Origin of the sequence: Rathayibacter sp. AY2B7, from assembly GCF_002931635.1 — a bacterium.
GTDB lineage: Bacteria > Actinomycetota > Actinomycetes > Actinomycetales > Microbacteriaceae > Rathayibacter.
This window is the reverse complement of record NZ_PSUC01000016.1, coordinates 1-40,932: the sequence shown is the minus strand read 5'-3', so window position 1 is coordinate 40,932 and position 40,932 is coordinate 1. Positions and strand designations below refer to the sequence as shown.

The window sequence follows — 40,932 nt, the reverse complement described above, 5'->3', positions numbered from 1 at the left end:
CGGCCCTCCTCGCCGAGAAGATCGACGAGATCCTCGACCAGCTGATGACCGCCCAGGGCAATCCGGTCAGCGTCCCCGCCGGCACTCCCCCGGAGCTCGTCGACAACGACCCGCTCGACCAGCCCGTGGAGCCCGAGTTCCGCGTCGGCGGGCTCAGCCTCGGCTGGGACCCGTCCACCGCGCAGATCGTGATCGAGGCCTACCCGCTGACCGAGGCGGAGGACGACTCCGAGGAGGAGCCCGAGCCCACCGAGATGCTGCAGGTGAAGATCCCGGTCGGAACGGCGCGCGCCTTCGCGAAGCGCACCCTCGAGGTCGTCGGCGCCGGACGTCAGCTCTGCCCCCGCTGCGGCGAGCCGATGGATCCCGACGGGCACGACTGCCCGCTCGCATGAGCGACCCGGGCGGGCTCGACGGCGAGCTGGAGCTGGCCGGAAGGATCACGATCGCCTCGAACGCGACGTTCCTCGCGCAGCTCGGCGAGACGTCCGTCGTCTACAAGCCGATCTCGGGCGAGAAGCCGCTGTGGGACTTCCCGGACGGCGTGCTCGCGGGCCGCGAGGTCGCCGCGTACCTCGTCTCGGAGGCGCTCGGCTGGAACGTGGTGCCGCGCACGTGGCTCCGCGACGGTCCGCTCGGGCCGGGCATGGTCCAGCTCTGGCAGGACATCGATCCGGACCAGGACGCGGTCGACCTGGTGCCCGCCGACGCCGTGCCCGACGGATGGCGGCACGTCCTCGACGGCAGCGACGAGGAGGACCGGGACATCTCCCTCGTGCACGAGGACTCGACGGCGCTGCGCCGGATGGCCGTGTTCGACGTGGTCGCCAACAACGCGGACCGGAAGGGCGGGCACGTGCTCGCGCTGCCCGACGGCCACCGCTACGGGGTCGACCACGGCCTCACCTTCCACTCCGAGCACAAGCTGCGCACGGTCCTCTGGGGCTGGATCGGCGAACCGCTGCTCGAGGAGGAGCTGACGGCGCTGACGCTCCTGCGCGCGCAGATCGACGGACCGCTCGGCGAGGCGCTCTCGGAGCTGCTCACCGAGGACGAGGTCGCCGCGTTCGCGAAGCGCTGCGAGCGGCTCGGCTCCTTCGGCCGCTTCCCGGGCCCGCGGGGCGGGATGCCCGCGGTGCCCTGGCCGCTGTTCTGAGCCGGGCGCGGTCAGAACTCAGGACGAACGCCTCCGGAGCGGCGGAGACGCGCTGATCCTCAGGCGCGGGAGCGGATCCCTCCTGCATCCTGAACGGCTCAGAAGCTCCAGCCGCGGCCGAACAGCTCCTCGCCCGGCGCTCCGCCGCCTCCCGGACCCGCGCCGCGAGCGCCGAGGTAGGAGGAGACGACGGCCGCTCCCAGGTCCTCCGCCTCCGGGTTCACCACCGAGCCGCCGACCCGGCGGGCGAGCGAGTCGATGAAGCGCGCGAGGCCCGGGTCGTCACCCAGGCGGAAGAACGTGGTGTGCGCGCCGAGGCGGAGCGACGCGTCGAGCTCGCGGACCGAGACGGCGACGGTCAGCGGGTCCGGCGGGTAGTCGAAGAAGACGCCGCCGTCGGGCTCGAGGTGCGCGGTCGGCTCGCCGTCGGTGACGATGAGCAGCACCGGCTGCGCGTTCGGGTGCTTGCGGAAGTGCCGGTTGGCCAGCAGCAGCGCGTGGTGCAGGTTCGTGCCCTTGTCCCACTCCGCGTCCAGGCCCACCAGCTGCTCGACGTCCATCACCTCGGCGCGTCGGCCGAAGGCGACGAGCTGCAGCGCGTCTCCGCGGAACCGGCTGCTGATCAGGGTGTGCAGGGCGAGCGCGGTGCGCTTCATCGGCACCCAGCGGCCGTCCATCGCCATCGAGAACGATGTGTCGACGAGGAGCGCGACACAGGCCTGCGTGCGCGCCTCCGTCTCCTGCACCTCGACGTCGTCGATCCGGATGCGCACACCGGAGCCGACCGGTCGGCCCTCGCCGGCGGTGCGGGTGAGGGCGTTGGTCACCGTGCGGGGGATGTCCCAGGCCTCGGTGTCGCCGAACTCCCACGAGCGCGTCGCTCCGGAACGCTCGCCCGCCGCACCCGCGCGCCGGACGTCGCGGGCGCCCTGACGGCCGGAGACGGTCTCGGCGATGTCGCGCAGGAGCGCCTTCCCGAGCTGGCGCATGGCCTTCGGGCTGAGGGCGAGGCGGCCGTCGGAGCCGCGGCGCAGGGTCCCGGAGTCGCGCAGGGCCCGCTCCAGGCGCTTGAGCGTCTGCGCGTCGACGGAGGCGTCCTCGCCGAGGCGCTTCGCCAGCAGGTCGAGGTCGAGGTCGTCGAGGGAGGAGCGGTCCGTCTGCGCGAGCTGGTCGGCGAGGGCGTCGAGGTCGGCCAGCTCCTGGAACACGCCCGTCCCGTCGCCGAGGCCGAGCCCCTGCTCGCCGTCCATCCGCTCGGAGCCGCCCCAGTCCTCGCCGGGACGGAGCCCCCGCAGGGTCTCGTCGAGGCGGCCGAGGGACTGCATGAGCTCCGGCGTGCCGAAGGCCTCCTGGGCGAGGGCGTCGAGCTCGGCGCGCTGCTCGGCGGTCATCGAGTTGCGCATCCGCTGGGCCGCGGCCGCGCGGGCGGCGAGCGCGTCGATCAGCTCGTCCACCGACTCCGGTCCCTCGGGGAAGTACTCGCCGTGCTGCTCCATGAAGGCGTCGAACTGCTCGGGGGTGTCCTCCCCGCGCGCGTGCGCCTCGAGCAGCTCGTTCAGGTCGCGGAGCATCGCGTCGATCGCGGCGCGGTCCTCGTCGCTCGCGTTCTCGAGGGCCTGCTTCATCCCCTCGAAGCGCTGATCGAGCATCTCGCGGCCGAGGAGCTCGCGGATCCGCTCGAAGTCGGCGCGCGCCTCGGGGCTCTGCCAGCGGTAGTCGCGGAGCTCCGAGACGGCCGCGGCCGGCGAGGGCGGGAGGCTGTCGAGCTGGATCTCGGCGAGCGCGCGGTCGCCGTCGTCCATCTGCGTGTCGCGGGCGAGCTGCTTGCGCTCGGCGAGGACGGCCTTGTCGAGGAGCTCGCGGATCTCGCGGAGCGTGCCGTCGAGGTTGTTCCTCTGCGTGAGCTCGCGACGCCGCTCGGCGACGCGGGCGGCCAGGTCGTCCAGGCCCTCGCGGTCGCGGGTGCCCCGGCGGAGGAACTCGCGCAGGGCGCGCTCGGGCGAGGTGCCGCCCATCACGTCCTCGCCGATCGCGTCGAGGGCCTCCTTCAGGTCGACCGGAGGAGCGAGCGGATCGGGTCCCCCGTCGTACTTCGCGTAGCGCGCGTCGCGCTTCAGCCGCCGGTTGCCGCGCGGAGCATCAGCCATAGACGGCCTCGCCCCCGCCCGTCTCCTTGCTCAGCTTGCGCGAGAGGTAGAGGCCCTCGAGGGCGAGCTCGACCGCTCCGGCGCGGCGCCCCTCCCCCACGGCGTCGAGGCGCTCGGCGACCTCGTCGTACACGCGGGCCTCGCCCAGCAGCGGCAGGCCGGCCAGGAACTCGCGGGCGGTCACCTGCTCGCCGGTCGTGATCATCGCGCCGTTCTCGACCGCCTCGACGAGCGGCCCGAGGTCGACGCCGCGCAGGTGGGCGCGGACGGTCTCGGCGGTGGCCTGACGGAGCAGGTGGTCGAGGATCTCGTCCTCGCGGCCCTCCTCCCCCGACTCGAACTCGATCTTGCCGCCGAGCACGTCGACGGCGGTCTCGAGGTCGATGGGGCGGGCGACCGCCTCCTCCTCGCCGCGGCGGGTGGCGCGGTGCAGGGCGGCGGCGGCGATCGTCTCGGCGCCGGCGATGGCGAAGCGGGCGCTGACGCCGCTGCGCTGGTCGACGGAGCTCGACTCGCGCAGGGCCCGCGTGAAGCGGGCGAGGATCTCGATGAGCGCATCGGGCACGGTCGCGACGAGGTCCGCCTCCTGCCGGATGACGGCGACCTCGTCGACGAGAGCGGTCGGGTAGTGGGTGCGGATCTCGGCGCCGAAGCGGTCCTTCAGCGGCGTGATGATCCGGCCGCGGTTCGTGTAGTCCTCCGGGTTCGCGCTCGCGACGACGAGGACGTCGAGGGGGAGGCGGAGGACGTAGCCGCGGATCTGGATGTCGCGCTCCTCCATCACGTTGAGCATGGCGACCTGGATCCGCTCGGCCAGGTCCGGCAGCTCGTTGATCGCGACGATGCCGCGGTGGCTGCGCGGGATGAGGCCGAAGTGGATGGTCTCCGGGTCGCCCAGGCTGCGGCCCTCGGCCACCTTCATCGGGTCGACGTCGCCGATGAGGTCGGCGACGCTGGTGTCGGGGGTGGCCAGCTTCTCGACGTAGCGCTCCTCGCGGGGCTTCCACGCGACGGGCAGGTCCTCGCCCAGCTCCTCCGCGCGGCGGCGGCTCTCCGTGGTGATCGGCTCGTAGGGGTGCTCGCCCAGCTCGGACCCCTCGATGACGGGCGTCCACTCGTCGAGCAGGCCGACGAGGGTGCGCAGGAGGCGGGTCTTGCCCTGGCCGCGCTCGCCCAGCAGGACGATGTCGTGGCCGGCGATGACGGCGCGCTCGACCTGCGGGATGACCGTCTCGGCGAAGCCGTGCAGGCCCGGCCAGGGGTCGCGGCCCTCGCGCAGGGCGTCGAGCAGGTTGTCGCGGATCTCGGTGCGGAGGCTCTTCTGCACGTGCCCGGAGGCACGGAGCTGGCCGAGGGTCTGGGGCGTCGGGCGCATCACCTCGGCAACGCTACGCCGCAGGTCCGACACGTGGTGGAGGTGCGGCGGATTCGCGGCGCGGGCTTGCGCGGGGGTCGCGCCGCGGACGGCTCAGCGCTCGAGGCGCGGGGCGGCGGCGAGCAGGCGGCGCGTGTACTCCTCCTGCGGTGCGGCCAGGAGCGACGCGGCCGGCCCCGCCTCGACGATCCGGCCCTCGCGCATCACCGCGATGCGATCGCTCATGTGGGCGATCACGCCGAGATCGTGCGAGATGAGGAGGAGGGCGAGGCCGTGACGGCGCTGCAGGTCGTCGAGCAGGTCGAGGATCTGCGCCTGCACCGACACGTCGAGGGCCGAGACGGGCTCGTCGCAGATCAGCACGTCGGGGCGCGTCGCCAGCGCCCGGGCGATCGAGACGCGCTGGCGCTGACCGCCGGAGAGGGTCCGCGGCGAGCGCCGCTCCAGGGCGGGGTCGAGCCCCACGCTCTCGAGCAGCGCGGGCACGGAGGCGGCGCCGGCGTCGCGGAGGAGGCGGCCGACGCTCCAGCGCGGGTCGAACGAGGAGAGGCTGTCCTGGTAGACGGCGCCGATCCGCGGGCGGCGGGGACGGCGGGAGCGCTCGGTCGCTGCCGACCACGGCTCGCCGAACAGCTCGACGGCGCCCGCGTCCGGACGCCGCAGCGCCAGCACGAGCCGGGCCACCGTGCTCTTGCCCGACCCGGACTCGCCGACGAGCCCCACGGTCTCGCCGCGCCGCAGCCGGAGGTCGACGTCGTCGACCGCGACCCGCACTCCTCCGCCGGGCAGCGGGAAGCGGGCGGCGAGTCCGCGGGCCGCGACCACGACCTCGCCGAAGGTCTCGGGCGGGGTCGCCGGTGCGGTCGGGTCGGTGAGCCGCGAGCCGCGCGGGCGCCCTGCGGGGACGGCGGCCACGAGCGCGCGGGCCTCGGGGCTGCGGGGCGCGCGCAGCACCTCGGCCGCGGTCCCCTCCTCCACCACGCGGCCGTCGGCCAGCACGAGGATGCGGTCGGCGAGGCCCGCCACCACCGCGAGGTCGTGCGAGACCAGGACGAGCGCCCGGCCGCGCGCCTTCTGCTCGGCGAAGAGCTCGAGCACGCGGGCCTGCACGGTCACGTCGAGCGCGGTGGTCGGCTCGTCGGCGACGAGCAGCGGCGGATCGAGCGCCACCGCCGCCGCGAGGAGGGCGCGCTGGCGGAGCCCGCCGGAGAGGTCGCCGGAGCGCTCCCGCATCCGCTCGGCCGGCTCCGGCATGCCGACGCTCGCCAGGGCCTCGACCGTCCGCTGCGCGCGCTCGGCCGCGGGGATGCGGCCGTGGAGGCGGAGCACGTCGCCGATCTCGCGGCCGATCGGGCGCAGCGGGTCGAGCGAGAGCAGCGCGTCCTGCGGGACGAAGCCGACGGATCCGCCGCGCAGCCGCCGCAGCTCCCGCTCGTCCGCTCCGACCACCTCGGTCCCGCCGACGCGGACGCTCCCGGTCACGGCGCCTCCGCTGAGCCCCAGCAGCGCTCGCGCGGTGACGCTCTTGCCTGACCCGGACTCGCCGACGATCGCGACGCACTCCCCCGGCTCCACGCGGAACGAGACCCCGTGCACCACCTCGACTCCGTCGAAGGCGACCCGGAGCCCCTCGACGACGACCGCGCTCACCGCGCACCCCGCAGACGCCCGCCGAGGACCGTCGTCGCGATCGTGGTCAGCACGATCGCCAGCCCCGGGAACACGGTCAGCCACCACGCGCTCGCGAGGTAGGTGCGGCCCGCCGAGAGCATCGCGCCCCACTCCGGCGCGGGCGGCTCGGCGCCCAGGCCCAGGTAGCTGAGGGCCGAGGCCCAGACGATCGCCTGGCCGACGCCGAGGGTCGCCAGCACGGCGAGCGGCCCGAAGGTGTTGGGGAGGACGTGCCGGACGAGGATGCGGACGGGTCCGTGCCCCAGCACGCGCGCCGCCTCGACGTAGCCGGAGTCGCGGATGCCGAGCAGCTGCGTGCGCAGGATGCGGGCGTACCCCGGCGCGGTCGAGAGACCGACCGCGATGGTGGCCGGGACGACTCCGGGACCCGTGACCACGATCACGAGCAGCGCGAGCAGGAGCGCGGGGAAGGCGAAGAGCACCTCGAGCACGCGGCCGATCACGCCGTCGACGACGCGGCCGCCGAACGCCGCGACCACCCCGAGCACCGCGCCGAGGACGAGGCCGATCGCGGTGGCGCTGGCGCCGATCAGGAGGGATGCGCCGGCCCCCGCGATGAGGCGGCTGAGGACGTCGCGACCGGACTCGTCGGTGCCGAGCAGGTGCGCGGCACCCGGTGGGGTGAAGGCGTCGCGCGGGGCGACGGCGAGCGGATCGGAGGGGGCGAGCAGCCCGGGCGCGACGGCGGCGAGCAGGAGCAGCACCACGAAGACCGCGGCCAGCACCTCGCCGGCGCGGAGGCGGGAGGGACCCCGGCGGAGCGGGCGGGCGGCGCGCAGCTCGAGCTCGCTCACGCGACCACCTCCCGCCGGGCCAGCCGCGGGTCGATCACGCGCGTCAGCAGATCGGTGGCGAGGGTCACGACGATGTACGCCAGCGCCGTGACCAGCACGACACCCGTCACCACCGGCACGTCACGGACGGTCACCGCCGCGAGGAGCGTCCGGCCGAGCCCCGGCCGCGCGAAGATCGTCTCGACCACCACGGCCCCGCCGATCAGGTAGCCGAACGCCCAGCCCGAGAGCGAGACCCCCGGCAGCACCGCGTGGCGCAGCGCGTGGCGGGCGCGGACGCCGAGCTCGCCCTCGCCGCGCGCCCGAGCGGCGAGCACGAACGGCGACTCCAGCGCGTCGAGGAGGGAGCGGCGCATCACCTGGCCGAGGAAGCCCGCCAGCGGGATCGCGAGGGTGAGCGTCGGCAGCACCAGCCCGGCGGGCGACCCGGTGCTGACCGGGGGCAGCCAGCGCAGCGCGGTCGCGAAGACGGCGATCAGCACGGTCGCCAGCCAGAAGTGCGGGAGCGCGGCTGCCGTGAGCTCGAGGCCGGACCCGACCGCGGCGGCGAGGCGGCCGCCCCGGGTCGACCAGAGGGCGGTCGCGAGCGCCAGGATCCATGCGGCGGTGAGCGCGAGCACGGCGAGCAGGAGGGTGCCGGGCAGCTGCTCGCCGAGGATCTGCGCGACGGGAGTGCGCAGGGAGTAGGAGGTGCCGAGGTCGCCGCGCGCGAGCCTGCCGAGCTGCACCAGGTACTGCACGAGGAGCGGCTGGTCGAGGCCGTACTGCTCCCGCACCGCGGCGAGCGCCTCGGGCGACGCCTGCGAGCCCGGACCGCCGAGGATCGCCTCCGCCGGATCGCCGGGGACGAGGCGGATGAGGACGAAGACGGCGGTCGCGACGGCCCACAGCACCACGAGGGCGCCACCGAGGCGGAGGAGCACGCGACGGATCATGCGGGCGGGCGTCCTCTCTGGTCGGGGCGGTGGAGGGGGGCGTCGTCGAGGTCCGTTCCCTCCGGAGCACGCGATGCGCGACCGACGGCGGCTACTCGACCAGCATGGAGGACGGACCCCTGCTGATCGAGCAGCCCGCGGAGCGGACGCATCGAGATCCGCCCGTCCCGATCGCGGGGTCTCGATGCGCCGCCGCGGCGACTACTCGACCGGCACGCGTCCGCTCATCGATCGGTGCAGGCGGCTCTCCGGAGCCGGGTCAGACCCAGGCGTCGGCGAACCAGGGGGTCGACACGGTGTCGAGGGCGACGAGGCCCTGGACGGCCGACCGGTGCAGGTAGTGGTTCTGCTGGTCGTAGAGCGGCAGGATCCAGTAGCCCTCGAGGACGATCCGCTGCGCCTGCTCGTACAGGTCGGCGCGGGCGTCCTCGTCGGTCGTGGCGCTCGCCTGCTCGAGCAGCGAGTCGAGGGCGGGGTCGGCGATCTGCGCGTGGTTGGCGAAGTAGCCGCTCGGCGCGGGGGTGATGCCGGAGGAGGAGTAGAGGATCCGCAGCACGTCGGGTCCGACCTTCGTGTACGGGGCGCTCACCAGCTCGTACTCGTTCGACGCGAGCGCGGTGTACCAGCTCGACAGGTCGAGCAGGCTGATCCGCACGTCGAAGCCGAGGGTCTTCGCCGAGGCCTGGATCTGCTCGAACAGCGACTGCTCGGCCGGGATCGACTGGTTGGTGCTGACGGGGAAGCGCAGCGTCAGCGGCGTGCCGTCCTTCTCGCGGATGCCGTCGCCGTCCGAGTCCACCCAGCCGGCCTTCTCGAGCAGGTCCTCGGCGGCGGCCGTCTCGGAGTCGGACCCGGCGTCCTCGAAGAGCGACGGGTCGGAGTACGCGGTCGCCTCGCGGCTGGACAGCGGGGAGTAGGAGCGCTCGGCGGTGCCGAAGAAGAGGGAGTCGATCGCGTCGTTCACGCCGACGCCGCGGACGAACGCCTCGCGGACGGACTCGTCGTCGAACGGCGCCTGCCCGGAGTTGAGCTCGAGGCGGTTGACCGAGCCGGGCCGGGGCGCGTCGAGCTCGACGAGGTCGGTCGCTCCGGTCGCGGCCTTCAGGGTGTCGGGCTGGGCGTTGTCGAGCACGTCGACCTCGCCCGACTGCAGCGCCGCGTAGCGGGTGGCGGAGTCGGGGATGAAGCGCCAGGTGATGCTCGCCAGGTGCGCGGGGCCCTCGTGGCCGTCCCCGGTCGGGCCGGTCGACGCGTCGTAGGCCTCGTTGCGGGTGAGGGTCACGTGGTCCTGCTTGACCCACTCCGAGACGGCGAAGGGGCCGGTTCCGACGGGCGCCTCGCAGTTGGCCTCCTCGCCGCGGGCGATGCCGGCGGGCGACTCGATCGCGGTCCACGGCTGCGCGAGCGACTCGAGCAGCGCACTGTCCGGCGCGGTCAGGGTGAAGCGCGCGACGGTCGGCGAGACCGCGGTGACGGAGGCGACCTTCGCCACGGCGAGGTAGCCGGTGGAGGACTTGGTCGCCGGGTCCTGCAGGTGCGCGATGTTCGCGGCGACCGCCTCCGCGTCGAGGGCGGTGCCGTCGGTGAAGGTCACGCCCTCGCGCAGGGTGAAGTCGTAGCTGAGCGCGTCGTCCGAGACGGTCCACGACTCGGCCAGCCAGGGCGTGATGGTGCCGTCTGCGTCGCGCGAGACGAGCGACTCGAGCACCTGCGTCGCGAGGAGCGCCTGCGGGTAGTTGCCGCCGACGTGAGGGTCGAGGCAGGTGGGCTCGGCGTCGCCGGACGCGTAGGTCAGCGTCCCGCCGTCGACGGGGGTGCTGGAGGCGTCCGGCGTCTCGGCGGTGCAGCCGCTGAGCAGGAGCGCGGCGGCCGCGACGGCGGCGGGGAGGGCGAGGAAGCGGGGGCGCAGCGGCATGACGTCTTTCGTGGAGGGGTCGGGGGTGTGCGCGTTTCTTGGACGCGACCCAGGAAACGCTAGCAGGGCGTGAGGGCGGCGGGCGGGGATCGCTCGGATCCGTGGAGGGGTGCGCGGATCCCGCGCTGGGGAGGGACGAATCGCGCTGGCGGAGGCGACTGATGCGCCAAGCGGTCGGGATCGGGTCGCACTCTCCTACTGTCGATGGATGACCTCCGCCGTGCTCGCCCTCCTGTTCGGCTCCGCCGTCGCCCTCGTGGGCCTCGTGCCCTGGGCCGCCCTGCAGTACCGGCGTCGCGGCGTCCTCGGGATCGGCAACGCGGTGCTGGCCTTCGCCGCCGTGGTCTACGCGCTCGCCCTCGTCACCTACACGCTCCTCCCCCTGCCCGACGAGGCGACGGTCGCCGCCGCCTGCCGCACCGGATCGGGTCCTCAGCTGCGCCTGTTCGCCTTCGTCGGGGACATCGCGAAGGAGGGCGGGATCGACGGGCCCCGCGCGCTGCTGACGAACCCCGCGTCCGCGCAGGTGCTCCTGAACGTGGTCTTCTTCGTCCCCCTCGGGATGCTCGTCCGACACCTCGCTCTGCGCGGGCGCCTCGTCGCCGGGCTGATCGGCGGCACCGTCGCCGGCTTCGCCGTCTCGCTCCTCATCGAGGTCACGCAGCTCACGGGCGACTGGTTCCTCTACCCGTGCGCCTACCGGCTCTTCGACGTCGACGACCTGCTTGCCAACACGGCCGGCGCCCTGCTCGGCACCCTCCTCTCCCCCGTCCTCCTCCTCTTCACCCGCCGGACCGAGGGCGCGGTGCCGGAACTGGCCCGCCCGGTCACGATCCGCCGCCGCGCGTTCGGCATGTTCTGCGACGTGCTCGCGCTGAGCCTCTTCACGGGCGCGCTCGTCTCGATCACCGGGGTCGGCCTCGTGCTCGCGGGGGTGGACACGCGCTCGAGCCCCGGGGACGTGGTTCTCGGAGCCCTGCCGTTCGTCGCTCCGCTGCTCCAGCTGGTGATCGTGCTGCGGTCCGGGCGGACCCTCGGCGAGACGGTGGTGCGCCTGCGTCCCGAGCCGCGACCGCTCCTCTGGCAGCGGCTCGTGCGCTGGGCGGCGGGATCGGGTGGCTGGTCCACCCTGCTCGCCGTCGAGGGCGGGTTCTGGTCGCTGCTCGCCTTCGTCCTCGCGGCGGCCGCGATGATCGGCCTGGTCGCGACGCGGGGGCGCCGGGGGACGGCGAACGCGCTGGCTCGCCTCGACGTCGTGGACGAGCGGGCGGAGGCGCCGTCCGCCGTCCGGAAGACGGACTGAGAGGAGCCTGTCGGACGCCTGGGCGAGCCTCCGGTCAGACCGCCGCGCGGAGCCCCTCGACAAGGTCGTGCTGCGCCTCGCGGCCGGCCCGAGTGGGCACGAGCGGGTACACATGCACCTGCCCGACGGCCTCGTGGAGCTCGAACGGGACCGCGGCGGCCGCCGCCCGCTCGGCCAGCACGTAGGCGTCCGGATTGAGGACGTCACGCGTGCCCGTGAAGACGGTGAGGGGGCCGAGGCCCACCAGGTCGCCGAACAGCGGGCTGACCGCGGGATCGAGCAGGTCGAGGGCGCCGCGCCAGCTCTCGGCGAGGACGCGACCACCCGGGGTGCCGAGCCAGGGATCGGTCGGCTGCACCTCGGGGATCCGCGGGTTGCTCCAGGAGAGGTCGAGCGCGGGCGAGACGAGGGTGGTGCGCGGCAGGACCACCCCGTCGTCGCGCAGGGCGAGAGCGGTAGAGAGGGCGATCTGGCCGCCCGCCGAGTCGCCGGCGAGGCAGGTCGCCCCGTGCCGCTCCAGACTCCGCAGCACCAGGGCGCGGACGCCGTCGCGCGCCTCGAGCGCCGTGCCGAAGGGCACGAGCGGGTAGATCGGGAGGGTCACCGCGACGGAGGCCTCGTCGGCGATGCGGGCGGCGAGCCACCAGTGCTGGGGCGCGATCTCGTTCACCCAGCCGCCGCCGTGGACGTAGACGACGCCGCCGCGGATCACCCGCGGGCGGATCGTGTAGACCGGCCAGGAGCCGACCTGCTCCACGTCGACGCGCACGCCGGGCCGGAGGCGGGGCGGCGGGCCGTAGGAGGCGGGACGGAGCGCGCGCTCCCGGATGCGGCGACGGGCTCCCTCCGCGCTGACGAAGGTGCGGTTCGCGCGGGCGAGCCGGAGCGCGAGCGGGACGAGGGCATCGGGGACGACGAGCGGCATCGCCCGAGCATCGCGCACCCCGGTGCGCAGCGGCTGGGCGGCGACGGACTGCGCGGCTGCGGACCCTGCGACAACGGACTCGGCAGCCACCGACGCGGCAGCCACGGACTCCGCCGCTGATCCGCGGAGGTCGGAGGACGCGGCGCGGGCTCCGCGGACGGAGCGTCGGCACCCGCGGACGCAGCGTCGGAGACCGCGGACGACGCCCGGGCACCCCGCGCACAGCACGACGGCCCGGCCCGTGGAGGGAGCCGGGCCGGGGCCGCCGGTCAGCGTGGTGCCTGCACGCCCGCGGAGCGCGGGTCGGCAGCGACCTCGCTGTCGCCGTGCGCTGCGGGTCAGCGGCGCGCGGCGGAGCGGCCGGCGAAGCGGGTGTAGACGAGCAGGACGATGATCGCTCCGATGATCGAGCCGATGATGCCGGCGGGCTGGAAGAAGCCGTCCATCGGGTCGTGCTGGAAGATCAGGAACCCGAGGAAGCCGCCGACGAACGAGCCGACGATACCGAGCACGATGGTCATGCCGATGCTGATGCTCTGCTTCCCGGGGACGATGAGCCGGGCCAGCGCTCCTGCGATGAGTCCGACGACGATGAGGCTGATGATGAGACCGAGCATGGCGGTCGTCCTTCCGTTGTGCGGGCGGGGGCCCGCTGGTCGGTTCCGCGGTTGCGGGACCGGTGACTACGCAACCACCCCGGAGGAGGCGGCGGTACACCCCTGGGGGTGTGCTCGCCCCGACGAGCAGTGCGGTAGCGTCCGACCATGACCCGCCGTGCGCCCCTCACCGTCGCGCTCGTCGACGACTACGACGTCGTCCTCACAGGCCTCGCGCACATGTTCGACCACTACCGCGACCGGGTGGTCGTCGCCGAGATCGACGCGAACGCCTCCCTCTCCGACCGGATCGACGTCGTCCTCTACGACTCGTTCGCCCAGCCGGAGTCGGACCACCACGAGATCGCGGAGCTGGTGCGCAACGAGCGGGCCGAGCACGTGGTCGTCTACACCTGGAACTTCGCGCCGACGCTCATCGCGGACGCCCTCGAGCAGGGCGTCCACGGCTACCTCTCCAAGACCCTGCCCGCGCGGGAGCTGGTGGCCGCGCTCGAGCGGGTGGCCGCGGGCGAGGTCGTCGTCAGCGATCCTCCGCGGCGGGCGGGCAGCGCACCGGGCCTCGACTGGCCGGGCCGCCACGAGGGCATCACCGACCGGGAGTCGGAGATCCTCGCGCTCATCACGCAGGGCAAGAGCAACGCCGACGTCGCCGCGCTCACCTACCTCAGCCCCAACACGGTGAAGTCCTACATCCGCAGCGTCTACGGCAAGATCGGCGCGACCAGCCGCACGCAGGCCGTCCTCTGGGGCGTCGACCACGGCTTCACCCCCGACCACCACCGCATCGACCACTGGCTCGGCGGCCCCTGACCCGCGCCCGCGGGACGCCGCTCCGGTACGCGACCCGCCGACGGACGCGCACCCGGGAGGCGTCTCGCGGGAGGGGGCGGGGGCGCACGCACCGCTACGGTGTGGCCATGCCCCTCGACCGCGCGCCGACCATCCGCGACGTCGCGGTGCGGGCAGGAGTGTCGTACCAGACGGTCTCGCGCGTGCTCAACGACAGCCCCCAGCTGCGGCCGCGCACCCGGGAGCGCGTGCTCGCCGCGATCGAGGATCTCGGCTTCCGCCCCAGCGCCGCCGCCCGCGCCCTGGCGACGAGCCGCTCCGGCCTGATCGGGATCCTCGCCGCCGAGAGCCACAGCTTCTACGGCACCGCCACCGCGATGGCCGCGATCGAGCAGGCGGCGCGCGACGCGGGCTACCGGGTCCCGGTCGTGAACGCGGCGCCGGACGCGGAGTCGCTGGCCGACGGCCTCGCCCACCTGCAGCGGGAGTCGGTGGAGGCGATCGTGGTCCTCGCCCCGCAGGAGCGCGCGCTGGAGGCGATCGAGAGCCTCGCGATCGGCGTCCCGTCGGTGACGCTCGGCGCGACGGACCGCGGAGCCGACTCCCTGCTCCTCGTCGACCAGGCGGCCGGAGCACGACTGGCGACCGAGCACCTCGTCGGCCTCGGCCACACCCGCATCGCGCACCTCGCCGGTCCGCAGCACTGGGTGGAGGCGCAGGCGCGGCTCGAGGGCTTCGCCGCCGGGATGAGCGCGGCCGGCCTCGACCCCGTCGCCGTCGTGGAGGGCGACTGGAGCGCCGAGTCCGGCTACCGAGCCGGCCTCCGCCTCCTCGGAGCCGCGCTTCTGCCGACCGCGGTGTTCGCCGGCAACGACCAGATGGCCCTCGGACTCCTGCACGCCTGCACCGAGCGGGGACTGCGCGTGCCCGAGGACCTCAGCGTCGTCGGCTTCGACGACGTCCCCGAGGCGGCGCACTACCAGCCGCCGCTGACGACCATCCGCCAGGACTTCGCGGAGGTCGGCCGCCGCACGATCGGCGTCGTGCTCGCGGAGCTGCGCGGCGAGGAGCCCGCCGTCGGCCGCCCGGTGCCGCCGGTGCTGGTGGAGCGGGCGTCGACGGCTCAGGCCTGAGCAGCACCGGCCCCCGCAGCACCTCGCCGGTCTCGAGCGAGAAGGCGCTGCCGTGCCACGGGCAGGCGACGCACGCCTCCCCCGAGCCGTCCGCCGAGACCTCGCCCTCGTCGAGCGGGCCCGAGAGGTGGCTGCAGACGTTCGAGAGCACGTCGATCCGCTCGCCCCGGCGGAAGGCGAGCAGGGGGAGGCCCGCGACCTCCCTCCTCACCGGCGTGCGCTCCGGCAGGTCCGCCAGGGCGCCGAGCTCCTGCCAGCCCGAGGGGAAGCGGTGCGGCACGTCCTCCGCGTGGTTCACCCCCGCCGCCTGCCGGTAGCTGAGGTGGCCGCCCAAGTAGCCGCCGCCCGAGACGACGGCGAGCCCGAGCATCCCGAGCACCTTCCCGCTCGTGGTGCGCCCGCGGCGGCGCTGCAGCCACGACGCGGCGTAGAGGCCCGTCGCGACCACGTTGGCCGCCGAGTGCACCAGCCCGACGCGGGTCTGCTGCTCGTGCAGCTCCGACCAGTCGGTCAAGCCGGAGGCGGCGGTCGGCAGGACGCTGATCACGCCGACGCCGACGAGGGTCCGCGCCGCCCGCTGGTTCCCCGGCAGCAGGTCGAGCACCGCCGCCGACACCCAGGCGCCGGTGGGCACGAGGACGAGCAGCGGATGGACGGGGTGGCCGACCGGGACGCCGTGCAGCACGTCCCGCACCGGCTGCGGCCGGACCACCGCGTTCACGGCCCGCTTCACCCGGCCGACGAGCGGATCGAGGGCGGCGGCGTTCTCGAGGCGGGTGACGAGTCTGACGAGTCTGATCTCACGCATGCCTCATGCGACCAAGCAGGCGGCCCCGGCGGAAGGGGCTTGAGGCGGAGGAGAAGCAGTCGGACCCCGCCGGCGGGCCCCTCGCTTGCCGACCCCGAGCCGTTTCGCCTACGCTGACCCGGGGCTTTGTGAACGGTCACATCGCCCGAGCGAGGAGCATGATGGACCAGCGCAGGCCCACCCCCGCCGACGTGATCACGAGCGGCGCCACCGCCCTCGGCATCGAGCTCGGCTCCACCCGGATCAAGGCGTGCCTGGTCGACGCGGCCGACCCGTCCGTGGTCCTCGCCGTCGGCAGCCACGAGTGGGAGAACCAGTTCGTCGACCGCCGCTGGACCTACTCCCTCGACGCCGTCCACGCGGGCCTCCAGGCCGCCTACGCGGACCTCGTCGCCGACGCCTCCTCGCGCCACGGCGCGCAGCTCTCCTCCGTCGGGGCGCTCGGCGTCTCGGCGATGATGCACGGCTACCTCCCCTTCGATGCGGACGGCGGGCTGCTCGTCCCCTTCCGCACCTGGCGCAACACGAGCACCGGGCCCGCGTCGGCCGAGCTCACCGAGCTGTTCGGCGCCAACATCCCGCTGCGCTGGTCGCTCGCGCACCTGCACCAGGCGGCCCTCGACTCCGAGCCGCACGTCGAGCGGATCGACTTCCTCACCACCCTCGCCGGCTACGTGCACTGGCGCCTCACCGGCGAGAAGGTCCTCGGAGTCGGCGACGCCTCCGGCATGGTCCCGACCGACCCGGCGACCCGCGACTACGACCAGCGTGTCGTCGAGCTCTACGACGAGCGCGCGGCCGGCGCCGTGAAGCCCCTGCGCGAGCTGCTGCCCGCCGTGCTCCCCGCGGGCGCCGACGCCGGCTCGCTCACCGCCGAGGGCGCGCTCCTGCTCGACCCCACCGGCTCCCTCCGGCCCGGCGCCCCCGCCTGCCCGCCCGAGGGCGACGCCGGCACCGGCATGGTGGCGACCAACTCCGTCGCTCCGCGCACCGGCAACGTCAGTGCCGGCACCAGCATCTTCGCCATGGTCGTCCTCGAGGGCCCCTTGGAGAGCGTGCACCACGAGCTCGACCTCGTCGCGACCCCCGCGGGCGACCTCGTCGCGATGGTCCACTGCAACAACGGAGCCAGCGAGCTCGCCGGCTGGGTCGGCCTGTTCTCGCGATTCGCCGCCGCATCCGGCGGACCCTCCGACAGCGACGCCGTCTACGGCACCCTCTTCGCCGAGGCGCTCGAGGGCGAGGCGGACGCGGGCGGACTGCTCGCCTACAACCACCTCGCGGGCGAGCCGATCGCCGGGCTGGTCGAGGGCCGCCCGCTCGTCGTGCGCACCCCCGACTCGCGCCTCACGCTCGCCAACTTCATGCGCGCGCAGCTCTACGGCGTGTTCGGCACCCTGGCGCTGGGCATGCGCGTCCTCGCGGGCGAGGGCGTGCGGATCGACGAGATGTTCGCGCACGGAGGCATGTTCCGCACCGCCGGGGTCGCCCAGCGCTTCCTCGCCGGCGCGCTCGACGCCCCCGTCTCGGTCGCCGCGACCGCCTCCGAGGGCGGCCCGTGGGGCATGGCGGTGCTCGCCGCCTACCGCCTGCAGAGCGGAGTCGCGCTCGACGCGTACCTCACCGATCAGGTCTTCGGCGACTCCGGCTTCGAGACCGTCGCCCCCGACGCGGACGACGTCGCCGGCTTCTCCGCCTACCTCGAGCGCTACCACGCCGGCCTCGCCGTCGAGCAGACCGCCGTCGAGACCCTCACCGACCCGCAGAACCAGGGAGCCACCGCATGACCACCCAGACCCCCGCCGTCGAGGAGGCGATCGCCCGCGTCCGCGAGGACGTCGCGCGGCTGCACTCCGAGCTCGTCCGCTACGGCCTCGTCATCTGGACCGGCGGCAACATCTCGGGCCGCGTGCCCGGTGCCGACCTCTTCGTGATCAAGCCCAGCGGCGTCTCCTACGACGACCTCGCGCCCGAGAACATGATCCTCTGCGACCTCGACGGGAACGTCGTCCCCGGCACCCCCGGCAGCGACCGCAGCCCCTCCAGCGACACCGCGGCGCACGCCTACGTGTACCGCGAGATGCCCGAGGTCGGCGGAGTCGTGCACACGCACTCCACCTACGCGACCGCGTGGGCGGCCCGCGCCGAGTCGATCCCCTGCGTCATCACCGCGATGGCCGACGAGTTCGGCGGGGAGATCCCCATCGGCCCGTTCGCGATCATCGGCGACGACTCCATCGGCCGCGGCATCGTCGCGACCCTCAGCGGCCACCGCTCGCGCGCGGTCCTGATGCAGAACCACGGCGTCTTCACCATCGGCAAGGACGCGAAGGACGCCGTCAAGGCGGCCGTCATGGCCGAGGACGTCGCCCGCACCGTGCACCTCGCGCGCCAGGGCGGCGAGCTCGTCCCCATCCCGCAGGAGTCGATCGACGCCCTGTTCGACCGCTACCAGAACGTCTACGGACAGAACCCCACCGGAGCCATCGCATGAGCGTGTACCAGAGCATCATCCCCGACCTCGCCACCCGCACCGTCTGGTTCCTGACCGGCAGCCAGGACCTCTACGGCGAGGACACCCTCCGCCAGGTCGCCGAGCAGTCGCAGGCCGTCGTCGCGCAGCTGAACGAGGCGGGCGCGATCCCCGTGACCGTCGAGTGGAAGCCGGTGCTGAAGAGCTCCGACGCCATCCGCCGCACCATGATCGAGGCGAACTCCGACGACTCCGTCGTGGGCGTCATCACCTGGATGCACACCTTCAGCCCCTCGAAGATGTGGATCCACGGCTTCGACGCGCTCGCCAAGCCGCTGCTGCACTTCCACACCCAGGCGAACGTCGCCCTGCCGTGGCAGGACATCGACTTCGACTTCATGAACCTCAACCAGGCCGCGCACGGCGACCGCGAGCACGGCTACATCCTCAGCCGGATGAGCGTGCCCCGGAAGACGGTCGTCGGCCACGCGAGCGACGCCCGCGTCACCGAGGCCATCGGCACCTGGTCGCGCGCGGCCGCCGGTTGGTCCGCCTCGCAGAGCATGAAGGTCGCCCGCTTCGGCGACAACATGCGCAACGTCGCCGTCACCGAGGGCGACAAGACCGAGGCCGAGATCCGCCTCGGCGTCAGCGTCAACACCTGGGGCGTGAACGAGCTCGTCGAGCGCGTCGACGCCGCCACCTCCGAGCAGATCGACGCCCTCGTCGCGGAGTACCTCGAGAGCTACGACGTGGTCCCCGAGCTGCTCCCCGGCGGCGAGCGCCACGAGTCGCTCCGCTACGGCGCCGCGGTCGAGATCGGCCTGCGCTCGTTCCTGGAGGAGGGCGGCTTCGAGGCGTTCACCGACAGCTTCGAGGACCTCGGCGGGCTCCGCCAGCTCCCCGGACTCGCCGTGCAGCGCCTCATGGCCGACGGCTACGGCTTCGGCGGCGAGGGCGACTGGAAGACGGCCGTCCTCATCCGCATCGCCGCCGTCATGGGCGCCGGCCTCCCCGGCGGCACCAGCCTGATGGAGGACTACACCTACGACATGACGCCCGGCGAGGAGCTCATCCTCGGCGCGCACATGCTCGAGGTGTCGCCGTCCCTGTCGTCGAAGCGCGCCTCGCTCGAGATCCACCCGCTGGGCATCGGCGGCCGCGAGGACCCGGTGCGCCTGGTCTTCACCGCCGACGCCGGCCCCGCCGTGGTGGTCGCCCTGAGCGACGTCCGCGAGCGCTTCCGCCTGGTCGCGAACAAGGTCCGGAACGTCGAGCCGCCCCAGACGCTCCCGCACCTGCCCGTCGGCCGCGCCGTCTGGCAGCCCGCCCCGGACTTCGGCACCAGTGCCGCCGCCTGGATCACCGCCGGTGCCGCGCACCACACGGTGATGACGACGCAGATCGGGCTGGAGGCGTGGGAGGACTTCGCCCGCATCGCCGGCGTCGAGCTCCTGGTGATCGACGAGTCGACCACCCTCCGCGGCTTCGAGTCCGACATCCGCTCGAACGCCGCGTACTACCGCCTCTCCCAGGGCCTGTAGATCCTGCGAGGCCGGACGGCCGGCTCCCTGCGGGGGGCCGGCCGTTCCGTCGTTCCCGGCGAGCCGCCGGGTCGAGGCGGGGGACCGCCGCCGAGACCGACCTGGATCGCGTCGGCGATCGAGGGCGGATCGCCCTCTCCGGCCCGTTCGGCGCCCGCTGCAGCGTCCCGGCCCCGGTTGCGGACGCGCTCGCAGCACGACGGAGGCCGGGAGGCCCGGACGGCCCTCGCGGGCAGTCGGTCCTTCCGGCCTCCGGGATGCAGGCGTGCGGCGGGCGGTCAGTCGCGCGAGGTCGAGAACGCCGCGTCGAAGGCGTCGGCCGGCGGCGTGATCGCGTTGAGCTTCCGCACGAAGGCCAGGGCCTCGGGGGCGCCGTCGAGGCGGTCCATGCCGGCGTCCTCCCACTCGACGCTGGTCGGGCCGGTGTAGCCGATCGCGTTGAGCGCGCGGAACACCGGCTCCCACGGGACGGCGCCGTGCCCGGTCGAGACGAAGGTCCACCCGCGGCGCGGGTTCGCCCACGGCAGGTGCGAGCCGAGGACGCCGTTGCGGCCGTCGAGGTTGGTGACCGACTCCTTCACGTGCACGTGGAAGATGTGGTCGGCGAAGTCGAGCACGAACGCGACGCTGTCGAGCTGCTGCCAGACGAAGTGCGACGGGTCGAAGTTGAAGCCGAACGAGGCGCGGTGGCCGATCGCCTCGAGGGTGCGCTTGGCGGTCCAGTAGTCGTAGGCGATCTCGCTCGGGTGCACCTCGAGCGCGTAGCGGACGCCGACCTCCTCGAACACGTCGAGGATCGGGTTCCAGCGGTCGGCGAAGTCCTGGTAGCCGGCGGCGATCCACTCGTCGGAGGCGGGCGGGAACATGGCCACGCCCTTCCAGATCGACGAGCCGGAGAAGCCGTTGACCTGCGTCACGCCGAGCGCGGCGGCGAAGCGGGCGGTGTCCTTGAGGTCCTGGGCGGCGCGCTGCCGGACGCCCTCGGGGTCGCCGTCGCCCCAGACCCGGTCGCTGAGGATGTCGCGGTGGCGCTCGTCGATCGGGTCGTCGCAGACCGCCTGGCCGGTGAGGTGGTTCGAGATCGCGAAGACCTGGAGGCCGTTGCGCTCGAGGATGTCCTTCCGGCTCTGCACGTACTCCGCGTCGTCCCAGCGGGCGACGTCGATGTGGTCGCCCCAGCAGGCGATCTCGAGGCCGTCGTAGCCCCACTCCCCCGCGAGGCGCGCCACCTCCTCGAAGGGGAGGTCCGCCCACTGGCCGGTGAAGAGGGTGATCGGTCGCGTCATCGCGGATTCCTAACTCTCGACTCCCGCGCGCCGTCGCACCGGGAGAGGTAATTTGAGGGTTCACGCAACATATCAGGCACTCCCGCGAGCCCGAAAGGAACCGATCATCGCCCCGATCGCCGGCGCACTGTCGCGCACGCCCACCCTCGTCACCGCCACTGCGGCCCCGACCTGGGAGGAGGGCCTGATCGTCGGCAGCGGCCGCGTCGGCGCCGTGGTGCACGGCCCGGCCGACTCGCTCACCGTCTCGCTGGCGCACGAGCGCTACTTCCTCCCCGTCAACGCGCGGCCCGCCGCCCCGGACCTCGCCCCGGTGCGGGACGAGCTGCGGAGTGCCCTGCTGGCCGGGGACGCCGACGCGGCGAGCGACCTGCTCGAGCGCGGGGCGCGGGCGAGCGGCTACGACGGCGGCTTGATCTGGACCGATCCGCTCGGGCTGTGCGCGACGCTGTCGATCCGCACGGCCGGCGGGGTCGCGTCGAGCCGGCGCCTACTCGACCCGCTGCTGGGCGAGGTCGCGGTCGAGTGGACCGACCTCGACGGCGGGCGGCACGCGGTGCGACTGATCGCTCCGCACGGGGGCGAGAGCGTCCGGCTGCGGGTGGAGTCGGAGCGCGACGGCGAGAGCACGGTCGAGCTCGGGCTGGGCGCCGGGGACGCGACCTCGTTCGACACGGGCGTGCCGGACGCGTCGGCCGTGGTCGAGGCGACGGTCGAGGGCGGTGCGGTCGGGCGACTGCTGGCCGTCGCCGGGACCGGGAGCGCCGAGACCGGAGGCGAGCGGATCCGCGCGACGGTCACCGCGGCGACCGGGGCGCCGTGGGACGTGGAGGGCGTCGTGACCCGCTCGACGGTGCCGGTCGCGGCCGGGGCGGGCGCGCTCCTCCGCGTCGATCTGTCGCTGGCGGGCGACGAGCCGACGGGCCGGGAGCGTGCGGGCGGCGAGCCGACGGGCGGCGACGCCTCCTGGGCGGAGCTGCGCGAGGCCCAGCGCCACGGGCACGGCCGGCTGGTCGGCGCCTCCTCACTCGATCTCGCCGGAGCCTCCTCCGCGGTGCTCACCGAGGACCTCTGGGCGGAGGCCCGCGCCGGCGACGAGGGCGCGCGCCGCCGCGTCGTCGAGCTCGCGTACCTCAGCGGCCGCGCGAACATCGTCGCGTCGACCGGCGAGCTGCCGCCGACGCTGCAGGGCGTCTGGCAGGGCACCTGGCGGCCGGCGTGGTCCGCCGACTACACGCTGAACGGCAACGTGCAGAACGGCGCGATGGCGGGGATGATCCCGACCGGCACGCCCGAGCTGGCGCTGTCGATCCTGGAGCTGGTGCTGCCGCACCTCGACGACTACCGCGACAACGCGCGCCTCGTCTACGGGGCCGAGGGGATGCTCCTTCCGTCGCGGATGTCGACCCACGGCCGCGCCGACCACTTCGCGGCGAGCTACCCGCACCTCTTCTGGACGGGCTGCGGCGGCTGGGTGCTGCGCCTGGCCGCCGACGCCGTCGCGGCCACGGGGGACCGCGGCATCGTCGACGACCGGCTGTGGGAGCTGGCCGAGGGCGTGCTGCGCTTCGCCGAGACCGGGACGACCGTGGTCGACGGGGTGCGCCGGATCGTCCCCTCCTACTCCCCCGAGAACACACCGGGTGGTGCGCGCTCGCCGATAGCGGTCGATGCGTCGATCGACGTCGCTGTGCTGTGGGACGCCGCGCGGGCGACGGCGCTGCTCGGCCGGGCCCGCGGCGACGACTCGCTCGACGAGCGCTGGGCGCGGGTGGTCGCGGAGCTGCCGGAGTACCGGGTCGCCGAGGACGGCACGCTGGCGGAGTGGATCGACCCGCGGTTCGCGGAGGAGATCGCGCACCGGCACGCGTCGCAGCTGTACCCGCTCTGGTACGCGGGCGACGCGGCCTTCGAGGGCCCCGGCGCCTCCGCGGTGCGGCTGCGGGCCGCCGCGGCGGCGACGGTGGCGGCGAAGATCGCGTGGCGGGCCGAGGCGCCGACCGCTCCTCCCGGGCGGATGGAGATGGCGTTCGGGCTGGTGCAGGTGGGCGTCGCGGCGGCGGCGCTGGGTGACGGGGAGGCAGCGCTGACCTGCGCGGAGTGGCTCGCGGTCGAGCACTGGTCACCGACGCTGACGACCCGGCACGACGCGGGGCGGATCTTCAACCTCGACGCCAGCGGCGGACTGCCGGGGCTCGTGGCGGCGATGCTGCTGGGATCGGATGACGAGACGCTGACGGTCCTGCCGGCACTGCCGTCCGCGTGGGCGCGGGGTGCCGTGACGGGGCTGCGCGCGCGCGGCGGGGTGGTCGTGGACCGGCTGGAGTGGTCGCCGGGGCGGGCGTCGCTGTGGGTGCGGCGGGTGCCGAGCGCGGAGTGGCTGGCACCGGCGGGCGGGACGCGGGTGCGCACGCTGCGCGACGCGGTGCTGCGCGTCGACGGGCGCGAGGCGTCGGGCCGGCTGGAGCTCGGTGCGGAGGCGGTGCGCGTGGACGTGGAGTGGCGCGGCTGAGGGCCCTGCGGAGGGTCCGGCTGCGGCACGCGGGACGAGCTCCGCTACGGGCGCATCGGCTGCCGGTCGCCGTCGATAATCCCCGTGGCTGAGCGCCGCACAGCCGCTTCCCGGCAGGTGCCCGCTCGTCGCACCGCCTCGAGCTCCTCCATCGAAGCAGTACCCGCCGGCCGGTCGGGCTGTCAGCCCGGGACAAGACCCTCGAGATCCCGAGGAGTCCTGCCCGCGAGGGTCGACCACAGCGTCCACCGGGGTGAGGCCGGCAGTTCGAGGTCGTGCGGAACCCCGACGACCACCGCTCCGGACGCGGCTCCGGCGGTGAGGCCGATGAGGGAGTCCTCGACGACTGCGCAGCGGGTGATGTCGGATCCCAGCAGGGCTGCCGCCAGGAGGTACGGCTCGGGGTCCGGTTTGCCCCTGGTGACGTCGTCTCCGGTCACGGTGAGCCGGATCGTCGCAGCAGGGAGGGCGTCGACGACGACTTCTGTCAGGGCTCGGGACGATGTCGTGACGATCGCCTGCGGCACGCCGAGAGCAGCCAGGGCGGTCACGAGTTCGACAGCTCCCGGCCGCCAGTCGAGGGAGGCGGCCAGCGCTTCGCGGACCGCGTGGGTCAGTCTCGTCGCGATCTCTTCGCCTGGCAGATCGGTGCCGGCGGCCTGCATCGCGGCCACGGTCTGCGGCATGTCCGATCCCACCAGCGCGAGGGCGTCCGTCCGGCTCCAGGTTCCACCGTGCTGACCGACGATGCGGGACTGCGCGGCGAACCAGGCGGGCTCCGAGTCGATGAGAGTGCCGTCCATGTCCCAGAGGACGCTCTGGAGTCGCCCGCTCATGTGACCGCTCCCACGAGGTGGGCTGCGCCGATGGCCCCGCCCAGGTCGCCGAGGCCGCTGCTCCGGACGTCGGGGATCCCCGCGTCGGTGAGGGTTCGGAGGCGGGCATCGAGGCCCTTCCGGAACCAGCGCAGGTGAGTGCTCGCCGAACCTCCGAGCACGACGAGGCTCGGGCGGTGCTGGGTGCACAGTTCGAGCAGCCCGTCGCCTACCCGCGTCCCGTAGTCGTCGAAGACCGTGCGCGCCACGTCTTCCCCACGTTCCGCGGACCGGCTCAGGGCGCCGAGATCCTCGGTGCCCGTCGCGTTCTTCGCGGCCGTCTGCAGTGCGGTCCGGGAAGCAGCCTGCTCCAGGCAGGTCTCTCGGCCGCAGTAGCAGGCAGCCGGCGCTCCGGGGACGGTCAGGTGACCGCCCTCGGGATGGACACCGTCCGCGCCGCGGAAGGGACGCCCCTCACGGATGACGGCGACCCCCACTCCGGTGCCGAGTGTCACCATGAGCAACCCCGACGGAGCAGTGATCGGGGACGCCTGCCACTCGGCCAGTGCCGCGGTCACGGCGTCGTTGTCGATGAGGGCTGTCGTGTCGAACGCGTCGCCGAGGAGGCCAGCGAGGGGGATGCCCGAGAGCGCCGGAAGGGTCGCGGGATTGCGGATGGTGCCGTCAGCATCGACAGGACCGCTCGCGCCGACGCCGATCCCCCGCAGATCAGCCGCGTCCACTGCGGCGGTCTCGAGGGCTGCGCGGATGCCCTCGATGAGAGCGGCCACCGCGTCGGCGTGGTGGGGTGTGCTGATGGTCTCGGCAGCGATGACGTGCTCGTCCCGCATCACGACGATGCGGGACGCCGTGCCACCGACGTCCATGCCGATGACGGGCTGCATGCTCACAGCGCCGTCGTGACCTTGCTCCCGAACGCGAAGGCACCCGGGACGACGCCGTTCTCGCGCGCGAGACCCACAGCGAGGAGCTCGGCGACGACGGCTCCGGTGACGAGGCTCTCGAGCGCCGAGTCGGTTGCAGTGCGGAGGGTGATCGCGCCCTCGATCTCGAGGTCGCCGATGAGCACGACCTGTGAGCCGACGGCGACCAGGTCCTTCGCGAGCCGGGCGATCGACGGGTCGGAGTCCGTCGCCGTGGCGCCGTAGAGGAAGGCGGTCAGGCCCGGGCCGGCGAGCTCGAAGGGACCGTGGCGGAACTGACCGCCGATGTGACCCTCGATGGCGATCTTCGCCGACTCCTTGGTGATCAGTCCGGCGAACAGGGCGGTAGCGGCATCGTCGCGCCGACCGACGGCGACGACCCGCGGGCGCTCCGTGGACAGGGTCGCGGACGCGATCGAGCCGACGTCTGCGGAGTCGATCAGCGTGCGGACCACATCGGCGAGGCGTTCCGCTTCGGAGCGGACCGGATCGGTCTCCTCGCCGGTGAGGACGGCGACGAGGAGGGCGTGGGCGACGAGGGTGTTGAGGTAGCTCTTCGTGCTGACGGTGGCCTCGTCGCCGCTGCGGAGGAGGAGCGTGGCGTCGGCCGCGCGGGCCAGCGGGCTCCCGGGGTCGGCCGTGATGCCGATGACGGCCCCGGGAGCGAAGTCGGCGCCCCTGCGCTCGAGGAGCGCCGTGACTTCTCCACTGGCACCGGACTGGGAGGTGACGACGACGAGGGTGTCGGGTGTGACGAGGTCCAGGGTGTCGAGGAGCTGTCCGGTGTCGACAGCCCAGGATGCGCGGCCCGCGGCGGTGAGAGAGCGCCAGCTGGGGATCCCGGCGAAGTGAGAGCTGCCCATGCCGGTGAAGACGATGCGGGCCCAGTCGCGTCCGCCGAGCTCGAGGACCGCGGGGTCGATGCCGGCCGAGGAGATCGCTCGGAGCGCGGCGGGCTGATCCGCGATGTCGAGTTCGAACGGAGTGATGTCGGTGGTCGTGTTCATGGTCGTGCTCCTTCAGCCCTGGCGGGCGGTTCCGGTGGCTGCCGCTTCGGGAGAGATCCCGAGCATCTGAGCGGCGATGTTGGCGCCGATCATGGCGGTGGGGAGGTTGATGTTGCCTCGACTGATCGCCGGCATGATCGACGCGTCGGCGACGTAGAGGCCCTGGACGCCGTGCACGGCGCCCGTCGAGTCGACGACCGAGGCGTCGTCGTCGGAGGGGCCCATCTTGCAGCTGCCGGCGGGGTGGCAGTAGTTGACGATGTCCTCCAGGGGAGCGTGGTGCCGGGGTACGGCCTCGCCGAGGACCTCTGCGAGGCCGGGTTGCGCGCTCATGGCGTTCAAGAGGTCGAGGGCCTCGGAGAGGACCTGACGGTCGTGTCCTGCTTCGTCGGTGCCGTAGCGGTGATCGACGACGGGTCGGGTGACGTCGAGGTCTGCGTCGAGCGTGACGGTCCCTTCCGACAGGGCGCGCATGGCTCCGCCGTAGAGGGAGATCGGGGGCAGCCCGGGGTGGCCGCTGTTGCTGCCGGCGACCATGAAGACGTGGATGTCGTAGGGTCCGTCGTCGCAGAGAGAGGATCTCGCCCGGCCGAGGCTCTGCTCGTCCGGGAACCAGGGCCGCTTCTCGAGGTCCGCGACGAGACCCTCCCGGCCGGCGAAGTCCAGCGCGATGCACGGGTGATCCAGCAGGTGCTTGCCGACGCCGGGCAGGTCGGCGGCGACGGAGATGCCGAGTGCATCGAGTTCGGAGGCGGCGCCGACGCCGGAGCGGAGGAGGATCGCCGGCGAGTGGTACGCGCCCGCAGCGACGACCACTCGGCCCGAGGCCACGTACTGCACGCCGTCGGTGGTGGTGAGCCACGCCCCTACCGCTCGTCCGTCGCGGATGTCGATGCGCGCGACCGGGGTGAGTCCGGCGATCGTCAGATTCGGACGGTCACGGACGGCGTCGAGGAAGGCGAACGCCGCGTTCCATCGGGTCCCCTCGACGATGTTGACGGGCATGGGGCCGATTCCGACACCTGCGGCGATGTCGTCGAGGTCGTCGGCGAAGGGGAGCCCTGTCGCGAGACCTGCGTCGACGAAGGCCTGCTGAGGCTCGGTCAGTTCGGCGGTGGTGTAGCGCCGGACGCGGAACCGGTCGCGAGCCCACTCGAGCAGCGGCAGGACAGTGGCGCCCTCCCAGCCGGGATTGCCGGCGGAGGCCCAGCCGTCGTAGTCCTCGATCGATCCGATCGAGGCGGTGCATCCGTTGTGGGAGGAGCATCCGCCGAGGACGCGGGCACGGGGCAGATCGAGAACGGTGTCGCCGGCGGTGGAGGTGGTGGTGATGTCGTAGTCGTGGGAGAGCGGTATCGCACGCGCGTCGAGCACGTCCGCAGGCCAGCGGCCATCAGCGGCCGGCCCGTAGTCAGGACCGGCTTCGACGAGGAGGATCTGCTCGTCGCTGTGCGCGGCGAGCACGGCAGCGAAGGCGGCGCCGCCGGTGCCGCCGCCGATGACGAGGACGTCGACGTGGGACGGCAGCTCCGGAACGGGGAGCGGAGTGGCCTCGGCACTGGGGGTGGGGGTGGTCATGCGTCGTGTCCTTTCGAGGTGGTCGGCACGTCGGAGAAGGCGAGCGCGAGCGGAGCGTCGATGTCGGGAAGTTCGCCGGCGTGCGTCATCCACTCCCGCCGTCCGGGCCGGAGATTGCGGCCGATCAGGATCGCCACGCCGCTGAGGATGTAGGCCGCTGCGACGAAGGGGGCGAGGAGGACGGGGAAGGCGGGGAGGGGGACGATGCTGTTGTAGCCGATGACGATCAGGGCGACGGTGGAGATCGCGGGCGCGACGGCGTGGGCCCAGATGCTGAACTCCGAGGGGACACGTGTGCGGAAGAAGCGGAACGCCGCGATGTTCATCAGGATGAAGATCGGGATGTAGGCGAAGGTGCCGGTGGTCCCGAGCAGGTTGAAGAGTTCGATGGGGCCGAGTGCGAGGCCGGCTCCGAGGCAGACGGTGATCGCCACGGCCGACTGGAGGAGGACGGCGCCGATCGGCGTCCGGTACTTCGCAGTGGTCGTGGTGAGGAATGCCGGGAGGGCATCGGTGCGGGCGATGCCGTAGAGCGTTCTGGTGGCGCTCGTCGTGCAGGCGATGCAGACGCCCAGGCCCGAGTTGACGAGAGCGATCAGGACGATGATCGAGCCGCCGTTCCAGAGGCGGTCGGCGAGGACGAAGGCCGGTGCTGTCGGCGAGGTCGCCATGGAGGCGACGTCCTCGGTACCCCAGCCGATCTGGAGTCCCCATGCGGTCACGACGTAGAAGACGCCGATCAGCACGAGGGAGCCGATGATCGCCTTCGGGACGATCCGCTTGGGGTCCCGGGACTCCTCCCCCACCGCAGCTGCGCTCTCGAAGCCGGTGAAGGCGAAGATCGAGAGGACGACGGCGAGGAAGAACCCGCTGGAGTCGGGGATGTTGGCCGGATCGAAGCCGGAGACGTTGACTCCGCCGGCACCCGGATTGAAGATCCCGGTGAGGGCCAGGCCGATGCCGACGGCGATCTCGAAGCAGGTCATCACGACGAGGAAGCGGATCGAGAGCGCGATGCCCCGGTAGGCGCAGGCGAGGCAGATGAGCAGGATGACGACGGCGTACACCCACCAGGGAAGCGGGATGCCGTACTTCACGGTCAGCTCGTCCTCGAGGATCGAGCCGGTGAAGGCGGCGAGAGCCGCGGGGACCACGGACACCGTCACCGCGTAGAGCCACCCGGTGAGGAACCCCGATCGCGGGCCGAGACCGGCCGACACGTAGGTGTAGAGGCCCCCGCTGACGGGAGGTGCCGGGCGAGTCCGAGCATCGGCGCGGCGAGGGTCAAGCAGATCGCGAAGGCCGCCAGATAGGTCAGGGGCGCCGTGACGCCCGCCTGCGACGAGGTGAACGCGATCGTGTAGAAGATGCCGAGCGTCGGGGAGATCTGTGCGATCGCCTGCATGAGGACACCGCCCAGCCCGAGGGTCCCGGTGCTCAGTTGCGTGCCCATCGTGACGGGCGGCTGTGATTCGGAAGCGGTGCTCGACGTCATGGTGTTCGTCTCCAAGGGGTAGGCGGCAGTGCCAACATGGAGAGAAATTAGCACACACTCTGTGTGCGAACGAACATTAAATGTGTCCGATGTGTCGATTCAGGCTTCGGGCGCCTCCTGGAGGGACGGAATGGCCCGGCGGAGGGCGTCCGCGTCGGCGCTCGTGGAGAGGCCCGCCACCAGCACGGTGGACGGGGTCTGGAGATCGCAGATCGTCGCGAACGCATCGCGACCCCATTTGCTCGCGTCCACGGCGGCCGTCGTCCGTCTCGCGCCGGCGAGAGCCGCACGCTTGACCGCCGCGTCGTCGGAGTTCCACTCCGTCAGCCCGCCGTCCACCGAGAAGCCGCTCGCGGTCATGACGAAATGATCGAAGTGGTGCCGCCCCAGGTAGTCGATGGTGTCGGGACCGCTCAGGCTCAGTTCGCCGGCGCGGGCCACGCCCGGCGGCATCCGCAGGGTCACCGCGTTCGACTGCTCGAACTCCCATGCCACCCTGAGCGAGAGCGGGCACACGGTGAGACGTCGTCCGGCGAGCGATCGCGCGATGGCGATGCCCGTCGTCCCCCCGTCGAGGATGAGAGTGTCACCGTCGACGATGACGTCGGAGACGGCCCGAGCAAGAGCTCGCTTCTCCTCAGCGTGCATCCGCTCGCGGAGCATCAGAGGGGGCTCGTAGCTGCTGCTGACGAGCAGACGCGCCCCGCCGTGGAAGCGCTCGAGCACGCCGTCCCGCTCGAGCACTTCGAGGTCTCGTCGGATCGTCATCTCCGTCACCGACAACACCGAAGCGAGATCGGAGACGCTCGCCCGCTCGTCGCGCTGCAGGATCTCGACGAGCCCCTGCATCCGTTCTTCTCTGCTCTGCACCATGCGTGTCAGCGTAGGCGGGAGCTCCGCCGACGGAGGCGGAGCAGCGCACCGGGTGTCGTCCCCGCAGGCCGGCGGACCCGCCGTGTGGCCGCGTCGACGTGAGAACGAGACGCGAGCAGGATGCGGTGGGGGGTCGGGTCAGCTCCGCGAGTGCCCGTAGCGGTCGTAGACGCGGTTGCGGGCCGCCCGCTCGGCGGCGGGCAGGCGCTGCGCGTCGGCGATCTCGTAGACGCCGAAGGTGTCGCGCAGGCGCGAGGCCGGGTCGACCTCGACGAAGGTGCACCAGGGCAGCCAGTGGTGGTGGCTGCGCAGGGTCTGGGTCGCGAAGTCGCCGCTCTCGTGGCCGAGGCCGGGCATCGCGTAGCCGATGCTGCCGTCGACGTCGGTCGACTGGCGGGTGTTGCGGTGCAGGAACTCGGCGAAATCGAGGTAGTGCTCGTCGCCCGTGATCAGGTGCAGTCGGTAGTAGCTGTACGAGCAGGCCGCCATGTAGACGTCGGCGCCGCCGCCGAGGGTGATGATGCTCTGTCCGCTGATCGAGTACCGGTTGAAGGGATGCGCCCAGGGCGCGCGGACCGGGAAGGACCACGCGTAGGTCCAGGTCTCCGTGTAGTCGGCGGCGCGGACGGCGCCCTCCAGCCAGCGCGGCTCCTCCGTCAGGTCGTACAGCGCGAGGAAGCCGAACAGCCCGTAGATGCCCGCCTCCTTGTCCTGGATGTCGGCGTTGTCGCAGGTGCCGCCGCGGTACTCCAGCGTGCGGTGGATGTTCGCAAACGACCACTCGCCGGCGCGCACGGCGGACGCGCGGTAGCGCCCCTCCCCCGTCACGAGGTGCAGCTGCACGAGGAAGCGGATCACGCTCGGGGTGTTCGAGCGCGAGTCCATCCGCACCGAGCCGTCGGCGTTGTAGGCGCGGTGGAAGCTGCCGTCGGCGTCCTGCACCTCGAGCAGCCAGTCGGCGGTCCGCCGGCAGAACTCGAGCCAGAGCGGGCGCTCGTCGCCGAGGTCGCGCAGGTGCAGGTAGGCGTCGAGTATCGCCTCGACGCCGTCGGCGAGCATCCGCAGGTAGTGCGGGTACGGCTCGAAGCCGCCGAGCGAGGGGTTGAAGCACATCCGCGGCGGGCCCGACTCGGGCAGCGCGGTCCGCGCCCAGAAGTCGACGATGCCGACGCCCTGCTCGAACGCCTCCGGCACGCCCTCGCGGTCGCCGTAGCGCAGCAGCTGGTAGCCGATGCCCGGCTGCTGCCCGACGAAGCCGAACTGGAAGGAGACGCTCGAGACGTCGAGGTCCGGCAGCTGGCAGGCGAACGGCAGGCCCCAGGAGTCGCCGTAGCGGCGGGTGAGGCGCTGGAGGATCGCCATGCCGTGGTGGAAGTGCCGCTCGTTGTCGACCTCGAACAGGTCGTCGCGGAGCCGGGCGTAGGTGCTGCGCCAGGTGGCGCGCATCATCGTCGCGAAGTCGTCGTGCCGGCCGAGGTCGACCGCGACCGCGTAGCGCTGGCGGAAGCCGACCTCGACCGGGTGGTTCACCCGCTGCAGGGCCTTCGGGGCGGCGTCGTAGTCGAGGCCGGAGTAGGGGTTGTCGATCGGGCGCTCGCCGTCGGCGCCCGGGTGGACGTAGTCGATGGACAGGCCCGCGGGCGGTACGTCGAGCGGGGTCCGCACGCCGAAGCCGTAGTAGAGGTAGTTCAGCGTCGTGCCCTGCGGGCGGCTCAGGCCGATCGAGCCGACGGTGCACTCCGGGTCGGTGAAGTTCTCCGAGCGGACCACGTCCAGGCGCGGCAGCATCGCGTCGGCCGCCCAGCGCGAGAGCGCCACGGTCTCGCCGGTCGCGAGGCTCTGCGCGGCGAACAGCGGCAGCGCGTAGTGCGTCTCGGTGCGCCAGAAGTACTCGCTGCCGGGGTCGCGGCCCATCGCGTCGGCGGGCCCGAAGGCGTTGTCGCGGTACCACGCACCGGGGGCGAAGCACTCGTAGTCGCGGATGTCGTCGGACCCGGTCAGCCCGAGCGAGACGGCGGTGGAGAAGCCGAGGTCGCCGCCGGCCGCCAGCACCTCGACGTCGCGGTGCACGGAGAAGCCGTCGCCCGCGACGCGCCAGACGTCGGTGACGGCGAAGGCCGACCCGGAGCGGACGGTGATCGTCCCACTCGCGGTGATCGCCCCCTCCGACAGCGAGACGTCGTCGTAGGGCGCGCCGGAGTACTCGCTGGTCGCGGCGACGGTCTTGACCGTGACGCGCAGCGGCCGGTCGTTCGCGTAGAGGACGCGCTCGCCCGCGAGCACCTCGAGGCCGCCCGCCTCGACGCGGAGGGTGTAGTCGCCGGAGCGCAGTTCCACGGTGATTCCTTCCTGGAGGGTCATCTCAGCTCTTCTCGTCGTGCGCGCGGGGGCCGGCCGGTCGGGCGGCCCCGGCCGGCTCGTCCTCGAGCCGCTGCGCCCCCGGATCGAAGCGCCGCGAGCCCGGCCGGAACAGCAGCGCGACGCCGCCCTCGACCAGCCCCGCGAGCAGCAGCAGGATCGCGAACGGGATCAGCGAGATCTCGGCCCACGCGCCCATCACCGGCATCACCAGTCCGGCCGCCGTGAAGCTGACCGTGCCGAGGATCGCTGTGACGCTGCCCGCCTCGCTCGACGGGCCCTGCAGCGAGAGGTACTGCACCGGGGCGAAGCCGAGCGAGCGGCCGGCCAGCGCGAACGTCAGCGCGCCGACGACGACGAGCAGCGGCTGCGTGCCGGTGAGCGCGAGCACCGCGACCACGACGGCGCCGAGCGCCGTGACGATCGCCGAGGCGAACATCGCGAACCGGGGTCCGAACCGGGGCACGATCACCCGTCCCGTCGTCTGCCCGACCGCGATCGTCACGAGCGAGGTGACCAGGAACAGCAGCCCGTACAGGTCGGGCCCGACCGCGTAGACGTTCGTGTAGAGGAAGGGAGCGGTCGCGAGATACGCGAAGCCGACCGACCAGCCCGCGGCCGAGGCGGCGGCGAGCGCCAGCACGCGCGGCCGGCGGAGCATCCCGAAGGAGTTGCGCAGCGACGGGCCGAGCCCGCCCTGGTGCCGCCGCTCGCGGGGCAGCGTCTCGGGCAGCACCAGGAGCGCGATCACGGTCGCGAGCGCTCCCCAGGCGGCGACCGCGAGGAAGGAGCCGCGCCAGTCGATCACCTTGGTCAGCTGCGCGCCGACGGAGGGCACCAGGATCGGGAAGACCGAGACGATCACGGCGAGGTTCGCGAGCATCGTGACGAGCCGCTTGCCGCTGTAGAGGTCGCGGACGATGGCGGTGACGACGACGCCCGCGGCGGTGCAGGCGGCGCCCTGGACGAAGCGGGCCGAGAGCAGCACGGCGGTGTCGGAGGTCATCGCCGCGACGAGGCTCGCCGCGATGTGCAGCGCCGCCGAGACGCCGAGCGGCCACTTGCGGCCGACCGCGTCGCTGAGCGGTCCTGAGATGAGCTGGCCGGCCGCGAAGCCGAAGGTGGCGCCGGTGACGACCAGCTGGGCGGTCGCCACCGAGACGCCGAGATCGTCCTGCAGCGTCGGCAGGAACGGCAGCACCAGGTCGATGGTGAGCGGCCCGAAGCCGACGAGCATCGCGAAGATCGGCAGCAGGAGGCGGCCGCGGGGCATCGCCCGGACGGCGGTGGAGGCGGTCATGAGCGCGGAGCGCAGGTCACGGAGGGGATCCTGTCCATCAGCTCCCGGCCGAGACCGGGAAGTAGAGCGAGAAGGGTTCGTCGACGACCTCGTGCAGAGGCCGGAAGCGGACGGCGGCGGGCTGGCCGACGGCGCGGTAGCCGCGCAGCCACTGGGTCCACTGCCGCTCGTTGTCGGGGGCGAGCAGGGCGGGGGCGTCCTCGAGTCGCCCCCGCAGCGCGATCTCGCGGTCGACGAGGCCGGCCAGCACGATCGGGCCCTCGACGAAGGCGACCGTGCCCGGCTCGTCCGGGATCGGCACGGCGCGGATCTCGGTGCCGAAGGCGAGGTCGACGCTCGTGCGGCCGCCGGGGTGCTCGATCAGGAGCGCGCCGTCGCCCGCCCGGACGCGCTCGGCGTCGCCCGCGACCCCCGGCTCGCCGACGGTCCACTCCGGCACCCGCAGCCGCACGTGCAGCGCGACCCCCTCCTCCGAGACGATCTCGACCCGGATCCGCGAGGCGGTGGGGCGGTGCACGTCGCCCGCGGCACCCGCGTTGGCGTCCGGGCCGACGTAGCCGGCGGTGTCGAGCACCTCGACCCGCACCGCCGCGTCGCCGACGGCGGTCGGCAGGCGCAGGCTCGCGTCGACGTGCTGCGCGATCGTCAGCTCGGCGTCGCCGCCGCGGTAGAAGACGAGCCCGGAGTGGCGCGTGTGCGCCTGCACCAGCGTGCCGTGGCAGCACCAGAAGTCCTCGGTCGAGCTGCCCCAGTCCTTGCGGGCGCCGCCCTCGAGCGGCAGGAAGTAGGCGACCATCCCGGTCCGCGGGTTCTGCTGGGCGAGGAGGCCGTTCCAGAGGTTCCGCTCGATGTAGTCGGCGTAGGCGAGGTCGCCGGTCCAGCGCAGCAGCACGTCGGCCAGCCGGATCATGTTGTAGACGACGCAGTGCTCCTGCGTCTTCTCGCCGCGGCGAGCGGCGAACGCGAAGGGCGGCGTCCAGATCTCGCCGGAGGTCTGACCGCCCGTGCAGAAGGTGCCGCGGAGGGTGACCGCCTGCTCCCAGTAGGCCTCGACGATCCTCCGCCAGCGCTCGTCGCCGGTGACCTCGTAGGCGCGGGCGGCGCCGAGGACCTCGGGGATCGTGGTGTTGGCGTGCATGTTGGTCAGCACGTCGCGGCCCTCGAGCAGGCCCTCGAAGAGGGAGCGGCGGTCGTAGCGGCCCAGCAGCTCGGTGTAGACGGGATCGCCGGTGATCGCGAGGAGGTCGGCCCAGACCTCGAGCATGCCGCCGGTCTCGACCTCGAGGATCTCCTGGAAAGCGGCGTCGTCGAATCCGCGGACCCACTCCAGCAGCGGGACCGTGGCGGCCCGCGCCATCCGCAGCGCCCGCTCGTCGCCGAGGTCGAGGTGCAGGTCGACGAGGCCCATCAGCAGCTTGTGCATCGCGTACTGCGGCGCCCAGACGGGGCGGCCGGTCGCGAGGCGGTCGAGGTAGCCGCGCGGGATCGCCCAGATCCAGCCGCCGCCGTTCTCCTCCTGGCAGCGCTCGAGTCCGTCGAGCACGGAGTCGATCCGGACGCGCAGCAGCGGGTCGCCGGTGACCGCGACCTCGCGGGCCGCGGCGGAGAGCCAGTGGCCGAGGAAGTGCCCGCGCAGCTGCGAGCCCGGCGTCTCCCAGCCCCAGTGCCGGTCGAGGCCGCGGGCCTCGCGCGAGTCCTGCGAGGGGTGCAGGTGCCAGCCCTGGTCGCCGATCCCGGCCTCGATCAGGAAGTTCTGCAGCAGCCCCTCGTCGGTGAGCGAGAGGAGGTAGTCGCGGTTGAGCCTCCGCCGCGCGTCGAGCACCCCGCGCTCCAGGCGGGTCTCGTGCGGGGCCGGGTGGGTCAGCGGCATGGGTGCTCCTCGTCGAGGCGGTGGGTGGTGGGGATGAGCGGTGCGAGCGGTGGTCGATCGGCGCGGGTCGATCCGCGCGGTGGTCCATCCGACCGAGGGTCGAGATCGATCTCTCGCTGTACTCAGACCAGGATCGACGATAGGAATGGGGACATGCAATCCCCGAGAGTGATCCATCTCGTCGCCGATGACGTGTCCGCCCTCCTCACTCAGTCGGGAGGCGACCTGCCCGTGCTGCTGCACTGGGGTCCGCGACTCGACGCGAGCGACGACGATCTCGCAGCTTTCGCAAGAACTCCCGTGCGGACGGGGATCGAGGGCTCCTCCGACGTCCCCTACGAGCCCGGGATCCTGCCCGAGCACACCTTCGGCTGGGCCGGCCTGCCGGGTCTCCGGGTGCACCGGGAAGGCGCCGGCTGGTCGCCGAGGCTGACCGTGGACACCGTCTCGGTGGACGGGGAGGCCCTCGCGGAGGGCGCGGTCGCGCAGGCCTGCAGCGCCGCCGTGACCGTCGAGGCGCACGACGCGCAGGCCCGGATCGGGGTCGTCCTAGAGATCGTTCTCTCCCCTGCCGGACTGCTCAGGACCCGCGTCTCGGTCCGCAACGACGGCGCCGGGCACCTCGAGGTGATCGGCGCCGACCCCGCCCTCCGGATCCCGACCGAGGCCCGCGAGATCCTGGACTTCTCCGGCCGCTGGGGCACCGAGAAGATCCCCCAGCGCCACCCCGTCGTCACCGGCACCCACTCCCGCTCCTCGCGGCGCGGCCGCACCGGCCTGGACGCGACGACGGTCGTCGCGGTCGGCACCCCCGGCTTCGACTCCGCCGACGGGCGGGTCTGGCTCTGCCACGTCGGCATCGGCGGCAACCACGAGCACGCGGTGGAGCGCGGCGACGGCTGGCTCGCCTTCCGCGGCGGCGAGCTGCTCCTGCCCGGCGAGGTGCGCCTCGCGAGCGGCGAGAGCTACTCCTCCCCCTGGATCTCCGGCAGCTTCGGCCACGGCCTCGACGCTGCGGCCGCCCGCTTCCACGCCCACCTCCGCGGGGTCTCCCGCTCCTCGCGCCGGCCGCGCCCGGTGACGCTCAACGTCTGGGAGGCGGTCTACTTCGACCAGGACCTCGCCGTCCTCGCCGAGCTGGCCGACCGCGCCGCCGCCCTCGGGGTCGAGCGCTACGTGCTCGACGACGGCTGGTTCCTCGGCCGCAGCGACGACCGCGCCGGCCTCGGCGACTGGACGCCCGACCCCGTCGCCTGGCCCGACGGCCTCCTCCCCCTCGCCGAGCACGTCCGCGGCCTGGGCATGGAGTTCGGCCTCTGGATCGAGCCCGAGATGATCAACGAGGACTCCGACCTCGCCCGCGCGCACCCCGACTGGATCCTGCGGGCCCGCGAGGAGCTGCCGCCGCGGTTCCGCTTCCAGCAGGTGCTCGACCTGACGAACCCCGACGCGTTCGCGCACATCCTCGGCGTGCTCGACGGTCTGGTCGCCGACCTCGGCGTCGCGTACCTCAAGTGGGACCACAACCGCGACCTGATCGACGCGGGCCACCCCGCCACCGGGACGGCCGCGGTGCACGAGCAGACGCTCGCGCTGTACCGGCTGATCGACGAGCTGCGCGCCCGGCACCCGGAGCTCGAGATCGAGAGCTGCGCCTCCGGCGGCGGCCGGGTCGACCTGGGGATCCTCGAGCGCACCGACCGCGTGCACACCTCCGACAACCAGGACCCGCTGGACCGCTCGCGGATGCTGCGCTGGACCGGGCTGCTCGTGCCGCCGGAGATGCTCGGCTCGCACGTCGCCTCGCCGGTCAACTCCGTCACCGGTCGCACCAGCGACCTGCACACCCGCTGCGCGATCGCCTTCCTCGGCCACTTCGGGATCGAGTGGGACCTCCGCGAGCTGGACGCGGAGGAGGAGCCCGTGCTGGCGGGCTGGATCGCGGCGTACCGCGAGCACCGCGGCCTGATCGCGACCGGCCGGGTCGTCGGGGGCGACGACTCCGACCCCGACGCGCCGTCGCTGCGCGGCGTCGTCGCGCCGGACGGCTCGGAGGCGCTGTACACGCTGGTCACGCCCGCGCTGACCGCGGACTCGCGCCGCCGCGTCCGCCTCCCGGGCCTGGATCCGCGGGCGCGCTACCGGATCGAGACCGCGCGCCCCGGCTCGCTCGGCCCGCCCTGGCAGAGCCCGCACTGGCTGGAGTCGACGGTGCCGCTGGACTCCGACGCCCCGGCCCCCGCCTACTCGGGGAGTCTGCTGGGCGAGGCGGGCCTGGACCTGCCGACCTTCCACGCCGACCGCGCGATCGTCCTGCGGCTCGTCCGCGAGACCGCGTGAGCACCGCCGCCGACCCCGGCGTCCTCGACACCGCCGCCACCGCCGCCGATCCGTCCGCCACCACTCTGGAGCACCCCGTGAACAGCACCGTCACCGTCGACCTCGACCGCCCCGGCGCCACCATCAGCCGCCACCTCTACGGCCACTTCGCCGAGCACCTCGGCCGGTGCATCTACGACGGCTTCTGGGTCGGCGAGGACTCGCCCGTCCCGAACGAGGGCGGGATCCGCCTGGACGTCGTCGAAGCCCTCCGCGCCCTCGACATCCCCAACCTCCGCTGGCCCGGCGGCTGCTTCGCCGACCGCTACCACTGGACCAACGGCATCGGCCCGCGCGAGGAGCGCCCCGGCCTGATCAACACGCAGTGGGGCGGAGTCGCGGAGGACAACTCCTTCGGCACCCACGAGTTCATGGCGCTCTGCGAGCTGCTCGACGCCGACGCCTACATCTCGGGCAACATCGGCTCCGGCACCGTGCAGGAGATGGCGGACTGGGCCGAGTACCTCACCGGCGCGGGCAAGTCGCCGATGGCCGACCTGCGCCGCTCCCACGGCCGGGAGGAGCCGTGGACCGTCCGCTTCTGGGGGCTCGGCAACGAGACCTGGGGCTGCGGCGGCAACATGCGCGCCGGCGCCTACGCCGACCTGGCGCGGCAGTTCGGGACCTTCGTGCAGAGCGGCAACGACACTCCGCTCTACCGCGTGGCGGCCGGAGCCGACGGCGCCGACACCCACTGGACGCAGACGCTGATGGAGGTGATCCCCGAGATCGAGGGACACCCCTTCTCCTCCGTGCCGTGGGAGTCGGTCTCGGTGCACTACTACACGATCGGCGGCAGCTGGCACGCGAAGGGCAGCGCGACCGACTTCGACGCGGACACCTACTGGAGCACGATCGTGGCCGCGCAGGGGATCGAGGAGCTGCTCCGCTCGCACGCCGCGGTGATGGACGTCCACGACCCCGAGAAGAAGTACGGGATGGTGCTCGACGAGTGGGGCACCTGGTGGGACGTGGAGCCGGGGACCCACCCGGGCTTCCTCTTCCAGCAGAACACGATCCGCGACGCGATGGTCGCGGCCTGGCACTTCGACGTCTTCCACGGCTTCGCCGACCGCCTGACGATGGCGAACATCGCGCAGACGGTGAACGTGCTGCAGGCGATGCTGCTGACCGACCCGGACGGCGGCGAGATGGTCCGCACGCCGACGTACCACGTGTTCGAGATGAACAAGGGGCATCACGACGCGACGGTTCTGCCGACCACGGTCGCCGGCCCGACGCACGCGGTCGACGGCCGCGAGATACCCGTCGCCTCCGCCTCCGCCTCCACGAAGGACGGCCGCGTCCTGGTCTCGCTGACCAACGTCGACCTGGAGGAGCCGCTCGAGGTCTCCCTCGACTTCCGCGGTGGGACCGTGACCGGCGCGACCGGCCGCCTCCTCACCGCCGACCGCCCCGACGCGCACAACCGGCCCGGCGCCGCCGACGAGGTGAGCCCCGTCGCCCTCGAGGGCATCGAGACCACGGCCACAGGCCTGCGGGTCACGCTGCCCCCGCACTCCTTCGCGACCGTGACGCTGGAGCTCTCGTGATCGCCGCGCGCACGGAGGCCGCCCGCCGCCCGCCGATGGGCTGGAACAGCTGGGACTGCTTCGGTGCCTCGGTGACGGAGGAGGAGGTGCTCGCGAACGCCGAGTTCCTCGCCGAGCACCTCCTGCCGCACGGCTGGGACACGGTCGTCGTCGACATCCAGTGGTACGAGCCCGATCCCGGCACGAGCGACTACCAGGAGGTGTCGGAGCCGGTGCTCGACGACTGGGGCCGCCCGCAGCCCGCCGTCGGACGCTTCCCCTCCGCGGCGACGGGCGGGTTCACGGCGCTGGCCGCGCGCGTGCACGCCCTCGGCCTCCGCTTCGGGGTGCACCTGATGCGCGGCGTCCCCCGCCGAGCGGCCGAGCTCGGCCTGCCGGTGCTCGGGGCGGAGGCGACCTGCGCCGACATCGCCGACCGCGGGAACGTCTGCCCGTGGAACCCGGACAACTACGGCGTCGACATGAGCGCGCCCGGCGCGCAGCAGTACTACGACTCCGTGATGGCGCAGCTGGCCTCGTGGGGCGTCGACTTCGTGAAGCTCGACGACGTGCTCTACCCGCCGATCCAGGCGGAGGAGATCGCCGCACTCTCTCGCGCGATCGACGCGACCGGCCGCCCGATGGTGCTGAGCCTCTCCCCCGGCAAGCAGCTCTCGCTCGAGAACCTCGAGCTGCTGCGGTCGACCGCGCAGATGTGGCGGATCTCGGACGACTTCTGGGACGACTGGGCGCACCTGCACGAGCAGTTCCAGCGGGCCGCGCGCTGGGCTCCGCATCAGCGTCCCGGCGCCTGGGCCGACGCCGACATGCTGCCGCTGGGGCGGATCGGCGTGCGCGCGCACGTGGGCGAGGACCGGCTCTCGCGGTTCACGCCCGCGGAGCAGCGGACGCTCGTGACGCTGTGGTGCCTGCTCCGCTCGCCGCTGATGATGGGCGGGCACCTCCCGGACACGCCCGCCGACACGCTCGCGCTGCTGACGAACGGCGACGTCCTCGCGCTCCTCGGCAGCGACGGCAGCCGCGAGATCGTCCGCGACGGCGACCTGGTGGTGTGGTCGGCGTGGCGCGGCGACGAGCAGTGGCGCGGAGTGTTCTGGCTGGGCTCGTCGGCGCGGTCCTACTCCGCGCACCTGGCCGACCTGGGCTGCTCCGGCGCAGCCTCGGCCGTCGACGTGTGGAGCGGCGCCGAGCTGCCGATCGTCGGCGGCGCCGTCGAGCTCGAGCTCGAGCCGCACGGCTGCCGCCTGCTGCGCCTGGCCTGACCCGCGGGCGCCCGCTCCTGACGGTCCGGAGGCCGTCGCACTCGAGCTCGAGCGCGGCGGCCTCCGTCGTCTCGGCGCGTCCGGCGCCGCCTCC

At 73.2% G+C, this 40,932-nt stretch carries 31 protein-coding genes and 1 pseudogene; 12 read left to right on the top strand and 20 right to left on the bottom strand.

From position 1 onward, the window contains the following. Positions 1 to 395, top strand: a 395-nt coding sequence (locus C5C27_RS05045) for a DUF3090 domain-containing protein (protein WP_104313792.1), incomplete at its 5' end; no start/stop codon positions are given. Continuing rightward, positions 392 to 1,156, top strand: a complete 765-nt coding sequence (locus tag C5C27_RS05040; RefSeq protein ID WP_104313791.1) for an SCO1664 family protein — start codon at positions 392 to 394, stop codon at positions 1,154 to 1,156. The genes C5C27_RS05045 and C5C27_RS05040, both read left to right, overlap by 4 nt. A gap of 98 nt (positions 1,157 to 1,254) precedes the next feature. On the opposite strand, the gene C5C27_RS05035 is transcribed toward C5C27_RS05040, so the two are convergent. From C5C27_RS05035 to C5C27_RS05010, 6 genes are all read right to left on the bottom strand, one after another. Next, positions 1,255 to 3,303 carry a VWA domain-containing protein gene (locus tag C5C27_RS05035; RefSeq protein WP_104313790.1) on the bottom strand — a complete coding sequence of 683 codons (2,049 nt, stop codon included), beginning with the start codon at positions 3,301 to 3,303 and terminating at the stop codon, positions 1,255 to 1,257. After that, complete coding sequence (locus C5C27_RS05030) at positions 3,296 to 4,678, bottom strand: magnesium chelatase (protein WP_104313789.1); 1,383 nt, start codon at positions 4,676 to 4,678, stop codon at positions 3,296 to 3,298. The genes C5C27_RS05035 and C5C27_RS05030 overlap by 8 nt, the downstream gene beginning before the upstream one ends. Before the next feature lie 93 nt (positions 4,679 to 4,771). Then, a complete protein-coding gene (locus C5C27_RS05025; RefSeq protein WP_104313788.1) occupies positions 4,772 to 6,328 on the bottom strand; it encodes an ABC transporter ATP-binding protein in 1,557 nt (518 codons plus the stop codon). After that, entirely contained in the window at positions 6,325 to 7,164 is an 840-nt protein-coding gene (locus C5C27_RS05020; RefSeq protein WP_104225046.1) for an ABC transporter permease, read from the bottom strand. Before C5C27_RS05020 ends, C5C27_RS05025 begins: the two co-directional genes overlap by 4 nt. After that, positions 7,161 to 8,099, bottom strand: coding sequence for an ABC transporter permease (locus tag C5C27_RS05015; RefSeq protein WP_104313787.1), 939 nt, complete (start codon positions 8,097 to 8,099; stop codon positions 7,161 to 7,163). The genes C5C27_RS05020 and C5C27_RS05015 overlap by 4 nt, the downstream gene beginning before the upstream one ends. Before the next feature lie 259 nt (positions 8,100 to 8,358). Next, the gene (locus C5C27_RS05010; protein ID WP_104313786.1) at positions 8,359 to 10,014 is read right to left on the bottom strand and encodes an ABC transporter substrate-binding protein; all 1,656 of its coding nucleotides are present in this window, start codon (positions 10,012 to 10,014) and stop codon (positions 8,359 to 8,361) included. 208 nt (positions 10,015 to 10,222) lie between these two features. Between C5C27_RS05010 and C5C27_RS05005 the strand changes: the two genes are divergently transcribed. Continuing rightward, positions 10,223 to 11,317 carry a VanZ family protein gene (locus C5C27_RS05005; RefSeq protein WP_104313785.1) on the top strand — a complete coding sequence of 365 codons (1,095 nt, stop codon included), beginning with the start codon at positions 10,223 to 10,225 and terminating at the stop codon, positions 11,315 to 11,317. Positions 11,318 to 11,351: 34 nt separating this feature from the next. Here C5C27_RS05005 and C5C27_RS05000 read toward each other — a convergent pair whose 3' ends face one another. Together C5C27_RS05000 and C5C27_RS04995 are read right to left on the bottom strand one after the other, a co-directional pair. Beyond that, entirely contained in the window at positions 11,352 to 12,242 is an 891-nt protein-coding gene (locus tag C5C27_RS05000; RefSeq protein WP_104313784.1) for an alpha/beta hydrolase fold domain-containing protein, read from the bottom strand. Positions 12,243 to 12,580: 338 nt separating this feature from the next. Further along, positions 12,581 to 12,859: a GlsB/YeaQ/YmgE family stress response membrane protein gene (locus C5C27_RS04995; RefSeq protein ID WP_104225042.1), complete on the bottom strand. Its 279-nt coding sequence runs from the start codon at positions 12,857 to 12,859 to the stop codon at positions 12,581 to 12,583. Positions 12,860 to 13,006: 147 nt separating this feature from the next. Here C5C27_RS04995 and C5C27_RS04990 point away from each other — a divergent pair, with 147 nt between their 5' ends. Together C5C27_RS04990 and C5C27_RS04985 are read left to right on the top strand one after the other, a co-directional pair. Then, positions 13,007 to 13,669: a response regulator transcription factor gene (locus C5C27_RS04990; protein ID WP_104225041.1), complete on the top strand. Its 663-nt coding sequence runs from the start codon at positions 13,007 to 13,009 to the stop codon at positions 13,667 to 13,669. A gap of 107 nt (positions 13,670 to 13,776) precedes the next feature. Then, positions 13,777 to 14,781 (top strand): LacI family DNA-binding transcriptional regulator, encoded by a 1,005-nt coding sequence (locus C5C27_RS04985; RefSeq protein WP_104313783.1) that lies wholly within the window; start codon positions 13,777 to 13,779, stop codon positions 14,779 to 14,781. Here C5C27_RS04985 and C5C27_RS04980 read toward each other — a convergent pair. Then, positions 14,777 to 15,589 (bottom strand): annotated as a pseudogene (locus tag C5C27_RS04980) (DUF2231 domain-containing protein); the annotation flags it as partial. The gene C5C27_RS04985 and the pseudogene C5C27_RS04980 overlap by 5 nt on opposite strands. 161 nt (positions 15,590 to 15,750) lie before the next feature. Here C5C27_RS04980 and C5C27_RS04975 point away from each other — a divergent pair. Genes C5C27_RS04975 through araA form a run of 3 tightly spaced genes read left to right on the top strand, consistent with a single transcriptional unit; the run spans position 15,751 to position 19,606 of the window. Continuing rightward, positions 15,751 to 17,376: a xylulokinase gene (locus C5C27_RS04975; protein ID WP_104313782.1), complete on the top strand. Its 1,626-nt coding sequence runs from the start codon at positions 15,751 to 15,753 to the stop codon at positions 17,374 to 17,376. After that, the gene (locus tag C5C27_RS04970; RefSeq protein WP_104224687.1) at positions 17,373 to 18,083 is read left to right on the top strand and encodes an L-ribulose-5-phosphate 4-epimerase; all 711 of its coding nucleotides are present in this window, start codon (positions 17,373 to 17,375) and stop codon (positions 18,081 to 18,083) included. Before C5C27_RS04975 ends, C5C27_RS04970 begins: the two co-directional genes overlap by 4 nt. Then, the gene (gene araA / locus C5C27_RS04965) at positions 18,080 to 19,606 is read left to right on the top strand and encodes an L-arabinose isomerase (RefSeq protein WP_104224686.1); all 1,527 of its coding nucleotides are present in this window, start codon (positions 18,080 to 18,082) and stop codon (positions 19,604 to 19,606) included. Before C5C27_RS04970 ends, araA begins: the two co-directional genes overlap by 4 nt. Positions 19,607 to 19,884: 278 nt before the next feature. On the opposite strand, the gene C5C27_RS04960 is transcribed toward araA, so the two are convergent. Further along, on the bottom strand, positions 19,885 to 20,892 hold the full coding sequence (locus C5C27_RS04960; RefSeq protein ID WP_104226056.1) for a sugar phosphate isomerase/epimerase: 1,008 nt from the start codon (positions 20,890 to 20,892) through the stop codon (positions 19,885 to 19,887). A 52-nt stretch (positions 20,893 to 20,944) separates the two neighbouring features. Between C5C27_RS04960 and C5C27_RS04955 the strand changes: the two genes are divergently transcribed. Continuing rightward, positions 20,945 to 23,404, top strand: coding sequence for a glycoside hydrolase family 95-like protein (locus tag C5C27_RS04955; protein WP_104313781.1), 2,460 nt, complete (start codon positions 20,945 to 20,947; stop codon positions 23,402 to 23,404). 182 nt (positions 23,405 to 23,586) lie between these two features. Here C5C27_RS04955 and C5C27_RS04950 read toward each other — a convergent pair whose 3' ends face one another. The 10 genes from C5C27_RS04950 to C5C27_RS04910 all read right to left on the bottom strand — a co-directional run bounded on the left by C5C27_RS04950 (position 23,587) and on the right by C5C27_RS04910 (position 35,644). Then, positions 23,587 to 24,240: an HAD family phosphatase gene (locus tag C5C27_RS04950; protein WP_104313780.1), complete on the bottom strand. Its 654-nt coding sequence runs from the start codon at positions 24,238 to 24,240 to the stop codon at positions 23,587 to 23,589. After that, positions 24,237 to 25,124 carry an ROK family protein gene (locus tag C5C27_RS04945; RefSeq protein ID WP_104313779.1) on the bottom strand — a complete coding sequence of 296 codons (888 nt, stop codon included), beginning with the start codon at positions 25,122 to 25,124 and terminating at the stop codon, positions 24,237 to 24,239. Before C5C27_RS04945 ends, C5C27_RS04950 begins: the two co-directional genes overlap by 4 nt. A 2-nt stretch (positions 25,125 to 25,126) precedes the next feature. Then, positions 25,127 to 26,170 (bottom strand): SIS domain-containing protein, encoded by a 1,044-nt coding sequence (locus tag C5C27_RS04940; protein ID WP_104313778.1) that lies wholly within the window; start codon positions 26,168 to 26,170, stop codon positions 25,127 to 25,129. Positions 26,171 to 26,182: 12 nt separating this feature from the next. Next, on the bottom strand, positions 26,183 to 27,748 hold the full coding sequence (locus C5C27_RS04935; RefSeq protein WP_104313777.1) for a GMC family oxidoreductase: 1,566 nt from the start codon (positions 27,746 to 27,748) through the stop codon (positions 26,183 to 26,185). Continuing rightward, positions 27,745 to 28,968, bottom strand: a complete 1,224-nt coding sequence (locus tag C5C27_RS04930; protein WP_181133451.1) for an APC family permease — start codon at positions 28,966 to 28,968, stop codon at positions 27,745 to 27,747. Before C5C27_RS04930 ends, C5C27_RS04935 begins: the two co-directional genes overlap by 4 nt. Beyond that, positions 28,911 to 29,243 (bottom strand): hypothetical protein, encoded by a 333-nt coding sequence (locus C5C27_RS17940; RefSeq protein WP_181133452.1) that lies wholly within the window; start codon positions 29,241 to 29,243, stop codon positions 28,911 to 28,913. Before C5C27_RS17940 ends, C5C27_RS04930 begins: the two co-directional genes overlap by 58 nt. Before the next feature lie 99 nt (positions 29,244 to 29,342). After that, entirely contained in the window at positions 29,343 to 30,116 is a 774-nt protein-coding gene (locus tag C5C27_RS04925; protein WP_104313775.1) for a DeoR/GlpR family DNA-binding transcription regulator, read from the bottom strand. Positions 30,117 to 30,254: 138 nt separating this feature from the next. Next, positions 30,255 to 32,453 (bottom strand): hypothetical protein, encoded by a 2,199-nt coding sequence (locus C5C27_RS04920; RefSeq protein WP_104313796.1) that lies wholly within the window; start codon positions 32,451 to 32,453, stop codon positions 30,255 to 30,257. 25 nt (positions 32,454 to 32,478) lie between these two features. Further along, a complete protein-coding gene (locus C5C27_RS04915; protein WP_104313774.1) occupies positions 32,479 to 33,774 on the bottom strand; it encodes a multidrug effflux MFS transporter in 1,296 nt (431 codons plus the stop codon). 37 nt (positions 33,775 to 33,811) lie between these two features. Beyond that, positions 33,812 to 35,644 carry a beta-L-arabinofuranosidase domain-containing protein gene (locus C5C27_RS04910; RefSeq protein ID WP_181133450.1) on the bottom strand — a complete coding sequence of 611 codons (1,833 nt, stop codon included), beginning with the start codon at positions 35,642 to 35,644 and terminating at the stop codon, positions 33,812 to 33,814. A 153-nt stretch (positions 35,645 to 35,797) separates the two neighbouring features. Between C5C27_RS04910 and C5C27_RS04905 the strand changes: the two genes are divergently transcribed. From C5C27_RS04905 to C5C27_RS04895, 3 genes are read left to right on the top strand one after another with little or no spacing between them, the layout of a single operon-like run. Next, entirely contained in the window at positions 35,798 to 37,984 is a 2,187-nt protein-coding gene (locus C5C27_RS04905; protein ID WP_104313773.1) for an alpha-galactosidase, read from the top strand. Next, on the top strand, positions 37,981 to 39,576 hold the full coding sequence (locus C5C27_RS04900) for an alpha-N-arabinofuranosidase (RefSeq protein ID WP_374955271.1): 1,596 nt from the start codon (positions 37,981 to 37,983) through the stop codon (positions 39,574 to 39,576). Before C5C27_RS04905 ends, C5C27_RS04900 begins: the two co-directional genes overlap by 4 nt. Further along, positions 39,573 to 40,838, top strand: coding sequence for a glycoside hydrolase family 27 protein (locus tag C5C27_RS04895; protein ID WP_258066506.1), 1,266 nt, complete (start codon positions 39,573 to 39,575; stop codon positions 40,836 to 40,838). The genes C5C27_RS04900 and C5C27_RS04895 overlap by 4 nt, the downstream gene beginning before the upstream one ends. Positions 40,839 to 40,932 lie beyond the last annotated feature (94 nt).

What these genes read in the sequence shown, in the direction of transcription:
- C5C27_RS04985 (WP_104313783.1), top strand. Translation starts at nt 13,777, where the DNA reads ATGCCCCTCGACCGCGCGCCGACCATCCGCGACGTCGCGGTGCGGGCA.
- C5C27_RS04945 (WP_104313779.1), bottom strand. Translation starts at nt 25,124, where the DNA reads ATGCAGCCCGTCATCGGCATGGACGTCGGTGGCACGGCGTCCCGCATC.
- C5C27_RS04925 (WP_104313775.1), bottom strand. Translation starts at nt 30,116, where the DNA reads ATGGTGCAGAGCAGAGAAGAACGGATGCAGGGGCTCGTCGAGATCCTG.
- C5C27_RS04960 (WP_104226056.1), bottom strand. Translation starts at nt 20,892, where the DNA reads ATGACGCGACCGATCACCCTCTTCACCGGCCAGTGGGCGGACCTCCCC.
- C5C27_RS05035 (WP_104313790.1), bottom strand. Translation starts at nt 3,303, where the DNA reads ATGGCTGATGCTCCGCGCGGCAACCGGCGGCTGAAGCGCGACGCGCGC.
- C5C27_RS17940 (WP_181133452.1), bottom strand. Translation starts at nt 29,243, where the DNA reads ATGACGTCGAGCACCGCTTCCGAATCACAGCCGCCCGTCACGATGGGC.
- C5C27_RS05005 (WP_104313785.1), top strand. Translation starts at nt 10,223, where the DNA reads ATGACCTCCGCCGTGCTCGCCCTCCTGTTCGGCTCCGCCGTCGCCCTC.
- C5C27_RS05010 (WP_104313786.1), bottom strand. Translation starts at nt 10,014, where the DNA reads ATGCCGCTGCGCCCCCGCTTCCTCGCCCTCCCCGCCGCCGTCGCGGCC.
- C5C27_RS05040 (WP_104313791.1), top strand. Translation starts at nt 392, where the DNA reads ATGAGCGACCCGGGCGGGCTCGACGGCGAGCTGGAGCTGGCCGGAAGG.
- C5C27_RS04910 (WP_181133450.1), bottom strand. Translation starts at nt 35,644, where the DNA reads ATGCCGCTGACCCACCCGGCCCCGCACGAGACCCGCCTGGAGCGCGGG.
- C5C27_RS05030 (WP_104313789.1), bottom strand. Translation starts at nt 4,678, where the DNA reads ATGCGCCCGACGCCCCAGACCCTCGGCCAGCTCCGTGCCTCCGGGCAC.
- C5C27_RS04970 (WP_104224687.1), top strand. Translation starts at nt 17,373, where the DNA reads ATGACCACCCAGACCCCCGCCGTCGAGGAGGCGATCGCCCGCGTCCGC.
- C5C27_RS04935 (WP_104313777.1), bottom strand. Translation starts at nt 27,748, where the DNA reads ATGACCACCCCCACCCCCAGTGCCGAGGCCACTCCGCTCCCCGTTCCG.
- C5C27_RS04950 (WP_104313780.1), bottom strand. Translation starts at nt 24,240, where the DNA reads ATGAGCGGGCGACTCCAGAGCGTCCTCTGGGACATGGACGGCACTCTC.
- C5C27_RS04905 (WP_104313773.1), top strand. Translation starts at nt 35,798, where the DNA reads ATGCAATCCCCGAGAGTGATCCATCTCGTCGCCGATGACGTGTCCGCC.
- araA (WP_104224686.1), top strand. Translation starts at nt 18,080, where the DNA reads ATGAGCGTGTACCAGAGCATCATCCCCGACCTCGCCACCCGCACCGTC.
- C5C27_RS04940 (WP_104313778.1), bottom strand. Translation starts at nt 26,170, where the DNA reads ATGAACACGACCACCGACATCACTCCGTTCGAACTCGACATCGCGGAT.
- C5C27_RS05015 (WP_104313787.1), bottom strand. Translation starts at nt 8,099, where the DNA reads ATGATCCGTCGCGTGCTCCTCCGCCTCGGTGGCGCCCTCGTGGTGCTG.
- C5C27_RS04990 (WP_104225041.1), top strand. Translation starts at nt 13,007, where the DNA reads ATGACCCGCCGTGCGCCCCTCACCGTCGCGCTCGTCGACGACTACGAC.
- C5C27_RS04915 (WP_104313774.1), bottom strand. Translation starts at nt 33,774, where the DNA reads ATGACCGCCTCCACCGCCGTCCGGGCGATGCCCCGCGGCCGCCTCCTG.
- C5C27_RS04995 (WP_104225042.1), bottom strand. Translation starts at nt 12,859, where the DNA reads ATGCTCGGTCTCATCATCAGCCTCATCGTCGTCGGACTCATCGCAGGA.
- C5C27_RS04975 (WP_104313782.1), top strand. Translation starts at nt 15,751, where the DNA reads ATGGACCAGCGCAGGCCCACCCCCGCCGACGTGATCACGAGCGGCGCC.
- C5C27_RS05000 (WP_104313784.1), bottom strand. Translation starts at nt 12,242, where the DNA reads ATGCCGCTCGTCGTCCCCGATGCCCTCGTCCCGCTCGCGCTCCGGCTC.